This is a genomic window from Rhodococcus sp. MEB041, assembly GCF_030208955.1.
In the GTDB taxonomy this organism is placed as follows: Bacteria; Actinomycetota; Actinomycetes; order Mycobacteriales; family Mycobacteriaceae; genus Rhodococcoides.
Genome location: NZ_JARVSZ010000003.1, coordinates 55,416 through 113,086, shown reverse-complemented (window position 1 = coordinate 113,086; position 57,671 = coordinate 55,416). Strand labels below are relative to the sequence as shown.

The 57,671-nt window shown below is 68.4% G+C and carries 47 protein-coding genes and 3 tRNA genes (2 of these 50 cut by a window edge); 29 read left to right on the top strand and 21 right to left on the bottom strand.

The features are described 5' to 3' along the window. The 7 genes from QRN16_RS10365 to QRN16_RS10335 all read left to right on the top strand — a co-directional run. On the top strand, nucleotides 1–1,170 hold the 3' end of the coding sequence (locus QRN16_RS10365; RefSeq protein WP_285186419.1) for a DUF6049 family protein. 1,245 nt of this gene lie to the left of the window's left edge; 1,170 of the gene's 2,415 nt are visible here — the last part of the coding sequence; the start codon falls outside the window, past its left edge; the stop codon is at nucleotides 1,168–1,170. A gap of 9 nt (nucleotides 1,171–1,179) precedes the next feature. Then, a complete protein-coding gene (gene murJ, locus QRN16_RS10360; protein ID WP_285186417.1) occupies nucleotides 1,180–5,118 on the top strand; it encodes a murein biosynthesis integral membrane protein MurJ in 3,939 nt (1,312 codons plus the stop codon). A gap of 76 nt (nucleotides 5,119–5,194) precedes the next feature. Further along, complete coding sequence (sigM, locus tag QRN16_RS10355; RefSeq protein ID WP_056440861.1) at nucleotides 5,195–5,773, top strand: RNA polymerase sigma factor SigM; 579 nt, start codon at nucleotides 5,195–5,197, stop codon at nucleotides 5,771–5,773. Between the two features lie 60 nt (nucleotides 5,774–5,833). Then, complete coding sequence (locus QRN16_RS10350; RefSeq protein ID WP_056440855.1) at nucleotides 5,834–6,511, top strand: RsmA family anti-sigma factor; 678 nt, start codon at nucleotides 5,834–5,836, stop codon at nucleotides 6,509–6,511. A gap of 134 nt (nucleotides 6,512–6,645) precedes the next feature. Continuing rightward, nucleotides 6,646–7,635, top strand: a complete 990-nt coding sequence (gene trxB, locus QRN16_RS10345; RefSeq protein ID WP_056440853.1) for a thioredoxin-disulfide reductase — start codon at nucleotides 6,646–6,648, stop codon at nucleotides 7,633–7,635. 45 nt (nucleotides 7,636–7,680) lie between these two features. Next, entirely contained in the window at nucleotides 7,681–8,013 is a 333-nt protein-coding gene (trxA, locus tag QRN16_RS10340) for a thioredoxin (protein WP_027505953.1), read from the top strand. 187 nt (nucleotides 8,014–8,200) lie between these two features. Continuing rightward, a complete protein-coding gene (locus QRN16_RS10335; protein WP_285186404.1) occupies nucleotides 8,201–9,385 on the top strand; it encodes an N-acetylmuramoyl-L-alanine amidase in 1,185 nt (394 codons plus the stop codon). A gap of 30 nt (nucleotides 9,386–9,415) precedes the next feature. Here the strand turns inward: QRN16_RS10335 and QRN16_RS10330 are convergent, their stop codons facing one another. From QRN16_RS10330 to rpmH, 9 genes are all read right to left on the bottom strand, one after another. Further along, nucleotides 9,416–10,126, bottom strand: a complete 711-nt coding sequence (locus tag QRN16_RS10330) for a GNAT family N-acetyltransferase (protein ID WP_222646453.1) — start codon at nucleotides 10,124–10,126, stop codon at nucleotides 9,416–9,418. A gap of 212 nt (nucleotides 10,127–10,338) precedes the next feature. Next, entirely contained in the window at nucleotides 10,339–11,331 is a 993-nt protein-coding gene (locus QRN16_RS10325; RefSeq protein WP_285186398.1) for a ParB/RepB/Spo0J family partition protein, read from the bottom strand. After that, nucleotides 11,328–12,323: a ParA family protein gene (locus QRN16_RS10320; protein WP_027505949.1), complete on the bottom strand. Its 996-nt coding sequence runs from the start codon at nucleotides 12,321–12,323 to the stop codon at nucleotides 11,328–11,330. The genes QRN16_RS10325 and QRN16_RS10320 overlap by 4 nt, the downstream gene beginning before the upstream one ends. A gap of 37 nt (nucleotides 12,324–12,360) precedes the next feature. After that, nucleotides 12,361–13,065, bottom strand: a complete 705-nt coding sequence (gene rsmG / locus QRN16_RS10315) for a 16S rRNA (guanine(527)-N(7))-methyltransferase RsmG (RefSeq protein ID WP_027505948.1) — start codon at nucleotides 13,063–13,065, stop codon at nucleotides 12,361–12,363. Nucleotides 13,066–13,252: 187 nt separating this feature from the next. Beyond that, complete coding sequence (locus tag QRN16_RS10310) at nucleotides 13,253–13,858, bottom strand: Jag family protein (protein ID WP_081821301.1); 606 nt, start codon at nucleotides 13,856–13,858, stop codon at nucleotides 13,253–13,255. A 71-nt stretch (nucleotides 13,859–13,929) separates the two neighbouring features. Beyond that, on the bottom strand, nucleotides 13,930–15,033 hold the full coding sequence (yidC, locus tag QRN16_RS10305) for a membrane protein insertase YidC (RefSeq protein ID WP_027505946.1): 1,104 nt from the start codon (nucleotides 15,031–15,033) through the stop codon (nucleotides 13,930–13,932). Nucleotides 15,034–15,037: 4 nt separating this feature from the next. Next, a complete protein-coding gene (yidD, locus tag QRN16_RS10300) occupies nucleotides 15,038–15,361 on the bottom strand; it encodes a membrane protein insertion efficiency factor YidD (protein WP_037186004.1) in 324 nt (107 codons plus the stop codon). A 65-nt stretch (nucleotides 15,362–15,426) separates the two neighbouring features. Next, nucleotides 15,427–15,849 (bottom strand): ribonuclease P protein component, encoded by a 423-nt coding sequence (rnpA, locus tag QRN16_RS10295; RefSeq protein ID WP_051613399.1) that lies wholly within the window; start codon nucleotides 15,847–15,849, stop codon nucleotides 15,427–15,429. Nucleotides 15,850–15,873: 24 nt separating this feature from the next. Continuing rightward, on the bottom strand, nucleotides 15,874–16,017 hold the full coding sequence (rpmH, locus tag QRN16_RS10290) for a 50S ribosomal protein L34 (RefSeq protein WP_027505944.1): 144 nt from the start codon (nucleotides 16,015–16,017) through the stop codon (nucleotides 15,874–15,876). 549 nt (nucleotides 16,018–16,566) lie between these two features. On the opposite strand from rpmH, the gene dnaA reads away from it, so the two are divergent. The 14 genes from dnaA (at nucleotide 16,567) to QRN16_RS10220 (ending at nucleotide 33,462) form a co-directional block, all read left to right on the top strand. Further along, nucleotides 16,567–18,129 carry a chromosomal replication initiator protein DnaA gene (gene dnaA, locus QRN16_RS10285; RefSeq protein ID WP_027505943.1) on the top strand — a complete coding sequence of 521 codons (1,563 nt, stop codon included), beginning with the start codon at nucleotides 16,567–16,569 and terminating at the stop codon, nucleotides 18,127–18,129. Nucleotides 18,130–18,627: 498 nt separating this feature from the next. Continuing rightward, nucleotides 18,628–19,812: a DNA polymerase III subunit beta gene (gene dnaN, locus QRN16_RS10280; RefSeq protein WP_027505942.1), complete on the top strand. Its 1,185-nt coding sequence runs from the start codon at nucleotides 18,628–18,630 to the stop codon at nucleotides 19,810–19,812. 46 nt (nucleotides 19,813–19,858) lie between these two features. Further along, nucleotides 19,859–20,764, top strand: a complete 906-nt coding sequence (gene gnd, locus QRN16_RS10275) for a phosphogluconate dehydrogenase (NAD(+)-dependent, decarboxylating) (protein ID WP_027505941.1) — start codon at nucleotides 19,859–19,861, stop codon at nucleotides 20,762–20,764. Continuing rightward, entirely contained in the window at nucleotides 20,765–22,030 is a 1,266-nt protein-coding gene (recF, locus tag QRN16_RS10270) for a DNA replication/repair protein RecF (protein ID WP_285186387.1), read from the top strand. Then, a complete protein-coding gene (locus tag QRN16_RS10265; protein ID WP_285186385.1) occupies nucleotides 22,027–22,572 on the top strand; it encodes a DUF721 family protein in 546 nt (181 codons plus the stop codon). Before recF ends, QRN16_RS10265 begins: the two co-directional genes overlap by 4 nt. Nucleotides 22,573–22,726: 154 nt before the next feature. Next, nucleotides 22,727–23,590 (top strand): metal-dependent hydrolase, encoded by an 864-nt coding sequence (locus QRN16_RS10260; RefSeq protein ID WP_285186383.1) that lies wholly within the window; start codon nucleotides 22,727–22,729, stop codon nucleotides 23,588–23,590. A gap of 26 nt (nucleotides 23,591–23,616) precedes the next feature. Beyond that, nucleotides 23,617–24,711, top strand: a complete 1,095-nt coding sequence (locus tag QRN16_RS10255; RefSeq protein WP_502943998.1) for a PDR/VanB family oxidoreductase — start codon at nucleotides 23,617–23,619, stop codon at nucleotides 24,709–24,711. Nucleotides 24,712–24,964: 253 nt separating this feature from the next. After that, nucleotides 24,965–27,004 carry a DNA topoisomerase (ATP-hydrolyzing) subunit B gene (gyrB, locus tag QRN16_RS10250; RefSeq protein ID WP_027505936.1) on the top strand — a complete coding sequence of 680 codons (2,040 nt, stop codon included), beginning with the start codon at nucleotides 24,965–24,967 and terminating at the stop codon, nucleotides 27,002–27,004. Nucleotides 27,005–27,041: 37 nt separating this feature from the next. Continuing rightward, nucleotides 27,042–29,564 (top strand): DNA gyrase subunit A, encoded by a 2,523-nt coding sequence (gene gyrA, locus QRN16_RS10245; protein WP_222649992.1) that lies wholly within the window; start codon nucleotides 27,042–27,044, stop codon nucleotides 29,562–29,564. After that, complete coding sequence (locus QRN16_RS10240; protein WP_285186376.1) at nucleotides 29,561–30,541, top strand: DUF3566 domain-containing protein; 981 nt, start codon at nucleotides 29,561–29,563, stop codon at nucleotides 30,539–30,541. Before gyrA ends, QRN16_RS10240 begins: the two co-directional genes overlap by 4 nt. A 98-nt stretch (nucleotides 30,542–30,639) precedes the next feature. Beyond that, nucleotides 30,640–30,713 (top strand) — tRNA-Ile (locus QRN16_RS10235). 132 nt (nucleotides 30,714–30,845) lie between these two features. Beyond that, a tRNA-Ala gene (locus QRN16_RS10230) sits at nucleotides 30,846–30,918 on the top strand. 121 nt (nucleotides 30,919–31,039) lie between these two features. Then, on the top strand, nucleotides 31,040–32,035 hold the full coding sequence (locus QRN16_RS10225; RefSeq protein ID WP_231476347.1) for a GGDEF domain-containing protein: 996 nt from the start codon (nucleotides 31,040–31,042) through the stop codon (nucleotides 32,033–32,035). 110 nt (nucleotides 32,036–32,145) lie between these two features. Beyond that, the gene (locus QRN16_RS10220) at nucleotides 32,146–33,462 is read left to right on the top strand and encodes an alpha/beta hydrolase (protein ID WP_285186373.1); all 1,317 of its coding nucleotides are present in this window, start codon (nucleotides 32,146–32,148) and stop codon (nucleotides 33,460–33,462) included. 14 nt (nucleotides 33,463–33,476) lie between these two features. Here the strand turns inward: QRN16_RS10220 and QRN16_RS10215 are convergent, their stop codons facing one another. Continuing rightward, entirely contained in the window at nucleotides 33,477–33,839 is a 363-nt protein-coding gene (locus QRN16_RS10215; RefSeq protein WP_285186371.1) for a hypothetical protein, read from the bottom strand. 41 nt (nucleotides 33,840–33,880) lie between these two features. On the opposite strand from QRN16_RS10215, the gene QRN16_RS10210 reads away from it, so the two are divergent. Both QRN16_RS10210 and QRN16_RS10205 read left to right on the top strand, forming a co-directional pair. Then, the gene (locus QRN16_RS10210; protein ID WP_285186368.1) at nucleotides 33,881–34,408 is read left to right on the top strand and encodes a peptidylprolyl isomerase; all 528 of its coding nucleotides are present in this window, start codon (nucleotides 33,881–33,883) and stop codon (nucleotides 34,406–34,408) included. 39 nt (nucleotides 34,409–34,447) lie between these two features. Further along, the gene (locus QRN16_RS10205) at nucleotides 34,448–35,341 is read left to right on the top strand and encodes a rhomboid family intramembrane serine protease (protein ID WP_222637832.1); all 894 of its coding nucleotides are present in this window, start codon (nucleotides 34,448–34,450) and stop codon (nucleotides 35,339–35,341) included. Here QRN16_RS10205 and QRN16_RS10200 read toward each other — a convergent pair. Then, on the bottom strand, nucleotides 35,338–35,799 hold the full coding sequence (locus tag QRN16_RS10200; protein WP_285186365.1) for a PH domain-containing protein: 462 nt from the start codon (nucleotides 35,797–35,799) through the stop codon (nucleotides 35,338–35,340). The two genes, QRN16_RS10205 and QRN16_RS10200, sit on opposite strands and share 4 nt — an antisense overlap. Nucleotides 35,800–35,868: 69 nt before the next feature. Further along, entirely contained in the window at nucleotides 35,869–36,132 is a 264-nt protein-coding gene (gene crgA, locus QRN16_RS10195; protein ID WP_027505930.1) for a cell division protein CrgA, read from the bottom strand. A gap of 126 nt (nucleotides 36,133–36,258) precedes the next feature. Between crgA and QRN16_RS10190 the strand changes: the two genes are divergently transcribed. Further along, the gene (locus QRN16_RS10190; protein ID WP_222632479.1) at nucleotides 36,259–36,891 is read left to right on the top strand and encodes an aminodeoxychorismate/anthranilate synthase component II; all 633 of its coding nucleotides are present in this window, start codon (nucleotides 36,259–36,261) and stop codon (nucleotides 36,889–36,891) included. An 18-nt stretch (nucleotides 36,892–36,909) separates the two neighbouring features. On the opposite strand, the gene pknB is transcribed toward QRN16_RS10190, so the two are convergent. From pknB to QRN16_RS10155, 7 genes are all read right to left on the bottom strand, one after another. Then, on the bottom strand, nucleotides 36,910–38,844 hold the full coding sequence (pknB, locus tag QRN16_RS10185; protein ID WP_285186360.1) for a Stk1 family PASTA domain-containing Ser/Thr kinase: 1,935 nt from the start codon (nucleotides 38,842–38,844) through the stop codon (nucleotides 36,910–36,912). Further along, nucleotides 38,841–40,253, bottom strand: coding sequence for a serine/threonine-protein kinase (locus QRN16_RS10180; protein ID WP_222637830.1), 1,413 nt, complete (start codon nucleotides 40,251–40,253; stop codon nucleotides 38,841–38,843). The genes pknB and QRN16_RS10180 overlap by 4 nt, the downstream gene beginning before the upstream one ends. Before the next feature lie 7 nt (nucleotides 40,254–40,260). Beyond that, nucleotides 40,261–41,748: a penicillin-binding transpeptidase domain-containing protein gene (locus tag QRN16_RS10175; RefSeq protein ID WP_222637829.1), complete on the bottom strand. Its 1,488-nt coding sequence runs from the start codon at nucleotides 41,746–41,748 to the stop codon at nucleotides 40,261–40,263. Then, nucleotides 41,745–43,229 (bottom strand): FtsW/RodA/SpoVE family cell cycle protein, encoded by a 1,485-nt coding sequence (locus QRN16_RS10170; protein ID WP_285186911.1) that lies wholly within the window; start codon nucleotides 43,227–43,229, stop codon nucleotides 41,745–41,747. Before QRN16_RS10170 ends, QRN16_RS10175 begins: the two co-directional genes overlap by 4 nt. Next, nucleotides 43,229–44,689, bottom strand: coding sequence for a PP2C family protein-serine/threonine phosphatase (locus tag QRN16_RS10165; protein WP_285186352.1), 1,461 nt, complete (start codon nucleotides 44,687–44,689; stop codon nucleotides 43,229–43,231). The genes QRN16_RS10170 and QRN16_RS10165 overlap by 1 nt, the downstream gene beginning before the upstream one ends. After that, nucleotides 44,686–45,147, bottom strand: a complete 462-nt coding sequence (locus tag QRN16_RS10160; RefSeq protein WP_027505924.1) for an FHA domain-containing protein FhaB/FipA — start codon at nucleotides 45,145–45,147, stop codon at nucleotides 44,686–44,688. Before QRN16_RS10160 ends, QRN16_RS10165 begins: the two co-directional genes overlap by 4 nt. Before the next feature lie 138 nt (nucleotides 45,148–45,285). Next, a complete protein-coding gene (locus tag QRN16_RS10155) occupies nucleotides 45,286–46,965 on the bottom strand; it encodes an FHA domain-containing protein (protein ID WP_285186333.1) in 1,680 nt (559 codons plus the stop codon). 275 nt (nucleotides 46,966–47,240) lie between these two features. Between QRN16_RS10155 and QRN16_RS10150 the strand changes: the two genes are divergently transcribed. The 3 genes from QRN16_RS10150 to QRN16_RS10140 all read left to right on the top strand — a co-directional run bounded on the left by QRN16_RS10150 (nucleotide 47,241) and on the right by QRN16_RS10140 (nucleotide 53,831). Further along, nucleotides 47,241–47,326: transfer RNA gene (locus QRN16_RS10150), tRNA-Leu, on the top strand. 444 nt (nucleotides 47,327–47,770) lie between these two features. Then, nucleotides 47,771–52,372, top strand: a complete 4,602-nt coding sequence (gene gltB, locus QRN16_RS10145; protein ID WP_222632497.1) for a glutamate synthase large subunit — start codon at nucleotides 47,771–47,773, stop codon at nucleotides 52,370–52,372. Beyond that, entirely contained in the window at nucleotides 52,365–53,831 is a 1,467-nt protein-coding gene (locus tag QRN16_RS10140; protein WP_027505921.1) for a glutamate synthase subunit beta, read from the top strand. Before gltB ends, QRN16_RS10140 begins: the two co-directional genes overlap by 8 nt. A 78-nt stretch (nucleotides 53,832–53,909) precedes the next feature. Here the strand turns inward: QRN16_RS10140 and QRN16_RS10135 are convergent, their stop codons facing one another. Then, on the bottom strand, nucleotides 53,910–55,421 hold the full coding sequence (locus tag QRN16_RS10135; protein ID WP_027505920.1) for an MFS transporter: 1,512 nt from the start codon (nucleotides 55,419–55,421) through the stop codon (nucleotides 53,910–53,912). A gap of 114 nt (nucleotides 55,422–55,535) precedes the next feature. On the opposite strand from QRN16_RS10135, the gene QRN16_RS10130 reads away from it, so the two are divergent. After that, the gene (locus tag QRN16_RS10130) at nucleotides 55,536–56,402 is read left to right on the top strand and encodes an NAD(P)-dependent oxidoreductase (protein ID WP_222649999.1); all 867 of its coding nucleotides are present in this window, start codon (nucleotides 55,536–55,538) and stop codon (nucleotides 56,400–56,402) included. Nucleotides 56,403–56,499: 97 nt separating this feature from the next. Continuing rightward, nucleotides 56,500–56,784, top strand: a complete 285-nt coding sequence (locus tag QRN16_RS10125; protein WP_285186326.1) for a putative quinol monooxygenase — start codon at nucleotides 56,500–56,502, stop codon at nucleotides 56,782–56,784. Between the two features lies 1 nt (nucleotide 56,785). Here QRN16_RS10125 and QRN16_RS10120 read toward each other — a convergent pair whose 3' ends face one another. Continuing rightward, nucleotides 56,786–57,671, bottom strand: partial view of a methyl-accepting chemotaxis protein gene (locus QRN16_RS10120; RefSeq protein WP_285186324.1) — the 3' portion only. It continues 707 nt past the right edge of the window; only the last 886 of its 1,593 coding nucleotides appear in the window; its start codon lies beyond the right edge, outside the window; its stop codon occupies nucleotides 56,786–56,788.

The following is a 57,671-nucleotide window of genomic DNA, read 5'->3' as shown; positions in this document are numbered from 1 at the left end:
ATGGTCGCGGCGTCGGGCCGGACGGTCGCACTGCTCGCACAGGACGCCGTGCAGACCGTCAGTACGCCCGACACGGTGACCCTCGCGACCGATGCAGGCACCCCTCCGCTGCGTGCCGCGCTCTACGACACCGAGGTCTCCACCGCGCTGTCCGCGGTGGGCGAGCACCCGACGACCCCGTCCGTGACACCGCGTGAGCAGGTGTACGACGTCGCCGAGGACTCGCGCACGGCCCGATTGCAGGACGCGCTCGGCGCGTTGCACTTCGACGCGCTGAACGCCGGAGCCCCGGACACGGTCGCTGCCACGGACGGCCCACGATCACTCACCGTCGCGCCGCCACAGACCTGGACTCCCGACCGCGACGAGGCCTCCGCGGTGCTCGGCACCATCGCGGGCCTGTTCCGTAGCGGACTCGCGACGCCTCGCTCCCTGTCCGACCTGCTGGCGGTCCCGCCTCCGCTGGAGGCGGCCGAGTCGGACTACCCGGACGCGGCCGTGGAGGACGGCGCACCGGCCGATGTCCGCGATGTCCTGGCTGCCCAGAACGCCCGCATCGGTGCGCTGGCGGCCGCGCTGATCGACGATTCGCGTGCCGCGATCTCGCCCGCGCTGTACGTCGCTCCGCTGCGGGAGGATCTCCTGCGGGCGATGACCACGTCGGATCGTCGGGGCGGGCAGCGCGGGGAGTCGGAACAGGCCGCGCGCCGCCGTGCCGCCGACGTTGCCGCCGGCCTGGACCGGCTGTACGGATCCGTGACGATCCTCGCGCCCGGCGGTGTCTTCACCCTCGCCTCGGAGGCCAGCCCGCTGCTGTTGGTCGCGCGGAACGATCTGCCCATCGGCATCACCGTCGACCTGGCGGTCGACGCGCCCGACGCGATGCAGATCGAGAACATCGGCCCGCAGCAGCTGCCCCCACGGGGAAGTCGTTCTCTGCAGATCCCCGCTCGAGTGAGCGATTCGCGCAAGATGGTGGTGGAGTTCTCCCTGAGCACCACCGACGGGACGCGACTCGGGCAGGCTGCGACCGTCAATGTGCGGTCCAATGCGTACGGTCGTGCTTTGGCGATCATCACAGCAGGCGCCGGTGCGCTCCTGCTGCTGCTCGCGGGCCGACGGTTGTGGCACCGGTTCCGGGGCCAACCGGATCCCGCCGACGAACAGTAAGGATTCTCGATGACGGGGAGCATTCCTCACGGGCGACGGGACGCCGTACCGCGGGCGCCTCGCGCGCCCTGGGAGCGCAGCTCCGATGGGGCGCAGCAGCGCAGCTCCGACGCGGCTCAGGATCCGATGATGGTGCCCACGAGCGTCGCGCCCCCGGTCCGTCCTGCCGCCCCGACCCGCATCCCCCCGGCCGCGGCGTCACCGCAGCCGGCGTCCGGCTCCAGCTCCTCCCGCCTGCTCTCCGCGACGGGTGCGATCGCGTTCGCGACGTTGATCAGCCGCATCACCGGATTCGCCAAGCAACTGCTGCTGGTGACGGTGCTGGGCACCACCGTCGCCACGTCGTACACCGTCGCGAGTGTCATCCCCAACATGATCGCCGAGCTCGTCCTCGGTGCCGTGCTGACGGCCATCGTCGTGCCGGTGCTGGTGCGGGCGGAGAGCGAGGACGCCGACAACGGCCGTGCTTTCGTGCGCAGGCTCTTCACGGCTGCGCTGACCATGCTGATCCTCGCGGCGGTGCTGGCGACGGCCGCGGCGCCACTGCTCACGCGCTACGTCTTCCTGTCGGAGGACGGCCAGGTGAACACGGGCCTCACCACCGCACTCCTTCTCCTGCTGTTGCCCGCGATCCTGTTCTACGGCCTCTCCGCACTGTTCACGGCGATCCTGAACACTCGGCAGAACTTCAAGCCCGGTGCCTGGGCACCCGTGCTCAACAACCTGGTGGTGCTCGCCGTCCTGGTGATCTACCTCGTCGTACCGGGCGAGATCTCCCTCGATCCGGTGCGCATCAGCGACCCGAAGCTGCTGGTGCTGGGCGTCGGCATCACGCTCGGCGTCGTGGTCCAGGCCCTGAGTCTGGTGCCCGCGCTGCGGCGCAACAAGATCGATCTGCGCCCGCTGTGGGGGCTCGACGACAGGCTGCGTCAGTTCGGCGGCATGGCCGTCGCGATCGTGCTCTACGTCGTCATCAGTCAGGCCGGCATGGTGTTCGCGACGCGCATCTCCTCGCACGTCGACCCCGCCGGCCCGCTCATCTACAACCAGGCCTGGATCCTGCTGCAGCTGCCGTACGGCGTGCTCGGCGTGACGGTGCTGACGGCGATCATGCCCCGGCTGAGCCGCAACGCCGCCGCCAAGGACACCCCGGCCGTCGTCGACGACCTGTCGGTGGCCACCCGGATGACCATGCTCGCGCTCATCCCGGTCATCGGCTTCCTCACCGTGGCCGGCCCGCAGGTCGGCGAGGCTCTGTACGGCTACGGCAACTTCGGCGCAGCCGACGCCGAGCGACTCGGCGAAGCCGTCAGCTGGTCGGCCTTCACCCTCGTTCCCTACTCGCTCGTCCTGATCCACCTGCGGGTCTTCTACGCCCGCGAGCAGGCGTGGACGCCCACGTGGATCGTTCTCGGCATCACCGGCGTCAAGATCGCGCTGTCCGCCCTGACGCCGTTCCTGGCGACGTCGGATCGATCCGTGGTCCTGTTGCTCGGCGCGGCCAACGGTCTCGGCTACATCACCGGGGCGATCATCGGATGGATGCTGCTGCGTCGCAGCCTCGGCGAACTACGACTCGCGGGAGTGCGGCGGACGGTCGCGGCGACGCTGATCTCCACCGCGATCGGCATGCTCGCGGTGTTCGCGGCCGACACGGCCCTCGGGCTCGACCGTCTGACCGGACCGGGCGCGCTGCTCCGCGTCGCTTTCGACGGCGCAGTCATGCTGCTGATCACCGGTCTGTGCCTGTACCGGGCACGGATCCCGGAAATCGAATCCATCACCGTCGCGGTGGCGCGTCGCCTCGGCCGCGCCCCGGCCGTGACGTCCGGACCTGTGACGACAGCGCATGTCGGGACCGATCCGATGTACGCGGAGACCGAGTTGATCCCTGCGATCGGCGGCCCCGACATGCCCCCGCTGGGTCGGCCGACCGAGGGGTTCGGTCGGGCCACCGGCGCGGGTCGGCTCCCGTACCCTGACAGGCGAGTGGACCCGCGAGCACACGGCGGTTCCCGCGCGCCGATGTACACCGGAGACGAGTCGGAGACGACGATCATCCCCGCGTACACCGGCGCGTTCACGACCAGTAGTGACGAAGGAGTGTCAGTGACCGACGACGAGGGTGCACGGGGGCGTACGCCGTCCGAGGCCGAGGACGCCGCTCAGCCCGGTGGCGTGTCCACCGACGACCGTCGCGTCGCCGACTCCGATGCCGCCACCGGGTCGTCCGAGGACACCGACCGGCAGCACGACGCGTCCACCACGGATCCGATCGAGTCGAGCCCCGACGTGTCCGGCCAGGCCGACGTCACCGAGACCGAGCGCACGGCCGACGAGACCGAGTCCGGACTCGTCGACACCGGCGTCATGCCGGTCGGATCGCCCACGCTGCCCCCGGCCGTCCCCGTCGCCGAGTCGCCCCGCACACCGTTGCGCGGACCGAAGCTCATCCCCGGCGCGTCGGTCGCCGGCGGGCGCTACCGCCTTCTCGCACCGCACGGCGGCGCACGCGGCCTCAAGTTCTGGCAGGCCCACGACGTCAAGCTCGACCGCGAGGTGGCCCTGACGTTCGTCGACGCCGACCAGCGATCGACCGGCGACGCCCCGGAGCGCGCCGACGGCCCGCAGGCCGTGCTGTCCCGGACTCTGCGCCTGGGCCGGATCAACTCGCCCGGCCTCGCCCGCGTCCTCGACGTCGTCCGCGGCAGCTCGGGCGGCATCGTCGTCGCGGAGTGGACTCGCGGACGATCCCTGCGCGAGATGGCCGACACGGAACCGTCGCCCCTGGGCGCCGCCAACGCCATCAAGTCGCTGGCCGCTGCGGCCGAGGCCGCCCATCGCGGCGGCGGCGCACTGTCCATCGACCACCCGGACCGTGTGCGCATCAGCATCAAGGGTGACGCCGTTCTCGCGTTCCCGGCCACCTTCGGTGATACCGATCCCGGCTCCGACGTACGCGGACTGGGCGCGATGCTCTACGCCCTGATCACCGCGCGGTGGCCCCTGGGCGACCCGTCGGGCCCCGCGACCGTCGGCGGGATGCGCATCGCCGATCGCACGGCGTCCGGTGCGGCCGTCGAGCCCCGCGAGATCCGCCCCGACGTACCGTTCGAGATCTCCGCCGTCGCCGTGCGTGCCCTCGAGCAGAACAGCGGCATCCGGACCGCCGCCACCGTGCAGCACATCCTCGGCCAGGCCGCGGTGGTCAACGAGAAGACCGAGATGATCCCCGCACTGCGGCTGGGTCAACGGCCGCCCGGATCGACCGGTCACGCACTCGCCGACCCCGAAGACGAGCCGCCCGCGGACCGCTCCAACGTCATGGTCGCCGCGTTGGTGGGCCTCGGAGTCCTCACTGTCGTGGTGCTCGGCCTCGTCGGCTGGTGGCTCGCCAACCTGTTCGCCGGCGGCGGTTCCGACGAACCTCTCACCGAGCAGAACTTCGGGCTCACGACGTCCGCGTCGGCTCCGGCCGCGCCCGGAGAGGCGGCACCCGCGCCGACCACCGTGCCCGTCGCTCTGTCGTCCGTCGACGTCTTCTCGCCGCAGGGCACCCCGGACAACCCGGGCACCGTCGACAACGTGGCCGACAACGACGCGGGGACGGTGTGGGAGACGGACTCGTACTTCAACCCGTTCCCGTCCCTCAAGTCCGGCGTCGGCATCATGGCGACGCTGGACCAGGAGACCACTCCCGCCAGCGTCTACGTGAACTCGCCGTCGCCCGGCACGGTCGTCGAGATCCGGTCGGCCACCAGCGCGACACCCAGCCTGGACGAGACCCAGGTGATCGGGTCCGCGACGCTCGGCAACGGCCTCACCGACATCGCCGTCACACCCGACGGACCCGTCCGGTACGTGCTGTTCTGGATCACGGATCTCAGCACAGCCGGTGGCGGCAACCAGAGCACCATCGCGGACATCGGGGTCTCCGCAGCATCCTGATCGCCGCGTGTCGTGCGCTGTCACAACAGATTTCGTGACCAGCTCGGACGGTTCGTTTCTGGGCTAGCCTCCGCGGGTGCGACAAATCGGGGGAGTCGCGGGTGGTGAGGCCACGGACGGCGAGCTGCTCGCGGCGCACATCGCGGGGGACGCGACGGCTTTCGCCGTGCTCGTACGGCGCCACCAGGACCATCTCTGGCTCACGGCACGGAGGGCCAGCTACTCCGCGGAGGACGCGGCGGACTCCCTCCAGGAGGCGCTGCTGTCCGCGCACCGCACCGCCGCCTCGTTCCGTGCGGACGCCGCCGTCCGCAGTTGGCTGCACCGGATCGTCGTCAACGCGTGCCTCGACCGCATCCGCCGCAATCGCGTCCGACCCACCGTGCCGCTCGGGGAGGAGACCCGCGAGCCACGTGATCCCTTCGACCGCTACGCCGACGTCGATCTCTCCCTCGTCGTCGAGAAGGCACTGTTCTCACTCCCTCCCGACCAGCGCGCCGCGATCGTCGCCGTCGACATGGAGGGGTACTCCGTCGCCGATGCCGCCGCGGCGCTCGGGGTTCCCGTCGGCACGATCAAGAGCCGTTGCGCCCGGGGCCGTCAGAAGCTCGCCGTCGTCCTCGCCTCCGTCCGTGTGCAGAACTCGGACGAGTGAGGGGAACCGGGGACCCGCCGCGGGCGTCCAATCTGTCATGGCGACAGACGAGGCGGTGACGTGTCCGTGACCGACCGCGCTCCCCTCACTCCCGACCTCCTCGCCGACCTGCACGCGGGCCTGCTCCCGGAGGACGAGGCCGCCCGCATCCGCGAGCGCGTCGAGACCGATCCCGAGGCAGCGGCCCGTCTGGCCGACCTGGACGCCGTCGTCGACATGGTGCGCGCACGGGGCGCCGATCTCACCGCCGGTGTCACGATGCCGCCCGACGTCGCCGCGCGACTGCACGGCGCACTCACCGGAGTACCGCGGGACGAGTTGGCGGCACGACGCTCGGGCCGACGCACCCGGATCCCGATCATCGCGGCGGCCGCGGCGATCGTCGCGCTGGTGGGGGCCGGTGCCGGCCTGGCACTCGCGTCCATCGAGACGGTCGGGGGCGGTGATCAGGTGATCGCCTCGGCCCGGCCACTCGACGACCGCACGGTGTTGTCCGTCGTCGGGTCGGTCGATCGAGGCCGCTTCGTCGATGCCGCCGTGCTGGCCGGTTGCCTCGAGGCCAACGGCATCCCGGCGTCGGCCACGGTGGTCGGATCCGGCCCGGTCACCCTGGACGGCATCGAGGCGACCCTTCTCGTCACGGCCGGGACCACGCCCGGTTCGCTCGTCGCGGTCGCTGTGGGCGACTCCTGCGGTCCGGACGATCCGGACACGGTCTCGCGCGCGGAGATCGGCTGACACGCCCGGTGCCGTCGCCTCGGGCCGCCTGCCTCGAGTGAGGGAACAACGTCTCCTGACCTAGTGTTGAGGGCATCAGAGGGCGAGCGCTGGAGCGCCGACCCTGGTTCCACACACGATCTCGGAAGGCGAAGATGACTACTTCGGACATCCACGACCTGATCATCGTCGGGTCCGGTCCCGCCGGCTACACCGCTGCGGTGTACGCCGCTCGCGCGGAGCTGAAGCCCCTGGTGTTCGAGGGCACCCAGTTCGGCGGCGCGCTGATGACCACGACCGAGGTGGAGAACTTCCCCGGCTTCCGTGACGGCATCATGGGCCCCGACCTCATGGAGCAGATGCGCGAGCAGGCCATGCGATTCGGCGCCGACATCCGCACCGAGGACGTCGAGGAGCTGTCACTGACCGGTGACGTCAAGACCGTGACCGTCGACGGCACCGAGTACCGTGCCCGCGCGATCATCCTGGCCATGGGTGCCGCCGCACGCTACCTCGGTGTTCCCGGAGAGCAGACGCTGCTCGGCCGCGGCGTCTCCGCGTGTGCGACATGCGACGGCTTCTTCTTCCGCGACCAGGACATCGCCGTCATCGGTGGTGGCGACTCCGCCATGGAGGAGGCCACCTTCCTCACCCGTTTCGCGCGCTCGGTCACCATCGTGCACCGCCGCGAGGAGTTCCGTGCGTCGCGCATCATGCTCGAGCGCGCCAAGGAGAACGAGAAGATCACGTTCGTCACCAACGCCGACGTCGTCGAGGTGCAGGGCGAATCGGGAGTCACCGGCCTGAAGATCCGTGACACGGGATCCGGTGAGGAGCGCGTCCTCGATGTCACCGGCGTGTTCGTCGCCATCGGCCACGACCCCCGCTCCGAGCTCGTCCGCGGACAGGTCGAGCTCGACGACGCGGGCTACGTGGTGGTTCAGGCGCCTACCACGTCCACCTCCATCGACGGTGTCTTCGCGGCCGGCGACCTGGTGGATCACGTCTACCAGCAGGCCATCACCGCGGCCGGTACCGGCTGCGCCGCGTCCATCGACGCCGAGCGCTGGCTCGCCGACCAGGGCGACATCACCGAGAACACGCTCGAGAACGCCGACCGCGACGTCGACGTCGTGAGTGTCTGAGCACCGTCCATCCCGCTACGTCCGGCACACGAGAGGCACGAGAACATGACCGACAAGAACACCGTCACGATCAGTGACGACACCTTCGCCACCGAGGTCCTGCAGAGCGAGAAGCCCGTCCTGGTCGACTTCTGGGCGACGTGGTGCGGACCGTGCAAGATGGTCGCACCGGTGCTCGAGGAGATCGCCGGAGAGCACGCAGACAAGATCACCGTCGCCAAGCTCGACATCGACGCGAATCCGCAGGCAGCGCGTGACTTCAAGGTGATGTCCATCCCCACCATGATCCTGTTCCAGAACGGTGAGCCCGTGAAGACCATCGTCGGAGCCAAGGGTAAGGCCGCGCTGCTGCGCGACCTGGACGGCGTCCTCGCCTGACCTGACATTCCCGCACCACCACACGCCCGGCCTGTCCATGACACGCCGGGCGTGTGTGCGTTCTGCGGCCGGGACGATTGTGGGAGGAGCATGATCTTCTGAGACAATCGTCCATCAGGAACACCCACCGGGGACGTGTACCGCCGGTCGCCGTTGCGACCGGTCACGAAGAAGGGTCGACGACAGTATGAAGCCACTCCGCCACGGCGATCGAGGTCCAGCCGTCGCGGAGGTCCGGGACATCCTCTCGGGTCTCGGCTTCCTGCCTCCCTCGGCCGCGGTGGACGGCGACTGTGCCTGGGCGGAGCCGGACGTCCTGTTCGACGCCGCTCTCGACGAGGCCGTCCGCGCGTTCCAACAGCAGCGCGGTCTCCTGGTCACCGGCGAGGTCGACACCGCCACGTACCGCTCGGTGAAGGAGGCATCCTTCCGACTCGGCGCTCGCACCCTGATCTACCAGCTCTCCGCTCCGCTGTACGGCGACGACGTCGCCACCCTGCAGCGTCGCCTGCAGGACCTGGGGTTCTACAACGGACGGGTCGACGGCTACTTCGGTGGCGAGACGCACGAGGGTCTGTCGTCCTTCCAGAGCGAGATCGGACTGTCGCCCGACGGCATCTGTGGACCCGCCACCCTGCGTGCCCTCGACCTGCTCGGCACCAGGGTCACCGGCGGATCGCCGCACGCGATCTCCGAGGAGGAGCTCGTCCGTCGGTCGGGACCGCAGCTGACGGGCAAGCGCATCGTGATCGACCCGGGACTGGGTGGCGTGAACTCCGGCATGGTCGTCCAGACCCCCGACGGTCCGCTGACCGAGGAGGCGATCCTGTGGGATCTCGCCGGACGGCTCGAGGGGCGCATGGCGGCGACCGGTATGGAGACGTACCTGTCGCGTGCCCGGTCCGCGGATCCCAGCACGGCTGAGCGTGCCGAGACCGCCAACGGTATCGGCGCCGACCTCATGATCTCGCTGCGCTGCAGCAGCTACCCGTCGCCGGTGGCGCACGGTGTGGCCAGCTTCCACTTCGGCAATTCACACGGCTCCGCGTCGCTCATCGGTCAGGTGCTCACCAGCTACATCCAGCGTGAGATCGTGGCACGGACCTCGTTGCAGGACTGCCGGAGTCACGGTCGCACGTGGGACCTGCTGCGTCTGACCAACATGCCGACCGTGCAGCTCGAGCTGGGTTACCTCACCAGCCACGAGGACGTCGAGGTGCTCGCCGATCCGCGGATGCGCGACATCATCGCGGAGGCCGTCCTCGTCGCGGTGAAGCGCCTGTATCTCCTCGGCCAGGACGATCAGCCGACGGGAACGTTCACCTTCGCCGAGCTGCTCGCCTACGAGCTGTCTGTCGCCGAGGGCGCCTGACACTCCTCCGTCCGGCCGGCCGGACGTCGCTCAGCGAGCCCCGACGGGCACGCGAGCATCGGCTTCCACCACGGTGAGTGCTGCAGCCTCCAGCAACCGCTCGAGCGCAGCCTCCACGTCTTCCTTCCACCCGTGGTCCCGATCGAGCTCCAACCGGAGCCGCGGGAACCGGTGATGCGGAGCCACGACCTCGAAGCCGTACTTCTCGAGGAAGTCGGCGTCGATCATGCAGGTCGCCTCCCCGCACGGTGGGGTGTCGATGAGGGACCGGCGTTCGTCGACCTCGTTATCCTCGAGCCGGACTCCGAACGCCTCGAGAGCTCGCACACCACGGTTGACGAGATCGCGCACCACTGCGTGCAGGAGCGTGTCCCGAATTCCGTCACCGTCCTCCGCGGACAGCGGTGAGTAGAGCGACGTCAACAGGACTGCATCCGGACTGACCGGTGCGGTGGGGAAGTGCGCGACTCGGGGCACGGCGCCGGGAGGTGCGTACAGAGCGCACCCCACCGAGTCGGAGGACGCCGGTACATCGGCGCCCGCGACATCGGTGGCGACCTGTCCGCACGGACCCCACTCGAGCATGACCATCGACAGCCACGCTTCCTTCTCGAATTCGGTGTCGACGAGAGTTGCCGTGGAGGGGGCCGCGGGATCCATGGTCCAGAAGACGCACTGGCGGTCGTGTGCCGGCAGCGCATCGAATCCGCCGAGGGTGAGTGTGGAGACGACGATCGACACGCGTTGACTCAGCCTCCGTACCCCGACTCGCGGCGGCGACGAGCCTCCGCGACTGTGTGTGCCCCTTCAGGATAAGCGATAGGCCTCTCCCGAGGACACCGCGTCGCCTGCCAGACGAAAGTCGAAGCAGTGCACTGACTTTCGGTTTCGATGGCGAACTTACGTCACAGTGACGAAAAGAGCGTGGGTGGCCGTATGCGCGATCGACGCGGTCACGACGACTTCTGGCGTTCCATCATCTCCACGATGCGCTGAAGGTCGTCCACGGAGCCGAACTCGACCACGATCTTGCCTTTACGCTTGCCGAGGCTCACGGTGACACGGGTGTCGAACGATTCGGAGAGCCGCTCCGCGACGTCCTGCAGACCCGGCATCTGGATCGGCTTGCGTTTCGGAGCCGGCGCCGGCGCAGCCGGGTCCTCCCGATTCGCGAGAGTCACCGCCTCTTCGGTGGCTCGCACCGACATGCCCTCGGCCACGATGCGTGCCGCCAACTCCTCCTGTGCCGCGGCGCCCGCCTCGAGCGACAACAGTGCTCGAGCGTGACCGGCGGACAGAACGCCCGCCGCCACGCGCCTCTGTACGGGAATGGGGAGCCGTAGAAGCCTGATCATGTTCGTGATGACGGGGCGTGATCGACCCAGCCGCGCAGCGAGCTGATCGTGCGTCACGTCGAACTCCTCGAGGAGCTGCTGGTACGCAGCCGCCTCTTCGAGGGGGTTCAGCTGGACCCGATGAATGTTCTCGAGGAGCGCGTCGCGGAGGAGTGTGTCGTCGGCTGTCTCGCGCACGATCGCCGGAATCGCATCGAGTCCGGCTTCCTGGCTCGCCCGCCATCGCCGCTCACCCATGACCAACTGGTAGCGATCTTCGCCGATCTGGCGGACCACGATCGGCTGCATGAGGCCGAACTCGCGGATCGAGTGCACCAGTTCGTCGAGCGCTTCCTGCTCGAACACCGAGCGCGGCTGCTTCGGATTCGGTTCGATCTTGCTGGGTGCGATCTCCCGATAGACCGCGCCGGCGGGCGAGAGGTCGTCCTCCACGATGGACGGTGGGGTGGGGGACGGAGCCGTCGCCGTGCGGGACTCGCCACCGATGACGACGTCCGCGGCCGCCGATCCCAGGCCGGAACTCTGACCGGGGGATGTCGGAATGAGAGCCGCCAGACCGCGGCCGAGACCGCCCTTCTTGGTCGAACTCATGCCGTTCCCTCCGTTGCTGCGTTCATGCTCGCGCTCCGCGCTGCCATCTCACGCCCCGCGTCGAGATAGGACATGGCGCCACGTGAACCCGGGTCGTAGTCCAAGACGGTCATTCCGTATCCGGGAGCTTCGGAGACCTTCACGCTGCGAGGAATCACCGACTTGAGTACGGCATCACCGAAGTGCTTGCGCACCTCGTCGGCCACCTGGTCGGCGAGCTTGGTTCGGCCGTCGTACATCGTGAGGATCACGGTGGACACGTGCAGACGCGGATTGAGGTGCGCCTGGACCAACTCGATGTTGCGCAGCAGCTGACCGACGCCTTCCAGTGCGTAGTACTCGCACTGGATGGGGATGAGCACCTCCGTTGCCGCGACCATCGCGTTGACGGTCAGGAGTCCGAGCGACGGCGGGCAGTCGATGAGGACGAAGTCGATCTGCAGATCGTCGAGCGCCGCGCTGGACAACGCGGTCTTGAGTCGACCTTCGCGAGCCACCATGGAGACCAGCTCGATCTCGGCGCCTGCCAGATCGATCGTCGCCGGGATGCACATCAGGCGATCGTTCTTCGGGCTGCGTTGAATGGCCTCCACGGCGGTGATCTCACCGAGGAGCAGCTCGTAGCTGGACGGGGTGCCCGACGTGTGGACGGCGCCGAGAGCCGTGGACGCATTGCCCTGGGGATCCAGATCGACGACCAGAACAGACAGTCCTTGCACAGCGAGTGCCGCGGCGATGTTCACCGCCGTCGTCGTCTTGCCGACGCCGCCCTTCTGGTTGGCGATCGTCAGCACTCTCCGAACCGGGGGTCGCGGCAGAGCGACGCCGCTCTTGTGCAGAACCTGGCTCGCGCGCTGCGCCGCCGCACCGATGGGGGTGTCGTCCGACGTGATGGGGGAGTAGCCGTAGGACTCCGATGCCGATCGTGTTTCACGTGAAACGTCGACGGCGGGTGTTTCACGTGAAACAGCGGCTTCGGATTCACCCGACATGACTTGCTCCTTCGACAACGATCGATCCACGCAAACGTCAGCGTGAGCCGGCGGAGAACTTGGGGACGCGGTTACCACGCACAGCGCGCTCCGCGCGTACAACGATAGTCGGTGTGGGAACGACGCCCTCACCACACTGCAACACCTGGAAGTTCTTCGCGCCTATCCGTGTGAGCGTCCCGGAGTCGCGATCGATCTCCTCCTGCGCCGTGCTGCCCTTCAAGGCGAGCATCACGCCGCCCTCGTGCACGAGGGGCAGGGACCAGCGCGCCAACTTCTCCAACGGGGCAACCGCACGCGACGTGACGATGTCACAACCGCCGGCTTCTTTGATGACGCCCGGCTGCTCGGCTCGTCCGCGCACCACCGTCACGTCGAGACCGAGTTGCTCCACGATCTCTGCGAGATACACCGTGCGCCGTAGGAGCGGCTCGACGAGGAACACGGACAGATCCGGTCGAGCGATCGCGAGCGGGATCCCTGGCAGCCCGGCACCACTGCCGACGTCGACCACGCTGGCGCCCTCGGGGATGAGCTCTCCGATCACGGCGCAATTCAGGAGATGACGCTCCCACAGCCGAGGGACCTCGCGCGGACCGATCAATCCTCTGACGACACCGTCACCCTTCAGGGAGTCGTAGTACGCCCGAGCCGTGTCGGCACGGTCACCGAACACTCGAACGATGGCATCGTCGACCCACGCTGGAGTCGCGGACTCTTCCTCATGTTCCACGTGAAACATCCTCTCGCGTCGTCCTGAGTGGTCGTGAACCACACTCGTGTAATTCTGCTGACGCCGGGCGCCACGCGCTGGAGGCAGTCTAGTGACGACCGCAGACATTCCTCACCCGCCGAGACGTCGTCCGACCCCGGGCACGAGAAAGGGGCGCGGTCCGTGGACCGCGCCCCTTGTCGACTCCGTCGTCAGATCACTCCTTGACGACGACCACGTGTCGATTCGGCTCGACGCCGTCACTCTCACTCGTCACACCGGCGATCGTCGCCACAGCGTCGTGCACAATCTTGCGCTCGAACGGGGTCATCGGCTCCAGAGGTTCGCTGTCACCGGACGCCGCGACGCGCTCAGCGGCCTCGGTTCCCAGTCGCGTCAACTCCTCGCGGCGGCCCGCACGCCATCCGGCCACATCGAGCATCAGCTTGCTGCGGTCGCCCGTCGACTGCTGCACAGCGAGACGCGTCAGTTCCTGCAGTGCGTCGAGTACCTCACCCTTGCGACCGACCAGCTTGTTGAGATCCTTGCCGCCGTCGATGCTGACGACCGCACGGTCACCCTCCACGTCGAGGTCGATGTCGCCGTCGAAGTCGAGGACGTCGAGCAACTGCTCCAGGTAGTCGCCCGCGATCTCGCCCTCTTCGACGAGGTAGTCCTCGGCGTCACCCTCGGGCTCGTCCGCCTCTGTGTCTGATTCCGGGGTCACGGGAGCAGCGGCCACCACGGTGTCGTCTGCCGAGGCCTCGACCTCGGGTGTGCTCTGCTCGTCCGTCTTCGAATCGATGGTCACGTTGTCGTCCATTTCCGTTCGCACTCGTATCACTTCACGTGGTTCTGGTCCGCGGGCGGACCGGCAGGGTCACGACGGCCGGATCAGCGGCGCTTCTGCTGCTTGGGTCGCACCTTGCCGGGAGGAGTCTTCTTCTTCCGAGGAGTGGTGGCGCCGTTGGTGGCCGCGGTGCCCGGTGTCGGGTTCGACTCCGATGATGCCGTGTCACTGCCGGTGTCCGTGGTCGATTCTGCCGCGACGGCGCGGGTGGGCTTGGCTCCCGGTGCCGGCTTCTTCTTCAGAGCGTCAGGGCGCGCACCGGGCTTCGGAGCGTTCTCGTTCCGGCGCTCCAGAGCGGCTTCCTTCTTCGCCGCCTCTTCCTTGTCGATGCGACCGAAGACGAGGTGCTGCTGCGCGTAGGTCCACACGTTGTTGCTCACCCAGTACAGGAGGATGGCCACGGGGAGGAACGGGCCACCGACGAGCACGCCGAGCGGGAACACGTACAGGGCGAGCTTGTTCATGATCGCGGACTGCGGGTTGGCCGCAGCTGCCTCGCTCTGACGCGCCACCGACGCGCGCGAGTTCAGGTGGGTCGCGATGCTGGCGATGATCATCAGCGGGATCGAGACGGCGAGGATCGGACCGATCGACGGGATGCCGCCGAACGGCTCGAACGCGCGCAGCTGCGACTCGGGTGACGTGATGGCCGCCGAGATGGGCGCACCGAACAGACGTGCCGACAGGAAGGACTGGACGTCCTCGACGCTGAAGAAGTAGTTCGGAGTCTCGGCGTTGACCTCCGGGCTCAGACCCAGCTGCCCGATTCCGGTGCCGGTGCGGTTGAACGACCGGAGCACGTGGAACAGGCCGATGAACACCGGCGCCTGTGCGAGCACGGGGAGGCAACCCATGATCGGGTTGAAGCCGTGCTCCTTCTGGAGCTTCTGCATCTCCACGGCCAGCTTTTGACGGTCCTTGCCGTACTTCTTCTGCAGAGCCTTGATCTGCGGCTGAAGTTCCTGCATCTGGCGCGTCGTCCGCACCTGCTTGACGAAGGGCTTGTAGAGGATCAGACGCAGTGTGAAGACGAGGAACACCACGGACAGCGCCCAGGCGAAACCGCTGTCCGCGCCGAGCACGGCGCCGAACACTTTGTGCCAGACCCAGAGAATTCCGGATACCGGGTAGTAGATGAAGTCGAGCACGGCTCTATGTACTCCTCTGTTGATTCACCCTCACGGGGTCACGAGACTGCGGGCAAGCGTGGTCGGTGTCGGTGGGCACCGCGTCGGCACCACCCCGGAGACGACGCGGGGGTGGAACGGGATCCCACCCACCAGGGTGCCAGGGCGCGCACTTCAGGAGGCGGACGACCGCCAGAACGGCACCGACGACGAACCCACGGGTGCGGAGCGCCTCCACGGCGTACTCACTGCACGTCGGCGTGAATCGACACGTCGGAAGGCGAAGAGGGGAGATGTAGGACCGGTACCCCTCGATGATGAGGATGACCGATCGGGCCGGGAGAGACATCAGCCGACGCAGGAGGCTCCGGTCGGACGCAGGCTCGACCGGGACCGGATTCGCGGACTCCGTCATCACGTCTCGGACCGGCCGAGGGCGCGGGGGCGCTCGGCGGGAACCGGGTGAGAGGAGTTCATCGCGCGCATCGCTCCGAGTCGTCGCAGACCCGACGCCAGCTGGCGTTCGAGTTCGGAGGACGCCGCGGTCGCTGCTCCGGGCAGTGCCCGCACGACCACGTCGACATCCGACTCGACGAGAGGAAGCATCGAGCTGCAGATATGACGAAGCCGGCGTGCGACTCTGTGTCGAGTCACCGCCGGCCCCACTGCTTTACTGACCACGAGCCCGAAACGCGGGTGTCCGGAAGAGACGAGAGCGTTCTCGTCCCCCCGGAACCTCAGGTGCACGACGATGTCGTGGCGTCCTGTACGGCGGCCGCGGCGCACCGTCGCCTGGAAATCCGACGACTGGTGCAGCCGATGCTGCTCAGGTAACACCCGAGCGTTCCGGTTACCGGGAAATCAGGCGGTCAGCGACGCGCGGCCCTTGCCGCGACGAGCCGACACGATCGCGCGACCGGCACGCGTGCGCATGCGCAGACGGAAACCGTGCACGCGTGCACGACGACGGTTGTTCGGCTGGAACGTCCGCTTGCCCTTGGCCACGGTGGTACTCCTCGAGATATCGGCAGTCCCGAGGACTGCCGGTGGTGTGCTGATGGTCGCGAGTTCGGCGAACTCGAGTTCGGTGGCCACTCGCGCAGGAGAACGGCAGGACCGATCCACGCATGTCGCGGGTGACCGTTCGAGGGTACTGACGGCGTCGAACGAGGTCAAACCGCGCTACCCCGGGGACGGTGCTCCTGTCACGATGACACGCCTCGAGCACGACGACGACCTCGCGGCGGCAGGAGAGGACCGTTCGTCTTGTTGTGCGCCGACGAGCCTGCTAACTTCGCTGTGCGGGTGACGACGTCTCGCCCCGTCGGTGGGGATCTCTCACCAAGGCTCTGCATCGCCGCAGGTCAGAACGCCGCTGCTCCGGCACGTCTCCGTGCGAGATGCCGTCGAGCTACACCGGTGTCGTTTGTCCACAGCTGTGGATAATTATGTGGAAACACAGGTCGAGTGGCATATTCGTGTCGTCGGCGGGGCCCTCGAGGCACCGCAGCATCATCGACGGCCGCGGTCACGCCACGGCCCTGGGGAGGCACCGTGGAGGACGATCCGGACGTCTTGGCCGCTGTATGGCCGAGCGTCGTCGCCGAGCTCACCGCGGAGTCGAATTCGGGGTCCTCTCTGTCTCGCGCCCAGAAGGCGTGGCTCGCTCTCGTCCGCCCCATCACTCTGGCGCAAGGTTTCGCTCTGCTCTCGGTTCCGTCGCCGATCGCGCAGGAGGCAGTCGAGCGCGGTCTGCGTGAACCCATCCTCGCGGCCCTCGGTCGCCACCTCGACCGCCCGGTCGAGGGGCTCGGTGTCCGGCTGGCGCCCGGAGCGGACGCCGACCTCTCGGACGTTCCCACGCCCGTCGACACCGAACGTCGCCCCGACACCGCACACAGTGCACCCGTGTATCGCCGGCGCCTGCTCACCGAGTCCACCGCGGGCGAGCCGTCCGACTCCGAGAGCAGTGACTACGGCGATCACGAGGAGGTCGACGACGACCGGGACGCTCTGACCAGCGTCCAGAACTCGTGGCCCACCTCGTACACGGTGCCGCCGCGCTCGACGTCCACTCCGACGGGCAGCACCAGCCTCAACGCGAAGTACACGTTCGACACCTTCGTCATCGGCGCCTCCAACCGGTTCGCCCACGCGGCCGCCGTCGCCATCGCGGAGGCTCCGGCGCGGGCGTACAACCCGCTGTTCGTCTGGGGTGCGTCCGGACTGGGGAAGACGCACCTGCTGCACGCCGCCGGACACTACGCCCAACGTCTGTTTCCCGGCATGCGTGTGAAGTACGTGTCCACCGAGGAGTTCACGAACGACTTCATCAACAGCCTTCGAGACGACCGCAAGGTGGCGTTCAAGCGCCGCTACCGCGAGACGGACGTCCTGCTGGTCGACGACATCCAGTTCATCGAGGGCAAGGAAGGTATCCAGGAGGAGTTCTTCCACACCTTCAACACGCTGCACAACGCGAACAAGCAGATCGTGGTCTCCTCCGATCGGCCGCCCAAGCAGCTCGCGACCCTCGAGGAACGACTGCGCACCCGCTTCGAGTGGGGCCTCATCACCGACGTGCAACCGCCCGAGCTCGAGACGCGTATCGCGATCCTGAGCAAGAAGGCGCAGATGGACCGCCTCGACGTGCCCCACGAGGTGCTCGAACTCATCGCGAGCCGGATCGAGCGGAACATCCGTGAGCTCGAGGGCGCGCTCATCCGAGTCACGGCCTTCGCGTCGCTCAACGGGCACAACCTGGACACCGCGCTCGCCGAGGCCGTTCTCCGAGATCTGATGCCGGACTCGACGGGACTGGAGATCACGGCGGCGACGATCATGGCCGTCACCGCGGAGTACTTCGACACCTCGATCGAGGAACTGTGCGGCCCCGGCAAGGCCCGCGCGCTGGCGCAGGCGCGACAGATCGCGATGTATCTGTGCCGCGAGCTGACCGATCTGTCGCTGCCCAAGATCGGTCAGACGTTCGGCCGTGACCACACCACCGTCATGTACGCCGACAAGAAGATCCGCAAGGAGATGGCCGAGCGGCACCGTACGTACAACCAGGTGCAGGAGCTCACCGCTCGCGTGAAGCAGCGCTCCAAGCGCTGACCCCTCCGAGTGTCCACGGCCGTTCGACTCGCCCCCGCGGCGATGCGGGCGGCCGTTCTCGTCGGTACGGAGCCCCGAAGGGAGACGAGTTCGGCCGGGATCCGGGCCGATTCTGCTCGATACACACCTGTGGACAACTGTGTGAATAACGTGGATACCCCGGGGATGAAATCTGTAGTTCGCACCGAGTCCACCGTCCGTCCACATGTGACCCGCACCGAGCCCGTCGTGATGCCCGGGTTCATCCTCGAGCCGCCACGCCGTGCCACCAGCACCGGACAGGGTCGGTCCACAGATTCCACAGGACCTATGACTACTGCTTGTATTTCTTCCTAGGAACATCTCTTTGAAAACAGGGTGGGGACGGATCCATTCACAACCGCCTCCGAGGCCTCGGATCGAGACCAACCCCGACTTTTCAGCACGCGCTCGAGGGCATACGGTGTGGTTTGCCCACCGACTCGTGTGGAGCAGGTCAGCGAGAGGATCAACCGGGCGATGGAGCTTGGCAGTGTGAAGTTTCGAGTTGCTCGAGAAGATTTTTCCGATTCGGTGGCCTGGGTGGCGCGATCACTCCCGTCCCGTCCCGCGGTTCCCGTCCTCGGCGGTGTGCTGCTGTCGGTCGACGACTCCGGACTGACGGTCTCCGGCTTCGACTACGAGGTGTCGGCCCAGGTACGCGTTCCCGTGGAGGTCGCCGGCGGAGGCCAGGTGCTCGTGTCGGGCAAGCTGCTCGCCGACATCACGCGCTCGCTGCCGAACAAGCCGGTCGACGTCTCGGTCGACGGGACCAAGGTGCTCATCACGTGCGGCAGTGCCAAGTTCTCGCTTCCCACGATGCCGGTGGAGGACTACCCGCAACTCCCCGAACTGCCGTCGCAGACGGGCACCGTCCCGGTCGACGTGTTCGCCGAGGCCATCAGCCAGGTGGCCATCGCCGCGGGCCGTGACGACACGCTCCCGATGCTCACCGGTATCCGCATGGAGATCGACGGCGACTCCGTGGTGCTCGCCGCTACCGACCGGTTCCGTCTCGCCGTGCGCGAACTCGACTGGACTCCGGCCGCACCCGGTACGGCCGCGGCGGTCCTCATCCCCGCCAAGACCCTGTCCGAGTCCGCGAAAAGCATTGGCGGAGGCGCGGAGTCGGGCGTCGAGCTCGCTCTGGGCTCCGCATCGCACATCGGCAACGACGGCCTCCTGGGCATCGTCAGCGACGGCCGCCGCACCACCACCCGCCTGCTCGACGCAGAGTTCCCGAAGTTCCGGCAGTTGCTGCCGTCCGAGCACACCGCGGTCGCCAGCGTGCCCATCGCTCCCCTCCTCGAAGCCATCAAGCGTGTCGCTCTGCTCGCCGAGCGTGGGGCGCAGGTCCGCCTCGAGTTCTCGGCCGACACGGTCACTCTGTCCGCCGGCGGCGACGATGCAGGCCGGGCCGAGGAGTCGATCGAGGCGAACTTCCAGGGCGAGCCCCTGGTGATCGCGTTCAATCCGGGGTATCTCATCGACGGTCTCAACTCGCTGCACTCCGAGCGGGTGTCCTTCGGGTTCACCACACCGAGCCGGCCCGCAGTGCTGCGCCCGGCGGGTGAGGACGAGCTCGAGCCGGACGAGACCGGAACGTTCAGCGCACCGAAGAGTGCGTACACGTACCTGCTCATGCCGGTACGCCTTCCGGGCTGAGTCGCTCGCGAGGCACCGGCGCAGGTCCATCGAAAGGAAGCCACGCATGAACATCGGGTTGGTCGGTCTCGGCAAGATGGGCTTCAACATGCGTGAGCGCTTGCGGCGCCACGACATCGAGGTCACCGGTTACGATCCGCGGCCGGAGGTCACCGACGTCGAGTCGCTCGAGGCCCTCGCCGCCGCGCTCCCCGCTCCCCGCATCGTCTGGGTGATGGTGCCGTCCGGCCCCGTCACACGCGACACCGTCACCACTCTGGCCGGCGTGCTGTCCGAGGGCGACCTCGTGATCGACGGCGGCAACTCGCGCTTCACCGATGACGCGGTGCACGCGGAACTGTTGTCCGCGAAGGGCATCGGCTATGTCGACGCCGGCGTCTCGGGCGGCGTCTGGGGCCTGGAGAACGGGTACGGCCTCATGGTCGGCGGTGCTGCTGCGGACGTCGAGCGCGCCATGCCCGTGTTCGATGCGTTGCGTCCCGAGGGAGAGCGGGCGGACGGCTTCGTCCACGCCGGCCCGGTGGGCGCGGGTCACTACGCGAAGATGGTGCACAACGGTATCGAGTACGGCCTCATGCACGCCTACGCCGAGGGGTACGAGCTCCTCGCCGCGGAGGATCTCATCGAGGACGTCACCGGTGTGGTGCGTGCGTGGACCAAGGGCACCGTCGTACGGTCGTGGTTGCTCGATCTCCTGGTGAAGGCTCTGCAGGAAGATCCGGGCTTCACCGACATCTCCGGCTACACACAGGATTCCGGTGAAGGACGCTGGACCGTCGAGGAGGCGATCCGACACTCGGTGCCGGCTCCCGTCATCTCCGCGGCACTGTTCGCGAGATTCGCGTCGCGACAGGTGGATTCGCCCGCCATGAAGGCGGTGTCCGCGCTGCGCAACCAGTTCGGTGGACACGCGGTGCAGCGTGCCCCCAACACGGAGAGCACCGGCGCGTAAGTGTTCGTCCGCTCGGCGACCCTGGTCGATTTTCGTTCCTGGCAACAACTCTCGGTGGATCTCGCGCCGGGGGTGACGGTGTTCGTCGGTCCCAACGGCCACGGGAAGACCAACATTCTCGAGGCACTGGGGTACGTCGCGACGCTGTCGTCGCACCGGGTGTCGGCCGATGCTCCGCTCGTCCGGACGGGTGCGGAACGCGCTCTCGTGCGGGCGTCCGTCGTCAACCTCGGTCGCGAGCTCACCGTCGACGTGGAGATCAACGACGGGCGGGCGAATCGCGCTCGCATCAACACTTCTCCGGTGCGGCGGACACGGGAGGTGCTGGGCATCCTGAACACGGTGTTGTTCGCACCCGAGGATCTGGCGATGGTGCGCGGCGATCCGAGCGAGCGGCGCCGCTACCTCGATGAGCTGATCGTCGCGCGGTCTCCTCGAATGGCCGCTGTCCGTGCGGATTACGACCGCGTTCTCCGGCAGAGGTCCGCGCTACTCAAGAGCGCGAGCGGGGTTCTGCGACGCGGATCGTCGTCGAGCGACGGCGCGAACGCGTTGGCCACGCTCGACGTGTGGGACGGGCAGCTCGCCGGCTTCGGTGCCGAGATCGTGGAGCACCGGCTGCGCGCGGTACGCGACGTCGGTCCCTTCGTCGTCGACGCCTACCGCCGGATCGCACCGTCGTCGCGGCCTGCGGCCATCGCGTACCGGAGCAGTCTCGCCGACGCCATGCCCCCCGAGATGCTCGCGCTGGATCGAACGGAGGAACCGGACGACGTCGAGGTGCTCGAAGCAGCCTTCCTGCAACAGCTCTCGGTGATGCGGACACGGGAGATCGAACGCGGTGTCACCCTCGTCGGCCCGCATCGTGACGATCTCGACCTCGTACTCGGAACCGATCCTGCCAAGGGGTTTGCGAGTCACGGCGAGTCGTGGTCCTTCGCACTGTCCCTGCGGCTCGGCGCTTTCGAGTTGCTGCGTTCCGAGGGTTCGGATCCCGTGCTCCTCCTCGACGACGTCTTCGCCGAACTCGATCGTGCGCGGCGGACCGCCCTGGCGGGGGTCGCGGTGACGGCGGAGCAGGTGTTGGTGACCGCGGCAGTGCCCGAGGACGTTCCGCCCGAGTTGCGAGCGCGCCGCATGGACGTCCGTGCCCACGAGACCGAGGGTGCACGCAGATCGGAACTGACCGAGGTGTCCGGGTCGGATTCTGTCGGAGGCACGTCCGATACTGATGTCGACACGAGCCACGTGGAGGAGGAGTCATGACGGACGAGACGCCGTCCGGCAGCGGTCCGGCCGAGCCCCCGCTGCGCGGAGCGGACATCGCGCGGCGCGCGCTGGAGAACGCGCGTGCGGCGGCCAAGGCCAACGGCAAGGCCGTGGGGCAGGGTCGCGCGTCGACGCAACGCCGGCCGCGACGGTCGCGCACCTGGTCCGGCTCGAGGCCCGACGACCGTGATCCGCAGGCACTCGGGTCGCTCGCGAAGACGCTCGCCGCGTCGCGTGGCTGGTCGGCGAAGGTGGACGAGGGCACGGTGCTCGGCCGGTGGCCCCAGGTGGTGGGTGAGGACATCGCGGCGCACGCGGAGCCGGTGTCCGTCCGGGACGGCGTGCTGGCGGTGTCGGCGGAGTCCACGGCGTGGGCGACCCAGTTGCGGTTGATGCAGTCGCAGATCCTCGCGAAGATCGCCGCGTCCGTGGGCCACGGTGTGGTCACGTCGCTCCGTATCACCGGCCCGGCTGCGCCCAGTTGGAAGAAGGGCGACCGTCACGTGTCGGGTCGCGGACCTCGTGACACCTACGGGTGAACCCCCGGGCCCATTGATCGATGTCACGAGGGTGCGTAGCGTTTCACGGGGAAACGACCGGACGTGGTGATCGGGGACAGCGTCACGGTGGATCCGATCCGAACTCGCGCTCTGCGGCGAATGATCGAATGATCAGCCACGAAAGGACCCGATGATGAACGACGATCCAGGACCCGTCGTCCTGCAGGCGCGCAACGTCTCGTTCGACTGGGAGTCCATGCGCATGCACTACATGGACGGTGACCCCCTGGCCACGCACCTCATGAACGTGATGCACCTGTTCCTCCCCGAGGGCGAGGAGTGGTTCGTGCGCGTGTTCAAGGAGGCGCTGCCGTTGATCCACGACGAGAAGCTGCGCGCCGACGTGATCGGCTTCATCGGCCAGGAGGCCATGCACGCGCAGGCGCACTCCGGCATCCACACGTTCCTGGCCGACCAGGGCCTGGACCCGGCGCCGTACGTGAAGCAGATGGAGTACGTCTTCCGGGTCGCTCTCGACAAGAGGTCGACGAACACCAAGAACAGCCTCGTCGAGCGCCTGGCTCTCATCGCCGCCATCGAGCACCTCACGTCGTTCCTCGGCATGTGGGTGCTGACGGAGAAGGGCCTGGACGAGGCGGACGTGGATCCCCGCATGTTGGACCTCGTGCGCTGGCACGGGGCCGAGGAGGTGGAGCACCGCGCCGTGGCCTACGACGTGTTGCATTACTTCGACACGCGTCGGTTCCGCCGCACGCGTACCTACCTTCTCGTCGCACCGACCGTCGTGGTCATGTGGGGCCGCGGTCTCCGCTTCCTCATGAAGAACGATCCGACGCTGACGGACGATCAGCGCAGCTACACGCTGAAGCAGATCAGGGCCGTCACGCAGCGCGGGTTGTTCCCCACCGCCAAGGCCGTCGGCAAGGCGTCCGTGCGGTACCTGCGGAAGGACTACCACCCGTCCAAGGAGGGATCCACCTCGTTGGCAGTCGCGTACCTCGCCACCTCCCCGGCGGCGAGGGCCGCCACGGTCTGATGGGCGATCGCACGTTCGCACGAGCCATGGCGGCCGTGCGCGAGTACCGCGCGTCCCGGACGATTCCCGAGGATCTGCTCGGCAAGGGCGGCATGGACGAGTCGCTGGCGCAGATCACGGACGGGCTGGACAAGCTGTTCGCCATCCTGGATCACTCGAAGTACAAGGCGCGTGCGGCGCCGGTCCAGACGCGGACGCACACGATGGCGGTCTCCGAGCGTTTCACGCTGTGCCGGGACGAGAACGTGGTCGGGCTGACGCTTCGCCGAGTCGACGGCGGTGACGTCCCGCCGTGGCATCCGGGCAGCCACCTCGACCTCGTGCTCCCCTCGGGGCGTCGCCGGCAGTACTCGCTGTGCGGTGACCCGCTCGAGAAGGACGCGTACTCGATCGCGGTGCGACTGGTACCGGACGGCGGCGGCGGTTCGGCCGAGATGCACACCCTCGAGGTGGGAGACAGACTCTCGGTCACCGGTCCGCGCAACGCTTTTCCGTTCTACGCGTCCGGATCCGCGTTGTTCGTGACCGGTGGTATCGGCATCACCGCGATCATCCCGATGGTGCGGCGGGCCCGTGCCCTCGGCATGGACTGGCATCTGGTCTACAGCGGACGCTCACGGCAGTCGATGCCGTTCCTCGACGAGGTGTCGACGTGGGACCAGGAGCGTGTGACCGTCCGGACCGACGACGTCGACGGGTTGCCCACCGCAGCGGATCTTCTCCGCCACGCGCCGGACGGCGGATCCGTCTACTGCTGCGGTCCGCCCCCGATGCTGGCTCTGGTGCGCGAGGGTGTCCCGGCGACGGGAGCGACGCGTCTGCACTACGAGCGGTTCTCGCCGCCGCCCGTCGTCGCCGGATCCCCGTTCAGTGTCGAACTCGCGTCGTCCGGGACGGTGCTCGACGTCGCGGCGGACCGGACGGCACTCGACGTGATCCGCGAGTTCGTCCCGGGTGTGCCGTACTCGTGCCGCCAGGGCTTCTGCGGAACGTGCAAGGTGAAGGTTCTGGCCGGCGCTCCCGAGCACCGGGACCGACGCCTCGCCGACGACGAGCGCGAGGATCACATGCTGATCTGTGTGTCGCGCTCCGCGGGCGAGCGGCTGACGCTCGATCTCTGACGCGCGGAGCCCTCGTACCCACGAAATGAACCGCGGAACACGAGAAAAGTCCGTCTCCGACGCAATGAGGGGCCGTTTCGGGTGTCGACGTGAGCCGCGACCCACGCTTTACCGGTACGATGGACCGGTAAAGACCACCGAGCGCGAGGGGCATGCGTCCCCGAGCGCATTTTTTCGGGTCGAGGTCCTCTGCCGTCCTCACCGAGCGAGGTGAGTGTCGGGGGAGCGTAGTCGAGAAGGAGAACAGCTGACCGTGGCTGACCCCAAGGCAGGCAAGAGCGACAAGCCGAAGGAATACGACGCGTCGTCGATCACCGTCCTCGAAGGACTCGAGGCGGTACGCAAGCGACCCGGTATGTACATCGGTTCCACCGGAGAGCGCGGCCTGCACCACCTGATCTGGGAGGTCGTCGACAACTCCGTCGACGAGGCGATGGCAGGTCATGCCACCACGGTGGAGGTCACCCTTCTCGCCGACGGCGGCGTGCGGGTCGTCGACGACGGTCGCGGTATCCCCGTCGGCATGCACTCCTCGGGCATACCGACCATCGAGGTCGTCATGACTCAGCTGCACGCCGGCGGCAAGTTCGACTCCGACTCCTACGCGGTGTCCGGCGGCCTGCACGGCGTGGGTATCTCCGTGGTCAACGCTCTGTCGACGACCCTGCTCGCGCAGGTCGACAACGACGGCTTCCACTGGGAGCAGACCTACACGCGATCCGTCCCCGGCGAGCTGATCAAGGGCGAGCCGACGAAGCGCACGGGTACGGCGATCTCGTTCTGGCCGGACGCGGACATCTTCGAGGAGACCGTCTTCAAGTTCGACACGGTCGCGCGTCGCCTGCAGGAGATGGCGTTCCTGAACAAGGGACTCACCATCGTCCTCACCGACGAGCGCGCCTCGGACATCGAGCGCATCGCCGACGAGGCCTCCGAGAGCGAGCTGGCGGAGACGCCCAAGGCGGACGCCGAGGAGCCGTCGGGAGCACCGGCCAAGATCAAGACCCGGACCTACCACTACCCCGGTGGTCTCGAGGACTACGTCCGCTACATCAACCGTGCGAAGACGCCGCAGCATCCGTCGGTCATCGGTTTCTCGGCCAAGGGCCCGGGCCACGAACTCGAGATCGCGATGCAGTGGAACTCGACGTACGCGGAGTCCGTGCACACGTTCGCCAACACGATCAACACGCACGAGGGCGGTACGCACGAAGAGGGGTTCCGCTCCGCGCTGACCAACGTCGTGAAGAAGTACGCCAACGAGAAGAAGCTCGTCAAGGAGAAGGACGGCATCCTCACCGGAGACGACATCCGCGAGGGTCTCGCCGCCATCATCTCCGTCAAGGTCGGTGAGCCGCAGTTCGAGGGCCAGACGAAGACCAAGCTCGGCAACACCGAGGTGAAGTCTTTCGTGCAGAAGGCCGCCGGCGAACACCTCACGCACTGGTTCGAGGCGAATCCCGCCGAGGCCAAGCTCATCATCTCCAAGGCCGTCGCCTCGATGCAGGCGCGCACAGCTGCTCGTCGTGCGCGAGATCTGGTGCGGCGCAAGAGCGCCACCGACATCGGTGGACTGCCGGGCAAGCTCGCGGACTGCCGTTCCAATGATCCGTCGAAGTGCGAGATCTACATCGTGGAGGGCGACTCGGCCGGCGGCTCCGCCAAGTCCGGTCGCGACTCGATGTATCAGGCCATTCTTCCGTTGCGCGGCAAGATCATCAACGTCGAGAAGGCCCGCATCGACCGTGTCCTCAAGAACACCGAGGTCCAGTCGATCATCACGGCGTTCGGCACCGGCATCCACGACGAGTTCGACATCGCGAAGCTGCGCTATCACAAGATCGTGCTGATGGCCGACGCCGACGTCGACGGCCAGCACATCTCGACTCTGTTGCTCACCTTGCTGTTCCGCTTCATGCGGCCTCTCGTGGAGCACGGCTACGTCTACCTGGCCATGCCGCCGCTGTACAAGCTCAAGTGGCAGCGAGGTGCGGATCCCGAGTTCGCCTACTCCGATCGGGAGCGCGACGGACTGATCGAGGCCGGCCTGGCGTCGGGCAAGAAGATCAACAAGGACGACGGCATCCAGCGCTACAAAGGCCTGGGCGAGATGAACGCGAAGGAACTGTGGGAGACCACGATGGATCCGAGCGTGCGCGTGCTGCGTCAAGTGACTCTGGACGACGCTGCCGCCGCCGACGAACTCTTCTCCATCCTCATGGGTGAGGACGTCGAGGCCCGCCGCAGCTTCATCACCCGTAATGCCAAGGACGTTCGTTTCCTCGACGTATAGGCGCTCCGCGCCCCGAGCGCCGCGCTAGGAGAATGCAATGACAGACACCACCCTGCCCCCCACCGGCGGCGACGGACCCACGTCCGACCGCATCGAGCTGGTCGACATCCAGCAGGAGATGCAGAACAGCTACATCGACTACGCGATGAGCGTCATCGTCGGTCGAGCACTCCCGGAGGTGCGCGACGGTCTCAAGCCCGTGCACCGCCGCGTGCTGTACGCCATGTTCGACAACGGATATCGACCCGATCGCGGATACGTGAAGTCGGCTCGACCGGTGGCCGAGACCATGGGCAACTACCACCCCCACGGCGACAGCTCGATCTACGACACCCTCGTGCGCATGGCGCAGCCGTGGTCCATGCGGTACCCGCTCGTCGACGGTCAGGGCAACTTCGGTTCCCGCGGCAACGACGGCCCGGCGGCCATGCGGTACACCGAGTGTCGGCTCACTCCTCTCGCGATGCAGATGCTCGCGGACATCGAGGAGGAGACCGTCGACTTCATCGCGAACTACGACGGCCGCACCCTCGAGCCGACCGTGCTGCCCGCCCGCTTCCCCAATCTGCTCGCCAACGGCAGTGGCGGCATCGCGGTCGGCATGGCGACCAACGTTCCGCCGCACAACCTTCGGGAACTCGCCGAGGGTGTGTACTGGATGTTGGACAACTACGAGGCCAGTGAAGAGATCGCCCTCGAGGCGATGATCGAGCGGATCAAGGGACCGGACTTCCCCACTCACGGTCTCATCGTCGGATCGCAGGGCATCGAGGACGCGTACCGCACCGGTCGCGGATCGATCCGCATGCGCGGCGTGGTCGACATCGAGGAGGGGGAGCGCGGCGGCACGCAGATCGTCGTCACCGAGCTGCCGTTCCAGGTGAACCCGGACAACATGATCGCCTCGATCGCCGAGCAGCTCAAGGACGGCCGCATCGCCGGCATCTCCGACATCGAGGACCAGTCGTCCGACCGTGTCGGTATGCGCATCGTCATCAAGCTGCGTCGCGACGCGGTCGCGAAGGTGGTGCTGAACAACCTCTACAAGCACAGCCAGTTGCAGACGAGCTTCGGCGCCAACATGCTCTCGATCGTCGACGGCGTTCCGCGCACCCTGCGGATCGACCAGATGATCAAGCTGTACGTGACACACCAGCTCGACGTGATCGTCCGTCGTACGCGGTACCGGTTGCGGAAGGCCGAGGAGCGGGCCCACATCCTGCGCGGACTGGTGAAGGCGCTCGACGCCCTCGACGAGGTCATCGCGTTGATCCGCCGGTCCGCCGACGCTGATGTCGCACGCCAGGGCCTGATGGACCTGCTCGACGTCGATCAGATCCAGGCGGACGCCATCCTCGCGATGCAGCTGCGTCGCCTCGCCGCCCTCGAACGGCAGCGCATCGTCGACGAGCTCGCCGCGATCGAGATCGAGATCGCGGACCTGCAGGACATCCTGGACCGTCCGGAGCGTCAGCGGGAGATCGTGCGCTCGGAGCTGAAGGAGATCGTCGACAAGTTCGGCGACGATCGTCGTACCCGGATCATCGCGGCCGACGGCGACGTCAGCGACGAGGACCTGATCGCGCGTGAGAACGTCGTGGTCACCATCACGGAGACGGGGTATGCCAAGCGCACGCGAACCGACCTCTACCGATCGCAGAAGCGCGGCGGCAAGGGTGTGCAGGGCGCGGGTCTCAAGCAGGACGACATCGTCAGCAAGTTCTTCGTCTGCTCGACGCACGACTGGATCCTGTTCTTCACCACGAAGGGCCGGGTCTACCGGGCCAAGGCGTACGAGCTCCCCGAGGCCAACCGCACGGCCCGCGGACAGCACGTCGCCAACCTGTTGGCGTTCCAGCCGGACGAGCGCATCGCGCAGATCATCCAGATCAAGACCTACGACGACGCGCCGTACCTGGTGCTCGCGACGAAGGCCGGTCTGGTGAAGAAGTCCAAGTTGGCCGACTTCGACTCCAACCGTTCCGGTGGCATCGTGGCCGTCAACCTGCGTGGCGACGACGAGCTGGTCGGAGCCGTGCTGTGCACCAATTCGGACGACCTGCTGCTCGTGTCCGCTCAGGGCCAGTCGATCCGCTTCTCGGCCACCGACGAGGTGCTGCGCCCGATGGGCCGCGCCACTTCGGGTGTCCAGGGAATGCGCTTCAACGGCGAGGACGCACTGCTCTCCCTGAACGTGGTGAAGGACGGCACGTACCTGCTGGTCGCCACGTCCGGTGGCTACGCGAAGCGCACCGCGATGGAGGACTACCCCCCGCAGGGCCGCGGTGGCAAGGGCGTGCTGACCATTCAGTACGACCCGCGTCGTGGCACCCTGGTGGGAGCGCTCATCGTCGAGGACGACGACGAGCTCTACGCCATCACCTCGAGCGGCGGTGTCATCCGCACCGCGGCTCGTCAGGTTCGCAAGGCAGGACGCCAGACCAAGGGCGTTCGGCTGATGAACCTCGGCGACGGCGACAACCTGCTGGCCATCGCACGCAACGCGGACGAGCCGGAGGACCTCGCGATCGCCGAGGCCGACGGATCCAAGGAGTCATGAGCGCAGTGAGTACTCCCGAACAGCCCGGGTCCACCGGAAACGGACGCCCCGCGCCGAGCACCACGTCCGACCGTCAGGCCCCACGGCCTGCCGGCGGACCCCCGGCACCTCGCCCGCCCGCGGCGTGGCCGCCTGCCCAGCAGGACGGCGCGCGCCAGGACGGGGTGCAGCAGGACGCCGCTCGGCAGGACTCCGCTCGACAGGACCCTGCTCGACAGGACCCCGGCCATCAGGGTCCCCGTCCGGCTCGGACACCGGACTCCCAGCAGGCTCCCGTGCGGGAGCAGCAGCCACCCCAGCGGCAGCCGCAGACGAACCTGCAGAGCCGTCCCGCTCCGGCGGGCCGCGCTCCCGAGCAGGCTCGTCCGGACCAGGGTCAGGCCCGGACGACCGTGCAGCCCGCTGCACGTCCGACGGACGGTCAGGACCGCCCCCGCCAGGGGCGTCCCGCCGAGGCGACGGCCAAGGCTGCGGTGATCGACGGGCCGACGCGCAACATCGCGCGGAACGACCTGCCCACCGACATGCCGGACCTCTCGACGGTCCGTCACCCGCAGCAGGAGGAGCAGCGCACCGAGCGCGCCACCCCGATGATGACGGCGCGGCCGTCGGAGTCCGGTGAGCCGCTGCGCGCGACCGTCCAGGTGCGCAAGATCGATCCGTGGTCGATGTTGAAGCTGTCGCTCGTGATCTCCGTGTCGCTGTTCTTCGTCTGGATGGTGGCCGTCGGGCTGCTGTACATGGTGCTCGACGGCATGGGCGTGTGGGATCGACTGAACAATGCGTTCTCCGACATCGTCGCCACGTCCGGCGAGTCCGGGTTGGTGTCGGCCGGCCAGATCTTCGGTTACGCCGCCGTCATCGGTCTCATCAACGTGGTGCTGTTCACAGCACTGACGACCATCGGCACGTTCATCTACAACCTGTGCTCCGACCTCGTCGGTGGCCTGGAAGTGACGCTGGCGGACCGGGACTGACCCACCGCACACCGGCGTTTTGGTCTCGCGCCGTGTGTGCGGTAATCTCGTTCCTCGGTCAGCACAGCACGTTCCACCGTGCTCTGCGGGCCGAGTGCGGGCCTATAGCTCAGGCGGTTAGAGCGCTTCCCTGATAAGGAAGAGGTCGGAGGTTCAAGTCCTCCTAGGCCCACGAACGAGAGCGAGAAAGGATGTCCGTGAGGATTCTTCTCCCCGCCCTCGTGACGTCGGTCGTCGTTGCCGTCACTGTTCGCGCGATCCGCGTGGAGAGTACGCGGTGGCATCGTCTGCCGGATGTCGATCCGGGGCCTTAGCTCAGTTGGTAGAGCGCTGCCTTTGCAAGGCAGATGTCAGGAGTTCGAATCTCCTAGGCTCCACAGTCACGACCACACCCTGTTCCGCATGCCGGAGCAGGGTGTTCTCGTCTCTGGATATGTCACCATGCCCACCGGCGATGCTTCGTCCACCACTGCGCGCCTCATCGTCGATACTTGACGCGTGAACCCCGGACGAGGAACAGAAGCGAGCACCGCGATGGTGGTCTATCTCTGTCCCACCGCCGTTCTCTTCATCGCCGGTGCCGTCGCGTTCTCGGGCACGACCACCGGAACCGTGGTCATGGTCCTCGCGGCAGGTCTCCAACTCCTCGGTGCGGCCGTCCTGCACTTCGGCCCGCGTCCGACCTCGCCTCGCACGCTGGGCATCGTGACGGGCGGCGCCGTCGCGTCGCTGTGCGCGATGTTCCTCACGTCGGACGGACCGGTGGCGTACCTGCTGCTGAGTCAGGCGGCGATGTTCCTGGGCATGCAGCTCGCGGGGTACTGGAGTGAGCGCGGCGGCTGGGTGTGGGTGAGCGTGCTGACGGTGGGATCGGTCGTGGCGGCCGCGCTGTCGCCGTCGACCATGCCGATGGTGGGTTACGTCCTCACCGCGCTGGGCATCGTGGCCGCCGCCGAGTTCTTCGGCTCCCACTCGCGGCGCATGCGGCACTCGGCGTCGCGGGACGCCCTGACCGGACTCCTCAACCGTCAGGGCCTCGAGGACCGCGTCGAGAAACTGCTCCCGGTCTTCGCCTCTCGTGGTCTGCCGGTGAGCATGGCGGTTCTCGATCTCGACAACTTCAAGACCGTGAACGACATCTACGGGCACATCGCCGGCGACGTACTGCTCGAGCGGGTCTCGGCAGCGTGGCGCGGTCAGCTGCGCAAGGGCGACGTCCTGGGCCGTCTCGGCGGCGACGAGTTCGTGCTGTTCATGCCGGGAACCGGTGAGGGCGAGGCGGCGACCCTTCTGGAGCGGCTGCGGGCAGCGCACTCGGCCGAGTGGAGCGTCGGACTGGTCTGCATGCCCACCGTGCGCAAGTGGTCGGAGATCTACCGGGCCGCCGACGCCGAGCTCTACAAGGCCAAGCGCAGCCGAGGTGCCCAACAGATGTCCACGCCGGTGCCCAGGGCCGTCATCGAGGACACCGGAGTGCCTGCCGAGCGGCGCTGACGGCTCGTTCCCCGGGCTGTGGACGACGCAGCGAGGCCCGCCGGCTCCATCTGGTCCACTGTCCGCTCGAGGCGGCCGTCACGTGCCGTCCGGGAACGACGGGGGTCGGCGTGAGCGAGTCGGTGGTCTGGACAGCACCGGACATGTGGAGCATGCACACGAGGGTGGTGTCCGCGGGGACTCGCCTGCGCGTGCTGGTCGATCGCACGACCGCGATCGGGCGGCTGCCCGGGTGGGAGGGAGCGGCGGCCGACGCCGCTCGGTCGGCCGTCGTGGGTACGGCGGCGGAGCTGTCGACGCGAGCGGACGTGTTGGGTCGGATCGCGGACGTCCTCGCCCGCGCGGGTGACGACCGTGCAGCCCTGTCGCGATGGGATCCCGCGGATCGGACGGGCGCCCTCGCCGAACTGGATCGCACGGTCGCCGAGGACCTGACCAGGGCAGGCGGAGACGCGCCGCCGGAGTCGGCGCCCACGAGGGCCGTGGCGGTGCTCGACACCGCCAACCGGGCGCGGATGGCCGAGGACCGTGAGCGCCTCGTCGTCGCCGAACGGGACTTGTCCGCGCGACTCGACGACGCCGCGTTCGGGGGCGCGTTCTCGAACGTGGACGCGGGACTCGCCGAGACGCGGCAGCGCCTGGCGGCCATCGACGCGCTGATCGAGGTGCTCGCGCGACCCGAGCGCCGTCTCGTGCACTACGAGGCTGGCACGCGCCGCACCCTGGCGGGGGTGTCCGTCGGCGACCTCGACGGTGCGGATCGGGTGGCGGTGGTGGTTCCGGGCGCCGGGACGACGGTGGCGGGGTCGATCGCGCGACACGACGGCGAGACGGCGGCACTCGTCACCGAGGCGGGTGCGCTGTCACCCGGCTCCGTCACCGCAGGTGTGTCGTGGCTCGGATACGAGGCGCCGCAATGGAACACGGAGCTCGTCGAGCCCGGGCGCAGCGTCGCCTCGACGGCACCGGCCGCGGCCGGCGCGCCGGCACTCGTCGGCGTTCTCGAGGCGCTCGGCGATCGTCGACACGGTGGTGATGCTCCGGAGGTGACGCTGGTGGCGCACTCCTACGGCACCGTCGTCGCGGCGCAGGCCATCGAGGCCGGTGCCCCCGTCGACGCCGTGGTGGTGATGGGCTCGCCCGGATGGAGCGACCGCGCCGCCGCAGCGGCGCCGGGCCCGGTGCACGTCGCCGAGGCGGCGTGGGACCCCGTCGCCGACCTGGGACGGTTCGGGCCCGATCCCAGCGAGCGACCCGAGACCGAGGCGCTGGACACGGCGGGCACCGTGGGCCATGCCGACTACCTGGAACCGGGCAGCGTGTCGGCACGGGCCGTGGCCGAGGTGGTGGCCGGAGTGCCGAGCCCACCCGCCCCACGAACCATGGACCTGGCCGACGTGGCGCGGTTCGTGCTCGGGGTGCTCTGACCGGCGGAGCAGTGTCAGGGCGCCTGGTGACCGTTGGTCGTCGGCGTGCCCAGGCTCGGCGGCTCGGCGGCGGGAGGGGGCAGCTCGGTGCGGCGCGAGCGGGAGAACGCGACAGCGCCGGCGCCGAAGAGGACGAGCAGTCCGATCACGCCGGCGCGGCGGCCGGGCACGAACCGACCGCGTCGAACGGGCGCCGCCGCACGCACGGGTGCGGGACGAGCGGCACGCTGCTGGGCGCGTCGTGACCGGAGGACCGACACCCCCTTGCGAGTGACGACGAAACCTGTTGCTGCGGGGCCCTTCGCGAGCGTGAGGGCGGTGTCACGGGCGATGCCGAGCGCCTTCTTGGCGGTGGCACTGTCGGGTGTTGACGTCATCCGTTCACCCTTGCACATTCCCCGGGTGGCACGATGGTGTTGTGACCTCACCTCTACAGACTCAGACCGCGACCCTGCACACGAATCACGGCGACATCGTGATCGCCCTCTTCGGCAACCACGCGCCGAAGACGGTCGAGAACTTCGTCGGTCTCGCGCAGGGCACCAAGGACTACAGCACGAAGAACGCGTCGGGCACCTCCGAGGGACCCTTCTACGACGGTGCGATCTTCCACCGCGTCATCGCGGGCTTCATGCTCCAGGGTGGTGACCCCACCGGCACCGGCACCGGTGGTCCCGGATACAAGTTCGGCGACGAGTTCCACCCCGAGCTGTCGTTCGATCGTCCGTACCTGCTCGCCATGGCGAACGCGGGCCCCGGCACCAACGGTTCGCAGTTCTTCATCACCGTCGGCCCGACGCCGCATCTCAACCGTCGTCACACCATCTTCGGCGAGGTCATCGATCCCGCGTCGCAGAAGGTCGTCGACGAGATCGGCTCGACCGCGACCGGCCGCGGCGATCGCCCCGTGAACGACGTCGTCATCGAATCCGTCACCATTGCCTGATTCGACCGACACGGTCCCCCGTCGCGAGATCGGTGTGACATGACAGGACCAGGATGGGGCGGCGCTCCGGTGCCGCCCCTCCCTACCTGCGTGCGCCACCCCGATCGGCCCACCGGCCTGTCCTGCACCCGGTGCGACCGACCGGCCTGCCCGGAATGCCTGCGGCCGGCCGCGGTGGGTCAGCACTGTGTCGAGTGCGTAGCACAGGCTGCGGGGTCGATCCCGCGTGCCCGCACGATGGCCGGTGGTGTCAGCAGGACCGTCTCCACCCCCGTCGTCACCTACGCGCTGATGGCACTGAACATCCTCGTGTTCGCCCTCACGGCCGCTCAGTCCGGCGGCCTGGCGAACCAGTCGAGCTCGCTGTTCCGCAGCTGGCAGCTCGTTCCGCTCCTGGTGGCCGACGGCGATGTCGTCCGCATCCTGGGCAGTGGTTTCCTGCACTCCGGCATCGTGCACCTCGCCGTGAACATGTTCGCCCTGTACGTCATCGGGCGCGATTGCGAACTGGTGCTCGGACGCTCGCGATACCTCGCCGTGTACGTCGTCGCGCTGCTGGGCGGCGCCGCGGCGGTGATGTGGCTGTCCAGCCCCCTGGTGGCGACGGTCGGAGCATCCGGCGCCGTGTTCGGCCTCCTCGGTGCACAGGCCGTGATCCTCGTCCGGCTGCGCCGCAGCCCCACCCCGGTGCTCGTCGTGATCGGGCTCAACGTGGTGCTGAGCATCGCGATCCCCGGTATCTCCCTGTGGGGACACCTCGGCGGGCTCGCCGCCGGTGCCGCCGCCACGGCCGCGGTGCTGTTCGTCACCGGCTCGGACGCTCGTCGGTCACGCCGACTGGGATGGTTCGGCATCGCCGGCGTCGGGCTGCTCGCCCTGGCGCTGATCGGTCTGCGTGCCGCGACGCTCGCTCCGACGCTCGTGGTGGGCTAGTCCCGCTGCGACCAGCCCGCGTCGACCCACCCTTGCAGTTCGAGGGTGTCGAACACGGCGCGCGGATCGGCCCCGAGGTCCCAGCGACCGAAGATGACGAGTCGCTCGTCGTCGCCGTCGGTCACGTCCATCTCCAGCATCGGAACCCGTCGACCGAGCCGCGGGTACGGGACCAGACGCAGTGAGAGCACGTCGTCGCGCCCGTGGTCGCGGGTTCCGCGCAGAGTTCTGATGCGCAGGACGTCGCCGTCGACACTCAACTTCGGACGTTGGACCGCGGCCAGCGCCAGGGCTGCCAGTGCGGCGAGTCCGATGAGCGCGCGGCCGGCCGGATCACCCGTCGTGGCGACGGCAGCGGCGGCGAGTGCAGCGGCTCCCACCCCCAGCGCGGCCACGGCGGCGAGGGGTGTGGACCAGGACTGCGGCGCCTCGCGGCCACCTGTGGACAAGTTATCCACAGAAGTTATCCACAGTGTGGATGAACAACACGCGTGTAATTTCGGCGCGCATGGCGGAGGAAGCCCCGGTCAGCGCCATTTCATCGTCATGACGAGACCGACAATCCAGAAACCGAAGCCGATCAGCAGGTTGTAGGCCCCCAGATCCGACATCCAGCCGATGCTGTCCTGGGCGAGGTAGTACACGATGAGATACACCAGACCGAGCACCATGAAACCGAACATGACCGACAGATACAGCGTGCTCGACGGCGCGGCCTTGACCTTGACGGGCGTCCGCGACGCCGGATCGATCGTGTAGTCGGGCTTCTTGCGGACCTTCGACTTGGGCATGGATGACCTCGAACTCTCGTACCGGACTGCAGGCGGGCGGGTGTGAGCCACGGTGGGGACGCTCACTGCTCACGTCCACGATAACCTGCAGCCGAGCTCCCACCCGTGCGGCATTAGTCTTGTGACATGCGCATCCTCGTCGTCGACAACTACGACAGCTTCGTGTTCAACCTGGTCCAGTACCTCGGCCAGCTGGGGACACGGGCCCGAGTGCTGCGGAACGACGACCCCGGGGTGCTCGATGTCGAGGCCGCAGTGGCGGAGGTGGACGGAGTGCTGCTCAGTCCCGGACCCGGCACGCCGCAGCGTGCCGGCGTCACCATGGACATGGTGCAGGCCTGCGCCTCGTCGGGAACGCCCCTGCTGGGCGTGTGCCTCGGACACCAGGCCATCGGTGCCTCCTTCGGCGGCGTGGTCGAACGCGCGCCGGAACTTCTGCACGGCAAGACCAGCGTCGTCCACCACTCCGGAGACGGCGTGCTGGCAGGGTTGCCGGATCCGTTCACCGCGACGCGCTACCACTCGTTGACGGTGCGGGAGGACACGATCCCGGACGACCTCGAGGTGACCGCGCGCACCGAGAGCGGCATCGTCATGGCGATGCGCCACCGGGAGCTGCCGATCCACGGCGTGCAGTTCCACCCCGAGTCGGTCATGACGCAGGGTGGTCACCGCATGCTGGCGAACTGGCTCGCCGTGTGCGGCGAGGCTCCCGAACCGGGCCTGGTGGCCGAACTCGAGAGCGCCGCCCGCGTCTGAGCACGGCGCCGCGTCGGGTCAGAGCCCGAACTTGCCGACGGTCACGTTGACGCGCGCCGTCCTGGCGATGGCCGTCCCCGGCGCGACCGCCTGCTGCTGAACGCGGTTGACCTGCGTGAGGTCCGACGTCTGGACGTCGACCTGGTCGATCTCGGCGATGGTGCCCTCCCAGCCGGCGGCGCGGAGGAGGTCGACGGCCTGGACCGGGGTCTGGCCTGCCAGGTCCGGGATCTCGAACTGCGATCCGTTGGACACCCGCACCACCACGGTGTCGCCGTCGGTGGCGTTGCTGCCGCCCGCGGGCGTCGTGGCGACCACCTGACCGGCCGGGAGCGTCGAGTCGACGTTCTGGCGGTCGACGAGGAAACCGGCACCCGCGATGTTGGGCTGAGCGACCTCGATGTTCTGACCGACCACGTCGGGGACCCGCACCTGACGCGGTCCCGATCCGAGCGTGATGCGTACCGACGAGCCCTGAGCCATCGACGATCCGCGAGCCGGCTCCTGACCGATGACCTTGTCGACGTCCGCGCGAGACGACGCGGCCCGGCCGATCGACGGGTCGAGAGCGAGACCGGCCTGCACCAGTGCCTGTTCCGCAGCGCTCTGCGTCAGTCCTGCCAGCTGGGGGACCTGGATCTGCTCCGGACCGGTGGACACCTCGAGAACGAGGGTGCTGTTCTCGTCGACCGTCGTGCCGGACACGGGTCGCGTGCCGATGACGGACCCCTCGGGCACCGTCGCGTCGGAGCGTTGCTGGACGTCGACGCGGAAGCCCGCGTTCTCGAGGGTGGTGCGGGCGGCGTCGGCGGTCTGCGCGGACACGTCCGGGACGGTCACCGAACGGGCCTCCGCACCGGGGCCGAGATTCCACAGGAAGACGCCGACGATGCCGACGACCACGAGGGCGGCGAGCGCCATGACGGCGACGCGCACGCCCTTGCGGCGCGGTCGGTCTCCGTCGTCGTCCGCGTCGGGATGCGCGTGGCGGGCGATCCGGCGAGGCTCGCCGGAGTTGTCGGACGCCGGCCGAGCGCCGGACCGCGGCGCATCCATCGAGCCGAGGATGGTGGTGCGATCCTCGTCGTTCATCACCATCGGCGCACTGGGCCGCTGGCCACCGAGGACGCGGATGAGATCGGTGCGCATGTCCGCGGCGCTCTGGTACCGATTGGCCGGGTTCTTGCTCATCGCCTTGAGAATGATCGAGTCCAGCTCCCGCGGGATGTCCGGATTCACCGACGACGGCAGTCGCGGATCCTCCCGGACGTGCTGGTACGCGACCGCGACCGGGGAGTCACCCGTGAACGGCGGCTCGCCCGTCAGGATCTCGAACAGCACGCAGCCCAGCGAGTAGACGTCGGATCGCGCATCGACCTGTTCGCCGCGAGCCTGCTCTGGCGACAGGTACTGGGCGGTACCGATGACGGCAGCGGTCTGCGTCATCGGAGACGAACTGTCGGCGATGGCCCGCGCGATGCCGAAGTCCATGACCTTGACCGCACCGGCGCGGTTGATCATCACGTTGGCCGGTTTGACGTCGCGGTGCACGATGCCGTTGCGGTGGCTGAAGTCGAGGGCGGCGCAGACGTCGGCAATGACCTCCATCGCACGCTTGGGAGCCATCGGCCCCTCGGCGCGGACGATGTCGCGCAGCGTGTCGCCGTCGACGTACTCCATGACGATGTAGGGCAGCGGACCCGTCTCGGTCTCCGCCTCACCCGTGTCGTACACCGCCACGATCGCCGGATGGTTCAGTGCCGCAGCGTTCTGTGCCTCGCGGCGGAACCGCAGGTAGAACGTGGGATCGCGTGCCAGATCCTGACGCAGCACCTTGATGGCCACGTCGCGATCGAGACGGCCGTCCTTCGCGAGGTGGACCTCCGACATGCCACCGAAACCGAGGATCTCCCCGAGGTCGTACCGGGACGAGAGCTTGCGCGGTGTGGTCATCGCGATCCTCCCGGTGCGTAGTTGAAGGGGTTGCCGTCCCCGTTGCCGTTGCCGTTCCCGCCGCCGAGACCGGGGATGGTGAACAGTCCCCCGTCGGTCGTGGTCGTGGTGGTGGTCGTCGGCTCGGTGGTCGTGGGCTCGGTGGTGGTCGTCGTCGGTTCCGTCGTCGTGGTGGTCGTGGTGGTGGTGGTGGTCGTCGTCGTGGGCTCGGTGGTGGTGGTCGTCGGCCGCGTCGTGGTGGTGGTCGGCTCCGTGGTGGGCGCCGCCGTGGTGGTCGAGGTGACGACGGGCGTCGAACCGTTGCTCTCGGTGAAGACGAACAGCCCGAACGCGACGACGGCGGCGAGCAGGAGCAGTCCACCGGCAGCCCAGGCCAGGGCCTTCTGCCCGGGGGTCATGCCCGATTCGCGGTCACGATCAGGTTCCGGTGATCGTGGTGTGGCCGCTGCCGCGGCGGCGTAGCCGGTGGCGGACGTGGTCATCATGCGGGTGCTGGACGGCCCACCGACGGCGCCGACGGGCGGGGCGACCCGACCGGTACCGGACGCCGTGCCCGGGGCGGGCGGGCGCCGGCCGGCGCGCACGGCAGCGACCGCGTCGGCGAACTCCCCGCCGTTCTCGTACCGTGCGGCCGGGTCCTTGGTCATGGTGATCTCGATGAGCTCCCGCACCGGCTGCGGCAGATCGCCGGGAAGCGGCGGCGCGGCGTCCCGCACGTGCTTCATCGCGACCGTCAGCGCGCCGTCGCCGACGAACGGACGGGTCCCGCTGATGGCCTCGTAGCCCACGACGCCGAGCGAGTACACGTCGGACGCGGACGTCGCGTCCTGACCCAGCGCCTGTTCGGGGGCGATGTACTGCGCGGTGCCCATGACCATGCCGGTCCGCGTGACGGGCGAGGCGTCCACGGCCTTCGCGATGCCGAAGTCGGTGATCTTCACCGTCCCGTCGGGCGTGATCATGATGTTGCCCGGCTTCACGTCACGGTGGACGATGCCCGCGCGGTGCGCGGCCTGCAGGGCGCGGCCGGTCTGCTCGAGCATGTCCAGTGCGTGGACCAGCGGAAGCCGACCCATGCGCGTGAGCACCGTGTTGAGGGGCTCGCCGATGACGAGCTCCATGACGAGATACGCGAGCGACTGCCCGTTGGCGTCCCGCACCTCGCCGTAGTCGTAGATGTTGGCGATGCCGGGATGGTTCAGCAGCGCGGTCGTGCGCGCCTCGACGCGGAACCGTTCGACGAACTCGGGGTCGTCCGAGAACTCCGGCTTGAGGATCTTGACGGCGACGCGGCGATCGAGCCGGTTGTCCGTCGCTTCCCAGACCTGTCCCATTCCACCGGTCGCGATCAGTCGGAGCAGTCGATAGCGGTCGGCGACCACTGCTCCGTTACCCAGGCCTCCACTCATGCGGGGCTCACCTCCCCTGCAATCCGGCGCCGAGCACTGCTCTCGCCACTGGTGCCGCGACGGACCCACCGGTGGCGGCGAGTGCGCGGTCACCACCGTTCTCGACGATGACCGCGATGGCGATCTTCGGGTCCTGTGCCGGCGCGAACGCGATGTACCAGGCGTGCGGAGGGGTGTTGCGCGGATCGCTGCCGTGCTCGGCGGTGCCGGTCTTGGATGCGATCTGCACCCCCGCGATCTTGCCCTCGCCGCCGGAGTTGTTCTCCGAGCCGACCATCAGATCGGTGAGCGTGGACGCGACCTCGGGAGAGATCGACTGGCCCAGCGACGTGGGCTCGGTGGTGTCGAGGGTCGACAGATCCGGACCCTGCAGCTGGGCCACCATGTGCGGCGCCATGCGCACGCCACCGTTCGCGATGGTGGCGGCGATCTCGGCGTTCTGCAGCGGTGTCAGTGCTACGTCGCGCTGGCCGATGCTGCTCTGACCGAGGGCGGCGTCGTCGGGGATCTCCCCGACGGTGCTGTCGGCGACCGGGATCGGCACGGCCTGGTTCGCCTCGCCGATGCCGAACGCGGACGCGGTGTCCTTGACGTTCTGGGTGCCGGCGTCGATACCGAGTTCCACGAAGGCGGTGTTGCACGAGCGCGCGAACGCCTCGCGCAACGACGCGGTGGCGCCGCCGCCGCACGTGGAGCCGTTGTAGTTCTCGAGCGTCGTCGACGTGTCGGGCAGCGTGATGGTCGGCGCCGCCGTGAGCTGGGTGTCCGGGGTGGAGCCGGCCGCCAGCGCCGCCGCGGTGACGACCACCTTGAACGTCGAACCGGGCGGGTAGGTCTGGGAGACCGCGCGGTTGACCAGGGGCTCGCCCGGATCGCTGCTCAGTCGCTCCCACGCCTGCGTCGACGTCTCGCCGTCGTGCGTCGCGAGCTCGTTGGGGTCGTAGCTCGGCGTGCTCACCATCGTCAGGATCTTGCCGGTGGACGGCTCGATGGCCACGACGGAGCCGGTGTAGCCCTTCGACGTCAACTGGTCGTAGGCGACCTGCTGCATCACCGGATCGATCGTGGTGACGACGTTGCCGCCGCGGGGGTCGCGACCGGAGAGCAGGTCGAAGAACCGCTTGCCGAACAGTCGGTTGTCCGAGCCGTTCAACACTGCGTCCTCGGACCGTTCGAGAGCGGTGCTCGAGTACAGCATCGAGTAGAAGCCGGTGACCGGTGCGTTGGCGGCCGGGCTGGACGGTGCCGCGGGGTTGGCGGGGTACGTCCGCAGGTACTTGTAGCGATCGTCGGTCGCGACGGAGGCCGCGAGCACCTGGCCGCCGCTCGAGATCTGCCCACGCTGGCGTGCGTACTCGTCGAGCAGCACCCGCGAGTTCCGCGGATCCGTTCGGAGGTCGTCCGCCTTGATGACCTGGACGTACGTCGCGTTCGCGAGCAGGACGACGATCATCGCCATGACGCCGATGGCGACTCTGCGCAGAGGTGTGTTCACGGTCGCTTCACCACCTCGGTGGGAGCGTCACCGATCGGAGCCGCCGGTCCGCGTTTCTGCGGCACGACGGGCGCCCGTGCGGCGTCCGAGATCTTGATGAGCAGGGCGACCAGAGCGTAGTTCGCGAGCAGCGAGGATCCTCCGTAGGACATGAACGGTGTGGTGAGACCGGTGAGCGGGATGAGCTTGGTGACGCCGCCGACGACGACGAACAGCTGCACCGCGATGGTGACGGACAGTCCGGCGGCGAGCAGCTTGCCGAAGCTGTCGCGCACCGCGAGGGCGGTGCGCAGCCCACGCAACACGAAGACCAGATAGAGCATCAACACGGCGGCCAGGCCGATGAGGCCGAGCTCCTCGCCGATGGTCGCGATGATGAAGTCGGTGCTCGCGAACGGCACCTGCGACGGCCGGCCACTGCCGAGCCCGGTACCGCCCATGCCGCCGGTCGCCAGACCGAAGAGCGACTGCGAGATCTGATAGCCGGTGTCGTTGTAGTCCGCGAACGGATCCAGCCATGTGTCGGTGCGGATCTTCACGTGCCCGAAGAACTGGTACGCGAGCAGGAAGCCGAGCAGGAGCAGCGCCACACCCACGACGATCCAGCCGACGCGCTCGGTGGCGACGTAGATCATCACCAGGACCGTGCAGTAGATCAGCAGCGACGTGCCGAGATCCTTCTCGAACACCAGGACGCCGATGGACACGATCCACGCGACGACGATGGGGCCGAGATCGCGGGCGCGCGGGAAGTCCATGCCGAGCACGTGCTTGCCCGCGGTGGTGAAGAGCTCGCGCTTTGCCACGAGCACCGAGGCGAAGAAGATGAGCAGCAGGATCTTCGAGAACTCACCGGGTTGGATGCTGAAGCCGGGCAACCGGATCCAGATCTTCGAGCCGTTGACCTCGGACAACGAGGAGGGCAGGACCGCCGGCAGGGCCAGGAACACCAGACCGCCGAGGCCCAGGGTGTAGCCGTACCGCGCGAGGGTGCGGTAGTCGCGGACCAGCACGAGGACAGCGATGAACCCGGCGATGCCCAGGGCCGTCCACAGGACCTGCTGCGTGGCGTCGGCCGACGGCTCTTCGATGCCGAGGTACACCGCCGACTGCTGCGCCGCGAGGTCGAGCCGGTGGATGAGCACCAGTCCGAGCCCGTTCAGCATGGCGACGACCGGGAGCAGCAGCGGATCCGCGTGGGTGGCGAATCGACGGACCGCGGCGTGGGCGACCGCGAACATCGCGAGGTAGGCGAGGCCGTACTTCGCCAGGTCCCAGGTGATGGCCTGCTCCTGGCTCGCCTCGACGAGCACCAGCGACACCGTGGTGATGACCGCGGCCGCGCCGAGCAGTGCCGCTTCGACACCGCGTCTCGTCGACTGCGGCGGGGCGGGGGCGAACCCACCGGGCGGGCTGGGGAACGAGGCGGACGACTGGCTGGGGGTGGGCCGGTTCGGGGTCGGCAGGTCCGGAGCGGACATCACGAACCCGTCCTGCAGGTCTGGCCCGCCACCAGCGTCGGCGTCGGTGCCGGGGTGGGCTCGATCGTGGTGGTCACGGGAGCCGCCGGATCGAACGGCACCGCCGGGTCCGGAGCGGGCGGTGCGGCCGTGGGAGCAGGCGTGGCCTCGGGGGTGGCGCTCGGCGTGGTGGTGGCGCTCGCCGGCGGCGTGCACGGGGGCAGCAGGTCACCGGACGCGAGTCGCGCCACCTGGGTGCGCGCGTCGTCGAGGGTGCCCGACGGCAGACCCGAGCGCACCTGTTCGCGTGCCGAGGGCTGGAGATCGTCGACACCCAGGATCGTGCAGTCGGCGTCGCCGGGAGCGCGCAGCTCGACCGTCGCGTCCTCGATGGCCGTGGCCCCGTCGCGGACGCAGCCGACCAGATCGACCTCCTGCAGCGAGAAGCCGAGCACCGAACCGGAGACTCCGCGCATCACCACCACGCGACCGTCGTCGGTTCCGACGTAGTAGTTACGTTGCAGCAGTTGCCATCCCACGACGAGGCCGACGACGAGAAGGGCGACCACGCCGAGGCCGGCGAGTGACCACCGGAGCTTGTGCGACTTCTTCTCCGGCACGGGCGGTGGTGTCACGACACGTTTCGGGGTGGTGCGGGGCGGCCGCATGGCGGCGGCGCGGCCGGCTGCCGTGTTCGGCGGCGGCGCGTCCTCCTCGTCGGACATCGACGCGGCTCCGGCGAGAATGGGGTGCGACTGGCCGTAGTCCAGATCGATGACGTCGGCGACGACGACGGTGACGTTGTCGGGGCCACCGCTGCGCAGCGCCAGCTCGATGAGCCGATCGGCGCACTCGTCGTTCTCGCCCTCGCGGAGCGTGTCGGCGATGGTCTCGCTGCTGACGACGTCGGACAGGCCGTCCGAGCACAGGAGATACCGATCCCCGGCGCGGGCCTCCCGCACCGTGAGCGTCGGTTCGATCTCGTTACCGGTGAGCGCGCGCATGATGAGCGACCGCTGCGGGTGCGAGTGCGCCTGCTCGGCCGTGATCCGGCCCTCGTCGACCAGGGATTGGACGAACGTGTCGTCTCGCGTGATCTGCGTCAGCTCGTCGTCGCGCAGCAGGTAGGCACGCGAGTCGCCGATGTGGACGAGCCCGATCTTTCTGCCGCCGAACAGGATCGCCGTCAGGGTCGTGCCCATGCCGTCGAGCTCGGGATCCTCCTCGACCTGCTCGGCGATGGTGGAGTTGCCCTCGCGCGTCGCCCGTTCGAGCTTGCCCAGGAGATCGTCTCCCGGCTCGTCGTCGTCGAGGTGGGCGAGCGCCGCGATCATGAGCTGGGACGCGACCTCACCGGCGGCGTGCCCTCCCATGCCGTCGGCGAGAGCGAGCAGGCGCGCACCGGCGTAGACCGAGTCCTCGTTGTTGGATCGCACGAGACCGCGATCGCTGCGCGCGGCGTAGCGGAGAACCAGTGTCACGGGCGCAGCTCGATCACGGTCTTGCCGACGCGGACGGGCGTGCCCAGCGGGACGCGCACCGCCGTCGTGACCTTGGCCCGGTCGAGGTAGGTGCCGTTGGTCGAACCGAGATCCTCGACGTACCAGTCACCCCCGCGAGGAGACAGCCGTGCGTGGCGCGTGGACGCGTAGTCGTCGGTGAGGACCAACGTCGAGTCGTCCGCCCGACCCATGAGGACCGGCTGCGACCCGAGCGTGATGCGGGTACCGGCCAGCGAACCCTGCGTGACCACCAGCTGCTTGGCCACCTTCGCCTTGCGGCCCTGCAGCGACACCGGTGACGTGCGGGAGCGCGGTGCCACGCGCAGCCCGGAGGCCGCATAGATGTCCGACCGCAGGGTGCGCAGCACTGCCCAGACGAACAACCACAGGATCAGGAGGAAGCCAGCTCGAGTGAGCTGCAGAATCAATCCCTGCACAGCGTGTCACCTCCTCGTGTCACCAGAAGCCGGGTCACGGCTTTCTCGGTCGCCCGGGGACGTCCCGTCTCGGAGCATCATAAGGGCAGGCGCCGACGGCCGGTGTCGGCCGCCGCACCCGTCGCCGGTCCGGTCGTGTCAGACGATGCGGACGAGGATCTCCGAATGTCCGGCGCGGACGATGTCGCCGTCGGCCAGCTGCCAGTCCTGGACCGGTGCACCGTTCACGGTCGTGCCGTTGGTGGAACCCAGGTCGGACAGCATGGCCACCCGGCCGTCCCAGCGGATCTCGAAGTGCCGACGCGAGACGCCGGTGTCGGGGAGCCGGAACTGGGCCTCCTGGCCGCGACCGACGACGTTGCCGCCCTCGCGCAGCTGGTAGTGACGGCCGCTGCCGTCCTCGAGCTGCAGGGTGGCGGCGAGCCCGCGAGACGCGGCCGGGCGGTCGTAGTCGTCCCCGTCCGCGACCTGCTGGTAGCCCTGTGTGGCCGGCTGGTCGTACGCCGCCGCGGCGCCGTACGCCCGCGGCTGTGCGGCCTGGCCGCCCTGGTCGTAGCCGCGCTGGTCGTAGTCGCCGTACGCCTGCTGACGGTCCTGACCGTGCTGGTCCTGACCGTGCTGGTCGTAGCCCGATCGGTCGTAGCCCGATCGGTCGTAGCCGCCCTGGTCGTAGCCGCGCTGGTCGTACCCACCCTGGTCGTACCCGCGCTGGTCGTAACCACCCTGGTCGTAGCCGCGCTGGTCGTAGCCGCGCTGGTCATAGCCGCCCTGGTCGTACCCGCGCTGGTCATAGCCGCCCTGGTCGTAGCCCTGCTGGCCGTAGGCGCGGGGATCGGGTCCACCCTGGTCGTACTGAGGACGGCCGTGACCGCGCGGATCCGCCGCCGGCTGTCCGTAGGCCTGGCGGTCGTACGGCTGCTGAGCGGGAGGCTGCTGGCCGTAGGCACGCGAGTCGTAGGGGGCGCGGTTCTGCGGCTGGCGTCCGTAACCCTGGTCGTAGCCGCCCTGCTCGTGACCCTGCTGGTCGTACCCGGCCTGGCCGTACCCCTGCTGGTCGTACCCGGCCTGGCCGTAGCCCTGCTGATCGTGCCCCTGTCCGTACGGTGCGCGTCCGTATCCGCCCTGCTCCTGACCGGCGGGCGGGCGGCCGTAGCCGCGGGCGTCCTGCTCGGAGTCGCCGTACGCGCGGGGCGGGCGCACCCGGTTCTCCGCCGCCGGGTCGACGCGGCCCGACGCCTCGGGGTCGTACGCCTCGGACGGGTACGCGCTGCCGTTGCGGGGGGCACGGGCGGCGACGCCCGATGCGGGCCGATCGTTGTCGCGGTCGGGCTCGTCGCCCTGGTTCTGAGTCCCTGAGTTCTGGGTCATGGGGCCGGCTCCTGATGTCGACGACGGTCGGTCTTGTGCAGTGGACTGGTGAGGTGGAGCGCTCTGCTGGGGTGACGCGTCGGGATCGACTGTTCCCGACGTGCGGAACTGTCCCGTGTGCAGTGTGGTGGACGGTTCGAAGCGGACCACCACGCGCCCGTACGTCTGCCATCCCTGGTCGGTGATGAAGTCCTGGAGATGGCGTGAGAAGGCGCGAGTGGTGAGGTCGTGGTCGGACGCGAGCCTGTCGTGATCCGACGGGCTGATGGTGATGACGTAGGCGTTGGGTGCCAGCAGATGTCCGCCGTCCAGCGTGCGGACCGACATGGTGGCCTCCTGCTGGAGGGCCGCCTCGACCTCCTGCGGCACCACACCGCCACCGAAGACGCGAGCGAAGGCGTCACCGACAGCACTCTGCAGCTTTCTCTCGAATCGCTGAACCACTCCCACGACACCCTCCTTCTCCGTCTTCGTCGGTACTGCGTCTCACATCGGTACTGCGTCCGTGCGTCGGAGACTCATGATGCTGGAACCGTCCCCGAGGCGTCCACGCCGCCGACGTCCGCGCAGGCCGTGCGGCCTCGCGTGTCCTTCCGTCGTGCGACTACCGATCCATGCTATACGCCCGGAACCGGTTCCCGGCCCCGCCTCGGGACCGGAAACCCGGACCGACGGTATGGATTTCTGCCCGAGTGACGGGTCGTGTTAATCTCGTCCCGTCGCTCGGGCGAGTGGCGGAATGGCAGACGCGCTGGCTTCAGGTGCCAGTGTCCTTCGGGACGTGGGGGTTCAAGTCCCCCTTCGCCCACCACACTGGCCGTAGCCGAGAAATCGCTACGGCCAGTAGTCTTTCATCGGACGTACGTCTCGGTGTGAGATCTCCGACGTCGAGCTCGTGCGCTCCCGGAGTATTCTCGTGAACGAACGCCGAGGTACCGCGCAACGTCGCGCACACACCCACACCACCGGGGGAACGACCAGGTCAGGCCCGAATGAGGATGCCCTGATTTGTGAATTCGACCGGTTCCTGACTTATCGTTCAGCTGCGGGGTCGACCCACAAGGATCGCCCCTGCCCGAAAACACTCGGTCACCACCTCGGAACGGATCGTTGTCCGAGAGTGGCCGGAGCCCCATCGGAGTGCGTGTTCAACGGTGAACCCGCTCTCGCATCGCCCCGCGGTGGCTCGCGTCGAATCTCGGACGTGGCCGCGCTCTCGCGGATCTTGGCTCGACTCGTCAGTTAGGCAAGACACATGCAGCTTCCCGGACACCGGTACCCATCAGCGCGCGGCCTCTACGATCCCGCCAACGAACACGACTCCTGCGGTGTCGCGTTCGTGGTCGACATGCACGGCCGACGGAGCCGCGACATCGTCGACAAGGCGATCACGGCGCTGATCAATCTCGAACACCGCGGCGCTGCAGGTGCCGAGCCCAACACGGGTGACGGTGCCGGCATCCTGATCCAGGTCCCCGACGCGTTCTACCGCGCCGTGGTCGACTTCGATCTGCCGCCCGAGGGTTCCTACGCCACCGGTATCGCGTTCCTCCCGCAGGCGCGCGCCGCGTCCGCCGAGGCTGTCGCCGGTGTCGAGCGTGTCGTGACCGAGGAGGGCCTCGAGGTTCTCGGCTGGCGCGACATCGAGACGGACGACGCCTCCCTGGGCGCGCTGGCGCGCGACGCCATGCCGACGTTCCGCCAGCTGTTCGTCGCCGCTCCCGACCGTGCACTGTCCGGCATCGATCTCGAGCGCCGCGCGTTCGTCGTGCGCAAGCGCGTCGAGCACGAACTCGGCCTCGAAGGCCCCGGCAAGGACGGTCCCGGACGCGAGTCCGTGTACTTCCCGTCGCTGTCGCCCTCGACCATCGTCTACAAGGGCATGCTCACGACGCCGCAGCTGCGAGGCTTCTACCTCGATCTGCAGGACGAGCGCGTCGTCAGTGCCCTCGGTCTGGTGCACTCGCGCTTCTCCACCAACACGTTCCCCTCGTGGCCGCTGGCACACCCGTTCCGCCGTGTCGCGCACAACGGTGAGATCAACACCGTCACCGGCAACGAGAACTGGATGCGTGCCCGCGAGGCCCTCATCGAGTCGGACGTCTTCGGGGGCCCTGAGAAGCTCGAGAAGATCTTCCCGGTGAACACGCACGGAGCGTCGGACACCGCGCGCTTCGACGAGGTGCTGGAGTTCCTGCACCTCGGCGGTCGCAGCCTGCCGCACGCCGTGCTGATGATGATCCCCGAGGCGTGGGAGCACCACGACAAGATGGATCCGGCTCGCCGGGCGTTCTACCAGTACCACTCGACTCTGATGGAGCCGTGGGACGGACCGGCGTCGGTGTGCTTCACCGACGGCACCGTCATCGGCGCGGTCCTCGACCGCAACGGCCTGCGTCCGAGCCGTCTCTGGGTCACCGAGGACGGCCTGGTCATCATGGCGTCCGAGGTCGGCGTCCTCGACATCGAGCCGTCGAAGATCGTGCGCAAGGTCCGCCTGCAGCCCGGTCGCATGTTCCTGGTGGACACCGCGCAGGGCCGCATCGTCAGCGACGACGAGATCAAGGACGAGCTCGCCGCCGAGCACCCCTACCAGGAGTGGCTCGACGAGGGTCTCGTCGAGATCGACGACCTGCCCGAGCGCCCGCACGTCCACATGACGCACGACCGCGTGCTGATCCGTCAGCAGATCTTCGGGTACACCACCGAGGAACTGACCATGCTGGTCGCTCCCATGGCCAAGGCGGGCGCCGAGGCCATCGGGTCCATGGGCACCGACACGCCCGTCGCCGTGCTCTCGAACCGCCCGCGCATGCTGTTCGACTACTTCTCCCAGCTGTTCGCCCAGGTGACGAATCCGCCCCTGGACGCCATCCGGGAAGAGGTGGTCACCAGCCTCGGCGGCACCATCGGTCCCGAGCGGGATCTCCTGCAGCCCAGTGCCGAAGCATGCCGGCAGATCGTGCTGAAGTCGCCGATCCTGCACAACGACGAGCTGGCCAAGCTGGTCCACATCAACGACGACGGCACCCAGGACGGACTGCGCTCCGTGGTGGTCCGCGGCCTCTACCCGGTCGCCGAAGGCGGTGAGGGACTACGTCGTTCGCTCGAGATCATTCGTTCGCAGGTCTCCGCGGCGATCGACGGCGGCGCGCGCATCGTCATCCTGTCCGACCGCGAGTCGAGCGAACGGCTGGCACCGATCCCGTCGCTGCTGCTGACCTCGGCCGTGCATCACCACCTCGTCCGGGAGAAGACCCGCACCAAGGTGGGGCTGATCGTCGAGGCCGGTGACGCCCGCGAGGTCCACCACATGGCCACCCTCGTCGGCTTCGGTGCCGCAGCGGTCAACCCCTACATGGCGTTCGAGTCGATCGAGGACATGATCGACCGCGACACCCTGCAGGGCATCGACTACGACAGTGCCGTCAAGAACTACATCAAGGCCGCCGGCAAGGGCGTGCTGAAGGTGATGTCGAAGATGGGCATCTCGACGCTCGCCTCGTACACCGGCGCCCAGCTGTTCCAGGTCATCGGCCTGTCGCAGGCCCTGGTCGACGAGTACTTCTACGGCGTGCAGTCGCCGCTCGGCGGCATCGACCTCGACCAGATCGCGGCCGACGTCGCGGTGCGTCACGGAGTCGCGTACCTGGACAACAAGTTCGAGCGCGCGCACCGCGAGCTCGAGACGGGCGGCGAGTACCAGTGGCGCCGCGAGGGCGAGTACCACCTGTTCAACCCGGACACGGTGTTCAAGCTCCAGCACGCCACCCGCACCGGTCAGTACTCCGTGTTCAAGGAGTACACCCGCATGGTGGACGACCAGTCCGAGCGGCTCGCGTCGCTGCGCGGACTGTTCCGCTTCAAGACCGAGGGTCGCACCCCGATCCCGATCGACGAGGTCGAGTCGGCACGCGACATCGTCAAGCGTTTCTCCACGGGTGCGATGAGCTACGGCTCCATCTCGGCAGAGGCGCACGAGACGCTGGCCATCGCGATGAACCGCCTCGGTGGTCGCTCGAACTCGGGTGAGGGCGGCGAGGACACCGCACGCTTCCTCCCCGACGAGAACGGTGACTGGCGTCGGTCGGCCATCAAGCAGGTCGCGTCGGGTCGTTTCGGTGTCACGTCGAACTACCTGACCAACTGCACCGACATCCAGATCAAGATGGCGCAGGGCGCCAAGCCCGGTGAGGGTGGCCAGCTTCCGGCGCACAAGGTGTACCCGTGGGTGGCCGAGGTCCGTCACTCCACGCCGGGTGTCGGCCTCATCTCGCCGCCCCCGCACCACGACATCTACTCGATCGAGGATCTGGCTCAACTGATCCACGACCTGAAGAACGCCAACCCGTCGGCGCGCATCCACGTGAAGCTCGTCTCCGAGGTCGGTGTCGGTACGGTCGCCGCCGGTGTCTCCAAGGCGCACGCGGACGTGGTGCTCATCTCGGGCCACGACGGCGGCACGGGCGCCACCCCGTTGACGTCGGTCAAGCACGCCGGCGCACCGTGGGAGCTCGGCCTGGCCGAGACCCAGCAGACGTTGCTGCTCAACGGTCTTCGCGATCGCATCGTCGTGCAGGTCGACGGTCAGCTCAAGACCGGTCGCGACGTCATGGTCGCCGCGCTGCTCGGTGGTGAGGAGTTCGGCTTCGCCACCGCGCCGCTGGTGGTCTCGGGCTGCATCATGATGCGCGTCTGCCACCTCGACACCTGCCCGGTGGGCGTGGCGACGCAGAACCCACTGCTGCGCAAGCGGTTCGCCGGTCAGCCGGAGTTCGTCGAGAACTTCTTCCTGTACATCGCCGAGGAGGTCCGCGAGTACCTCGCGGAGTTCGGTTTCCGCACGCTCGACGAGGCCATCGGCCAGGTCGCGCTGCTGGACACCACCGCGGCGAAGGATCACTGGAAGGCGTCGAAGCTCGATCTGTCGCCGATCCTGGACGTCGCGGAGTCGGCGTTCATGAACCAGGATCTCTACTGCACCGGCACGCAGGACCACGCACTGGACAAGGCTCTCGACCAGCAACTCATCGCGCAGAGCCGCGAGGCACTGGACAAGGGCGAGAAGGTCGAGTTCTCGACGCGGATCACCAACGTGAACCGCACCGTGGGCACGATGCTCGGCCACGAGGTCACCAAGGCGTACGGCGAGGACGGTCTGCCGGAAGGCACGATCGACATCACCTTCACCGGATCGGCCGGTAACAGCTTCGGAGCGTTCGTGCCCAAGGGCATGACGCTGCGACTGCAGGGCGACGCCAACGACTTCGTCGGCAAGGGTCTGTCCGGTGGGCGGATCGTCGTACGCCCGTCGCTCCAGGCCAACTCGAGCTTCGTCGCCGAGAACAACATCATCGCCGGCAACGTGATCCTCTTCGGTGCCACCGAGGGTGAGGCGCTCATCCGCGGTGTCGTCGGTGAGCGGTTCGCCGTCCGTAACTCGGGCGCCGTCGCGGTGGTCGAGGGTGTCGGTGACCACGGGTGCGAGTACATGACCGGTGGCAAGGTCGTCATTCTCGGCGAGACCGGCCGCAACTTCGGTGCCGGCATGTCCGGCGGTGTGGCGTTCGTCTTCGACCCGAACTCGACCTTCGAGGACAACCTGAACACCGAGCTCGTCGACATCGAGGAGCTCCAGGGTGACGAGTTCGCGTGGCTCAAGGACGCGATCACGCGGCATCGTGACGAGACCGGGTCCGAGGTCGCCGAGCGCATCCTCGCGGACTGGTCGCAGCAGGTCAATCACTTCGTGAAGGTGATGCCCCGCGACTACAAGAAGGTACTGCTCGCGATCTCCGAGGCCGAGAAGAACGGCGCGGACGTGGACGAGGCGATCATGGAGGCAGCTCGTGGGTGATCCACAAGGATTTCTGAAGAACACGTCGCGGGAGCTCCCGTCGCGGCGCCCCGTCGACCTGCGCCTGATGGACTGGAAGGAGGTGTACGAGGACTTCTCCACGGACACCCTCCGCACCCAGGCCAGCCGGTGCATGGACTGTGGCATTCCGTTCTGCCACAACGGGTGCCCGCTCGGGAATCTGATTCCCGAGTGGAACGACCTGGTGTACAAGGACCGGTGGCGCGAGAGCATCGACCGGTTGCACGCCACCAACAACTTCCCGGAGTTCACGGGCCGGCTGTGCCCGGCTCCGTGTGAGGCGTCGTGCGTCCTGGGCATCAACCAGGACCCGGTGACCATCAAGCAGGTCGAGGTCGAGATCATCGATCGCGCCTTCGACGAGGGATGGGTCCAGCCCGTCTACCCGACGTACCTCACCGGCAAGAAGGTGGCCGTCGTCGGTTCCGGTCCCGCGGGTCTCGCTGCAGCGCAGCAGCTCACGCGTGCCGGCCACACCGTCACCGTGTTCGAGCGAGCGGATCGCATCGGCGGACTCCTGCGCTACGGCATCCCCGAGTTCAAGATGGAGAAGCGCCACATCGATCGCCGGTTGGCGCAGATGGAGGCCGAGGGCACCATCTTCCGAACCGGTGTCAACGTCGGTGTCGACATCACCGCGGACGAGCTCCGAGAGGAGTTCGACTCGGTCGTCCTGTCGGGCGGTGCCACCAAGGCCCGCGACCTCGAGGTCCCCGGCCGCGAGTACGGCGGCATCCATCAGGCGATGGAGTTCCTGCCCTGGGCCAACCGTGTTCAGCTCGGCGACGACGTCGTCGACCAGTACGGCCAGCCGCCCATCACGGCGAAGGGCAAGAAGGTCGTCATCATCGGCGGCGGCGACACCGGCGCGGACTGCCTCGGCACGTCGCACCGTCAGGGCGCGGCCAGCGTCCACCAGTTCGAGATCATGCCCCGCCCGCCGGAGGAGCGCGCCGGATCCACCCCGTGGCCGACGTACCCGCTGGTCTACCGCGTGTCCTCGGCTCACGAGGAGGGTGGCGAGCGCGTCTTCTCCGTCAACACGGAGCGCTTCACGGGCGAGAACGGCATGGTCACCGGACTCGACGCGCACGAGGTCGAGTTCAAGGACGGTCGCTTCGCCAAGGTCGAGGGGTCGGACTTCCACCTCGAGGCCGACATCGTGTTCCTCGCGATGGGCTTCACCGGGCCCGAGAAGCCGGGCCTGCTCACCGATCTCGGAGTGAATCTCAACGAGCGCGGCAACGTGTCGCGGACCGACAAGTGGAACACCAACGTCGACGGTGTCTTCGTGGCCGGCGACATGGGCCGCGGTCAGTCGCTCATCGTGTGGGCCATCGCCGAGGGCCGCTCCTGCGCGTCCGCGGTCGATTCGTTCCTCATGGGAAAGACGGCGCTGCCCGCGCCGATCGTGCCCACCCAGGCACCCCAGCGGTAGCGAGCCCACACCCCCGGTACGAACAGAACACCCCCTGCAGCCTGCTGCAGGGGGTGTTCTGTGTCGGGAGTCGGTGCGTCAGCGCGCTCGACGGAACAGGACGGCGGCCGCGCTGCCGGCGATCAGCAGCGTGACGAGCGTGGCCCCGGACGCGGCGACGATGCCGTCCACGTACGCCTCGCGGGCGCGGGACGCGAGGTCGGGCCCGACGTCGGGTGACATCCGGCCGGCTTCGGCCAGGGTGCCGGCGAGCGTGCCGTCTCCGGACGTGTCGGCGGGCCCCAGCACCAGGCGGTACGTGGCCACGCTGATGGAGCCGAGCACGGCGATGCCCAGTGCCCCACCGAGTTCCGCACCCGTCTCCGACACGGCACCGGCCGCGCCCGCCTTCTCCGGTGCCGCGGTGGCGAGCACCCGATCCGAGCCGAACGTCGTGCCGGTACCCACACCGAACGCAGCGATCACCATGCCGCACAGCAGGATCGCGAGCGTGGCGCCCGACCCGACGTCCGAGGGGAGGGCCACCGCACCGATCACGACGGCACCGACGAACATCACGGAGATGGCGCCGACGAGGATGACGGCCGGCGGGCGGCGCTTCATGATCAGGGGGGCCGTCAGTGAGGCGGTGGCCGTCGCGATCGCCGGGATCAGCGACCACAGTCCCGCCTCGAGGGTTCCGAGCCCCATGACGAGCTGAAGATACTGCGACAGCATCAGATTGAAGCCCGTGATGATGAAGACCGACACGAGGATGACGATCACCGCGACGGAGAACGCCGGGGTGCGGAACAGATCGAACTCGATGACGGGGTGCGTGCTCGCGCGTTGACGTCGCACGAACCACCAGCCGACCAGGAGCCCCACCGCGAGCGCGGCGGCCACCTGCCAGTCGAGGCCGTTCTGCGCGGCGTGCTTGAGCGCGTAGACGATACCGAGCATCGCGACGATCGAGGCGCCGACGGCGGGCAGGTCGAAGCGGCCGGGGTTCGGGTTCTTCGCCTCGGGCAGCATCACCGGAGCGGCGATCAGCAGGACCACCATGATCGGGATGTTGATGAGGAACACCGAGCCCCACCAGAAGTACTCGAGCAACGCGCCCGCGATGACCGGGCCGAACGAGCCACCGCCGGCGAATCCGGCCGTCCAGATTCCGATGGCGACACCGCGCTGCACGGGGTCGACGAAGAGCTTGCGCAGCAACGACAGTGTCGACGGCGCGAGGGTGGCGCCGCCGATTCCGAGAAGCACCCGCGAGGCGATGAGGGCCTCCGGGGTGTGCGAGAAGGCGGCGGCGACGGACGCGATGCCGAAGACGAGCGACCCGATCATGAGCAGCCGACGGGTGCCGATGCGGTCGCCGAGCGAGCCCATCGTGACCAGTAGGCCGGCGAGCATGAAGCTGTAGATGTCGAGGATCCACAGCTGCTGCGAGCTGCTCGGCTGGAGATCCTCGGTCAGCGAGGGCAGGGCGAGGTACAGGACCGACATGTCCATCGAGACGAGGACGATGGGGACGACGAGGACGGCGAGACCCCACCACTCGCGACGCCCCGCCCGTTCGGTGGCGGGCGTGTCGGTGCTGGTCATGCGTGATCCGTTCGAGAGTGCGTGTGGTGGTGCTCCGTGAGGGGAACACCCTGCATTGCAACACACGGAGCGGGTCGGAAAAGAATCCGCTCCAGCCGGTGAGAGGGAACGAACATGCGGGTGGCAGTACTGGGAACCGGAACGATGGGCGCGGGCATGGCGGGGTCTTTGCTCCGCGGCGACCACGAGGTGACGGTGTGGAACCGCAACGCCGATCGCGCGGCGCCGTTGAAGGACCAGGGGGCGACCGTCGCGGACGATCCGGCGGCCTGCGTCGCTGACGCCGACGTGATCGTCACGATGCTCTACGACGAGTCGGCCACCGCGGACACGGCCACCACCTTCCTGTCCGCGGTGAAGGACGGCGCCGTGTGGGTCCAGTCCGCGACCGTCGGTCCGGCCGGCGCCCGACGGCTGGCCGATCTGGCGCAGCACCACGGGGTCGCCTTTCTCGACTGCCCGATGCTGGGGACCAAGGAGCCGGCGGAGTCGGGCAAGCTGACGGCGCTGGCCTCCGGACCCGCCGAGGCGCTCGAGTCGGTGCGCCCGGTGCTCGAGTCGTTGACGGTGAAGATCGTGAACGCGGGGACGGCGCCCGGCCGGGCGAGTGCGCTCAAACTGGCGTGCAACGCGATGGTGTCCACGCTCACGGCGGCCACGGCGCAGTCACTCGCGATGGCGTCGGAACTGGGCCTGGAGCCCTCGCTCGTCCTCGAGGCGCTCGACGGTGGTCCGATCAACGCGCCGTACACACAGATGAAGGGCCGCTCGATGATCGAGCGCGACTTCACCCCGTCGTTCGGGATCGACGGCGTGGTCAAGGACGTCGACCTGATGATCGATGCGGTGGATCCGCGCACCTCCCGCCTGCTGCAGGCCGTGCGCAGTGCGTACGTGGACGCGAGCGTCGCGGGGCACGGCGCCGACGATCTGGCGGCCGTCGTCACGGCCTTCGAGAACGACGAGGGGTTCCAGGGCTGAGTCGTCAGCGGGCAGTCGGGCGATAACCGACGCCCGCCGCCGCTCCTCGCCGTACGTTCGGGTGGACCGATGACGAACGAGCGAGACGAGAACGACGATGAGTGATCTGCACGTGGTGGCCACCATTCCGGTGACGGACGGCTTCGACGAGGTGCTGGAGGCGATGCGGCAGTTCGCCGTTCTCACGCGCGAGGAGGACGGCTGCCTGGAGTACGACGTCTACACCTCGAACGCGGCGCCCGGCACCATCGTCACCGTCGAGGTGTGGCGGGACCAGGCGGCCCTCGACGGGCACATGGCGTCACCGCACATGGCCGACGTCATGGGTCGCCACGGCGCCAAGCTGGGCGCCCTGGCGATCCACCCGTTGACGCCCGCCTGAGTCAGGCGAGGCGCGGTTCGTCCCGGTAGGCCGCGCGGTCGTCCTCCGGGTCGGACCGGGCGACGAGCGAGTAGACGAGACCGGACACCGCGAGCAGGGCGACCATCACGAGGACGGCGAGCCAGCCGGTCGAGTCCATGGCGTCCGCCGCGATGCGCTCGAGTCCGGCGGCGAGCCACCCGACGGGCGTGAAGGCCGCGGCCTTGCCGAAGACGGAGCTGTCGGGCGACCCCACCAGGGCTCCGCCTGCCAGGACGAGCTGGACGAGCAGCAGCACCAGGTTGATCGACTGGCCGACGGCACGGCCGAACGCCATCTGCACGGCGCCCGCCGCGGCGAGGAACGCCGCAGAACCCAGGAACAGGAAGACGATGCCGCCGAGGAGCGAGCCGAAGCTGAGACCGTCGCCGACGAACCAGTAGGCGATACCCGCAGCTGCGGTGACCGCGAGGGCCCCGAGGACGGGTGCGATGCGCGCCACGCGGTCCCGACGCGTCAGCAGGCGCATCAGGCTCACGGCGGCAGCCGCGGCCACGGCCACCAGTGCCGCGATCAGGTAGTAGTTCGACGGGGTGCTTCCCTGCACGACGAGGGTGGTCTGCGTCTGACCGTTCTCGTCGGTGGTCGTGGTCGCCGCTACTGCGTTGGCCGCGGGCAGCGAGGTCTGCGCGGTCTTCACGTTGGTCTGCAGGCTGCTGACGACGCCGCCGATCGGCTCGATGCCGGTCGTGATCTGGTCGGTGCCCGCCTTGAGCTGCTTGCCGCCGTCGTCGAGCTGGATGATGCCGTCGTTCAGCTGGCCGGCGCCCGTGGAGAGCAGCGCGCTGCCGTCGACGGCAGTGTTCACGCCGGTGACGAACTCACTGGACGGATCGTCGAGCTGGAAC

Bases quoted from the DNA above. Each gene is read 5' to 3' on its own strand.
- murJ (WP_285186417.1), top strand. From the start codon at position 1,180: ATGACGGGGAGCATTCCTCACGGGCGACGGGACGCCGTACCGCGGGCG.
- trxB (WP_056440853.1), top strand. From the start codon at position 6,646: ATGACTACTTCGGACATCCACGACCTGATCATCGTCGGGTCCGGTCCC.
- trxA (WP_027505953.1), top strand. From the start codon at position 7,681: ATGACCGACAAGAACACCGTCACGATCAGTGACGACACCTTCGCCACC.
- QRN16_RS10335 (WP_285186404.1), top strand. From the start codon at position 8,201: ATGAAGCCACTCCGCCACGGCGATCGAGGTCCAGCCGTCGCGGAGGTC.
- QRN16_RS10325 (WP_285186398.1), bottom strand. From the start codon at position 11,331: ATGAGTTCGACCAAGAAGGGCGGTCTCGGCCGCGGTCTGGCGGCTCTC.
- QRN16_RS10320 (WP_027505949.1), bottom strand. From the start codon at position 12,323: ATGTCGGGTGAATCCGAAGCCGCTGTTTCACGTGAAACACCCGCCGTC.
- rsmG (WP_027505948.1), bottom strand. From the start codon at position 13,065: ATGTTTCACGTGGAACATGAGGAAGAGTCCGCGACTCCAGCGTGGGTC.
- QRN16_RS10310 (WP_081821301.1), bottom strand. From the start codon at position 13,858: ATGGACGACAACGTGACCATCGATTCGAAGACGGACGAGCAGAGCACA.
- yidD (WP_037186004.1), bottom strand. From the start codon at position 15,361: ATGTCTCTCCCGGCCCGATCGGTCATCCTCATCATCGAGGGGTACCGG.
- dnaN (WP_027505942.1), top strand. From the start codon at position 18,628: ATGGAGCTTGGCAGTGTGAAGTTTCGAGTTGCTCGAGAAGATTTTTCC.
- gnd (WP_027505941.1), top strand. From the start codon at position 19,859: ATGAACATCGGGTTGGTCGGTCTCGGCAAGATGGGCTTCAACATGCGT.
- QRN16_RS10265 (WP_285186385.1), top strand. From the start codon at position 22,027: ATGACGGACGAGACGCCGTCCGGCAGCGGTCCGGCCGAGCCCCCGCTG.
- QRN16_RS10260 (WP_285186383.1), top strand. From the start codon at position 22,727: ATGAACGACGATCCAGGACCCGTCGTCCTGCAGGCGCGCAACGTCTCG.
- QRN16_RS10255 (WP_502943998.1), top strand. From the start codon at position 23,617: ATGGCGGCCGTGCGCGAGTACCGCGCGTCCCGGACGATTCCCGAGGAT.
- gyrA (WP_222649992.1), top strand. From the start codon at position 27,042: ATGACAGACACCACCCTGCCCCCCACCGGCGGCGACGGACCCACGTCC.
- QRN16_RS10240 (WP_285186376.1), top strand. From the start codon at position 29,561: ATGAGCGCAGTGAGTACTCCCGAACAGCCCGGGTCCACCGGAAACGGA.
- QRN16_RS10215 (WP_285186371.1), bottom strand. From the start codon at position 33,839: ATGACGTCAACACCCGACAGTGCCACCGCCAAGAAGGCGCTCGGCATC.
- QRN16_RS10205 (WP_222637832.1), top strand. From the start codon at position 34,448: ATGACAGGACCAGGATGGGGCGGCGCTCCGGTGCCGCCCCTCCCTACC.
- crgA (WP_027505930.1), bottom strand. From the start codon at position 36,132: ATGCCCAAGTCGAAGGTCCGCAAGAAGCCCGACTACACGATCGATCCG.
- QRN16_RS10190 (WP_222632479.1), top strand. From the start codon at position 36,259: ATGCGCATCCTCGTCGTCGACAACTACGACAGCTTCGTGTTCAACCTG.
- pknB (WP_285186360.1), bottom strand. From the start codon at position 38,844: ATGACCACACCGCGCAAGCTCTCGTCCCGGTACGACCTCGGGGAGATC.
- QRN16_RS10180 (WP_222637830.1), bottom strand. From the start codon at position 40,253: ATGAGTGGAGGCCTGGGTAACGGAGCAGTGGTCGCCGACCGCTATCGA.
- QRN16_RS10170 (WP_285186911.1), bottom strand. From the start codon at position 43,229: ATGTCCGCTCCGGACCTGCCGACCCCGAACCGGCCCACCCCCAGCCAG.
- gltB (WP_222632497.1), top strand. From the start codon at position 47,771: ATGCAGCTTCCCGGACACCGGTACCCATCAGCGCGCGGCCTCTACGAT.
- QRN16_RS10135 (WP_027505920.1), bottom strand. From the start codon at position 55,421: ATGACCAGCACCGACACGCCCGCCACCGAACGGGCGGGGCGTCGCGAG.
- QRN16_RS10130 (WP_222649999.1), top strand. From the start codon at position 55,536: ATGCGGGTGGCAGTACTGGGAACCGGAACGATGGGCGCGGGCATGGCG.
- QRN16_RS10125 (WP_285186326.1), top strand. From the start codon at position 56,500: ATGAGTGATCTGCACGTGGTGGCCACCATTCCGGTGACGGACGGCTTC.